The organism is Nocardiopsis sp. CC223A, assembly GCF_030766825.1.
Classification (GTDB): Bacteria; Actinomycetota; Actinomycetes; order Streptosporangiales; family Streptosporangiaceae; genus Nocardiopsis.
Window position 1 is genome coordinate 1 of the sequence record NZ_JASFDV010000024.1, and the last position, 57,671, is coordinate 57,671.

Sequence of the window (57,671 nt, forward strand, 5' to 3'; positions counted from 1 at the left end):
GCGGGTCGGCCTGCGCTTGGGCGCCCGCGCGGCCCGTGCCCTCTTCACCGCCCGGAACGGCCAGGTGATCCCGCGCAGCACCGGCTCCCAGAACAGGGTGAGGAGCGTCAGCAGCACCAGGCCCACGGCCCCGGCCACCAGGATCCGCGGGTCGATCGCGGGTTCCTCGTCCTCGTTGAGGTCCACCACCTCGCCCTGGACGGTGGCGGACGCCTCGTCCTCGGGCGGGGGCGTGTACGCGGGCGGCGGCGGGGGCGGCGAGGGCGGTTCCTGGCCCAGCGCCAGGGCGTTCTCCACCGCCACCACGCACAGCGGGTCCCTGCCCGTGTAGACGTTCTCGCCCCCGGAGTCGAACGGGACCACCAGCCGCCACCCCGGGAGCACCGCGCGGTCCTCGCCCAGCGCGTTGCCGTCGGCCTGGGTCCGTCCGGCGTTCAGGTCGTAGATCTCCGCGGCGCGCTCGGCGTCGTCCAGGATCAGACCCGCGATCGAGTCCAGCCCGGGGGAGCCCTCGGGCACCACGTAGTAGTACACCTCGGGGCAGATCGTGTAGGGGTCGGCGGTGTCCGCGGCCACCGGGCCCGCCGGGACCAGGGCGAACGCCGCGGCCAGCGCCGCCGTGATCGTCGCCGTGCGCGCCGACGGAAGACGTGTGGGGGTCACTCGCTCTACTCCTGTGGCTGTCCGTGCGGGGTCGTGTGAAAGGAGATGACGCGTGGGACGTCCAGGTTCGTCCGAACCGGTCACACCCTGGGAGCGTCTGTTCACTTGTGGACGTGGCAGTCTATGATGACGGATTCGCGGAGACCCTCGTGACCCCGGGCCCCGACACCCCCTCCCGACGTGCCCCGCACGCCCCCGTGACCTCCCCGGGAACCAGGAAAGCGAGTACAGCGGAACGTGGCCGAAAAGCACCGCGACTACCTCCCATGGGAGCTCTTCGACCGGGACAGGGACCCCATCCCGTGGGTCGTGTCCGACGTCCGCGAACTGGAGGGGTTCTACAAGCGTCTGGCCGAGTCGGCCCAGAACGCGGCCCGGGACCTGCGCCGGCTCGACGGGGGAGAGCTCGGTGAGGGCAAGACGGTCGACACCCTCAAGGAGTTCATCGAGGAGCTCCCCAAGTACCTCGACAAGGCCCACGACGCCTACGACGGCGGGTACCGCGCTCTCCACAAGTGGGGCGACGCGCTGGAGATCGCCCGGGAGCGCAGCGCGACGGTCGCTCGCATGGCGGAGACCGCCTACGCCGGCCTGGAGGACGAGGACGACTGGAAGGACGGGGACGATCCCCTCCGCGATGTGTACATCGCCCGCCTCGACAAGATCCTCACCGACATGGACGAGGTGGTCGACGCCGCCAAGCAGGAGCTGGAGGACGCCAAACAGGGCAGTCCGAAGAAACTGTGGGGCTGGCTCGACAAGATCGTGACGTGGGTGGAGGAGAACCCGCTCATCTACGCGGTGGTCATGGTCGCCGCCGGGCTCGTCGCGATCTTCGTCCCCTTCATCGGTGTGGCGCTGGTGCTCGCGGCGCTCGCGGTCAGCACCGCGAGCCTGCACCGCGAGGGCAAACTCGGCTTCAACCGGGAAACCTTCGTCACCCTGGGCATGGACGCGATCTCGCTGGTCCCGGGCGGCGCGCTGCTGCGCGGTGTGGGCAGCGTCGGCCGGGTCGCTGCCCGGGGCGCGAACCGGGTCGCGGGCCCGACGACGGCGCGCCTGCGCAGCGCCGCCACCGCGGTACGCAACGGCAGCGGGGTCACCCGTGTGAGCACTGCGATCACCCGCATCAAGGAGGGTCCCCGGGCCGGGGCGATCAGCTACGCGGTGGCCCGGGACACCGCGGTCGGTATGGGGTCCTCGATCGCCGTCCAGTTGGGCGCGGGCACCGCCGACTGGAAGGACATCAACCTCGGCCACGAGTTCCTCGGCGCGTTCGGCACCAACGCGGCGGGCTCCACCGCCGGTGTCCTGCGGGAGCGGGGGGACTTCGGCGGGCCGCTGTCGTTCCTCAACGCGCCCTCTGGCGGGAGCAACACCAGCAGCGATCCCGGCGGGGTCGACTACACCTACACGCAGACCGACTACGACCGCGGCGGCGCGGACCCCTCCGGGTCCGCGGACCCGGCGCCGGACGGCCCGGACCTGCCGACCGCCGGGTCGACCCGGCCGGGGGACGACTCGATCGACCTCGGCACTGTGGACCTGACCCCGAACGGCGGCGGGCACACGTCCCCGGACCCCCAGAGCGGCGGCGACCCGTCTTCCGCTCCGGCCCCCGCCCGCGCGGACGCACCGGAGCCCCGTGGCGGGGATGCTTCCACGGTGCCCGCCTCTCCTCGGGGCGAGGACCCGTCTTCCGCTCCGGCCCCCGCCCGCGCGGACGCGCCGGAGTCGCGCGGCGGGGACGCCTCCACGGTGCCCGCCTCTCCTCGGGGCGAGGACCCGTCGTTCGCCCCCGCACCCGCCCGGTCGGACGCGCCCCAACCCCGCGGCGATGACCCGTTCACGGTCCCCGCCGCCACCCGCGGCGGGGACGCGGACGGCGAGGGCGCGCCGTCCGTGCGCTCCGACACCCCCGCACCCCCGGGTGAGGACGTCTCCGCGACCCCCGCCACCATGCGCGACGACGGCCCCGAACCGACCACGGTTCCCGAACCCGTGCGCGGCGACTCCGACGGGACCCCTGCACCACAGCGCGACGACACCGATGGCTCCGGCGCCGCCGACAACGACCCGGCCACGCCCGGCGACGGCCGACCCGCGCCCTTCACCATGCGCGTCACCCCCGACAACGTCACCATCGGGGACACGGCCGTGCGCGTGGGCGACGGCGGATTCCGCGTCGAGGGCGCCGACGGCTCCTCCGTCTCCACGACGGACGGCCTCACCCTCACCGGCCCCGACGGCGCCCCCGGCCCCTCGCTGCGCGGCGACGACCTCACCGTTCCCACCGCCGACGGTGACGTCACCGTCTCCCGCGGCCCCGACGGCTCCACCATCCGCACCGAGGACGGCCTCTCCGTCCACCGCCCCGGCGACGGGGAACCCGTCCGGATCACCCAGGACCCCCGCGACCCCGTCGACATCGAGTTCGCCGGGCCGGGGCCGAGCATCTCCCGCCCGGCCGCCGACGGCACCGGCCCCGCGCCGCGCACCCGCGTCGACGACCCCGCCGGCGGTACCCGCACCGAGGCCGGGCCCGACGGCTACCGCGTCGAGGGCGAGGGTTCCACGCACACCTATGACCGGGGGAGCGATTCGGTGAGCGTCGACTCCGGCGGCGTCCGGATCGACGCGGAACCGGGATCGGTCCGGGTCACCGACCCGGACCGGGGCGTCGACGTCCAGCAGTGGGACAACGGCACCGCCGTCGGGCGCGGGGCCGGATCCGGCGCCATGGTCCGCCAGGACGGCTCCATCGACCTGCGGACCGGCAACGCCACCCTCTCCCCACGCGCCACCCAGGACGCGGGCGGCCACGTCCGGATCGACGGCGACGGCGGCATCGGGGGCAGCGACGCCTGGCCCGGCCAGGTCCGCACCGAGGACGGCACCGGCATGGCCATCATCCGGCGCGACGGTGAGGACCGGCTCCAGGTCTGGCATCCGGACGGGACCCGCCGCTCCTACGGCATGGACGGCGGCCCGATCCCCGCCGGGGCCCATCCACCGCTGCGGACCGACTCCCGTGGCGAGCCCTACGTCCTCAGCGGCGGCACCCGTATCTCGGTCACCCGCGGCTCGGACACCTCGCCCGCCCTGCGCATGGACACCCCCCAGGGGTGGACGGTGACCACCTCGCGCGACGGCGAGACCACCCTGGCGGCGCCTTCCGACGGCGGCGGCGACCGCTTCCAGGTCACCCGGAGGCCGGACGGCACCACCGAGGTGGGGACGGACACCCACCGGGTCCGCACCGACGCCGACGGGCTGACCGCCCGCGGCCCGGGCGGTGTGCGCGGCGGCAGCGACCGGGACGGCTCCCACGTCACCGACGGCACCACCCGCACCGACGTCCGGCGCGGCGAATCGTCCGGTCTGGGCCGGGCGGACACCGTCCGCGCCGACCGCCCGGGCCGCCCGCTCGTCTCGCAGGGCGACGCCCGGACCCGGGTGGAGACCGACGACGGCATCGGCGTCGACGTGCGCGGTGACCGGGTCGAGGTCCGGGTGCCCACCGACGGGGACCGCCGTACCGTCAGGAACGGCGACCGTGTCGTGGACACGGGTCCCGACGGCACCTCCGTGCGTCCGACCCAGGACGGCCCCCGCGCGGGCGGCCCCGACCGCTGGCACGCGACCATCGACGACCGTGGCGGCGTGAGCGGCGGCAGCGGCCGTGACCAGAACATCTCCGTCCGCCCCCGGGGCGAGGCCGGACGCCTCCCGCACCGCCCCTCCGACGAGGTCTCCTTCACCAGCGGCGACCTCCAGGGCACCCGGACACCCTCCGGGCGCACCGAGGTCCGCGACGGCGAGATCACGATCGCGGACGGCCGCGGCGGCGTCCGCGTCGACGGCGGCGAGGGGCGGCCCGAACTGCGGATCACCGAGGACCAGGTGCACGTCACCGAACCCGACGGGCACCGCGAGGTCATCGACGTCAACGACATCGGCCGTACCCGGACGGACCGGAACGTCCCCGTGGACCCGGCGCGCGGCCCCGTCCTGCCACCGACCAACACGGTGCGCCACAGGATGGAGGAGATGGCCTGGCAGGTCTCCAAGAACATCATCAACCTGACGTTCGGACTCGGTCTGGACGGCTTCCGTGAGGCGTTCGGCATCCTCGACGAGTACGTGGAGATCGAGAAGGGCTACTGGGTCCAGAACGCGATGCAGCTCGCCACGGCCGTCCCCAAGGGCGGCTATGAGGGCCGGGTCGCCGGCACCCCCGGCCTGCCCACGGACGGGCTCAGCGGGGAGATGGCCGGCGTCGTCCTGGAGATGAGCCACCAGGCCACGCGCAACAACCTCAAGGACGAGTACCTGGAGGAGCGCGAGCCGACCTACCTCCGGCTGGAGGAGATCGAGGACCAGCTGGGCGTTCTGGACGCCATGCTCGACGACAGGGCCGTCGAGGAGTACGAGGCGGAGAACGGCCCGCTCACCCCGGAGCAGCGCAGGACCCTGGACGAGCTCCACAAGGAGGCCCGGCTGGAGCAGGGGCGCCTGCGCCGGGAACAGGCCGAACTCCAGGAACGCGAGAACGGCTAGAACCCCGCCCCGCCACTGGGCAGCAGGAGAGGAGAACCCCATGGCCAAGGTCGTCAGGATCGACACCGACGCCCTCGAAGAGATGCAGCGTTCACTGCGCCGCATCCAGAACGCCTTCGTCGGCGACGACGAGGACTTCAAGAGCCCCGAGGACCGCGCGGAGGGAATCGGCCCCCGCCGGCTGTCCGACTCCGCCAAGGACTACGGCAAGGACTGCAAGAAGAACTACGAGCGCCAGGCCGAGGACCTCGGCGAGTTCCTCAACCTGCTCAACCCGGTGATCACCACCTTCTACGAGATGGACGAGGAGCTGGGCCAAGCCCTCAAGGGCGACGAGAAGCCGCCGCCCCCGCACCACCGCAACCAGCTCGCCTACTGACGGCGTCCGCACCGAGTACGACAGGAGCACCCGTGCCCTACCTCTTCGAAGAGGACGAGCCCGCGGTCATCCTCGGCTTCGACATCGCCGTCCCCGAGGGATGGACCGAGTACGACCTGAGCGGTGACTCCGTGGCCCGCATGCGCGAGCAGGCCGTCAAGACGTACGCCAACCGCCCCGAGGAGCTCAACGCCCTCAGCGACCTGCTGGCCGACATCGGCCGGGCCACCAGGGACGCCACCGCGGGCGGCCTGATGGCGGCGGCCGGCGCCTTCGAGGAGTACGACGACGGGTTCTTCATGGCCAATGTCTGCGTCTTCTCGTTCCCGGCGGGGCGGGGCGAGTACACCCTCGACCCGATCAAGATGATCGAGCACGTCTATCCCGACACGGCCACCGCCCGCGAGGGCACCTGGCTGAAGAAGACCACCGTGGAGATCCCCGGGTGCGGGTCGCAGGTGTGCGGGCGCATCTACGGCGTCACCGACTACGAGATGGACGACGCGCTGGTCCGCTCGCTGGTCATGCACACCTCCTACACCCTCCCCGGGCTGGACAAGCGGATCATGGTCAGCTGCTCCAGCCCCAACCTCCTCCAACTGGAGGAGGTCATGGACCTCTTCGACGCCATCAGCGGCACCGCCCGCTTCTGGTTCGAGGAAGAGGCCGGGACCGGGCGGACGGCTCCGGCCTGACCCGGGCCGGACCGCACGGACGACGAGACCACCACCCCACAACCCACCTCACGACCCAGGGAGACCCCATGCCCGTCTACAACGTCGACAGCGACAAGACCGAGGAGACCTCCGGCTCCCTCATCAAGGAGTTCGAGGCGTTCACCGAGCGCCTGGAGGCCATCAAGCAGAAGGTCGACGGCCTCATCTCCGACGGCTACAGCACCCCCGCCGCCGAGAAGCACTTCCGGCCGTTCTTCGAGGAGTTCAACACCGGCTTCGAGGGTGTGAACAAGGGACTGGAGGGCGTCGCCAAGTACATCAAGCAGGTCGGCACCACGTTCGGCGAGACCGACGAGAAGCTCGGCGAGGGCCTCAAGGGCTGAGCCCCCGCCCTTTTGGACCTCCGCTTCGGTTCGTGCCCGGCGCCCTTCGGGGGCGGGAACGGGTTCCGGGAAGGCACAGCGCCCCCTGCGGAACCCCGCCGACGCCCCGCCGGCCCCGGCGGCGCGGCAGAGTGTTCAAGAGCAGACTCCAGCCCGGCCTGTTCCGGGGCGGCCCCTCCCGGCCGCCCCGGCCCCCGTCACGTATCTCCCGAAGAAGCGGAAGCAGTCCCACCGTGCGCCTCCTCCTCACCGTGACCCCGGCCACCGGTCCCGCAGCGGACGGCTCCGGTCCCGTCGCGACGTCGCCCCTGCGCCTGGACGTCCTGGTCGACGCCGACCCCGGCTCGACCGTGCGCCAGCTGGCCGAGACCGTCGACCCGATGGTGCGCACCCTGCCCCGCACCCCCGGCCGGGACGTCCCCCTCTACCTGGGCGACCGGCCCGTCGACCCGGACCTGTCCCTGGCCGACGCCGGGCTGCTCGACGGCTCCGTCGTCGGCGTCGGCGGACCGGCCCCGGCCACCGCCGAGCCCCCCGGTACGGCGGAGGTCCGGGTCGTCTCCGGCCCCGACGCGGGCCGCATCGTCCGCCTCGACCCCGGCGACTACGTCATCGGCGACGACGAGGCCGCGGTGCTGCCGGTGAACGCCGACGGCCACTGGGCGCGGATCCGCGTCACCCCCGACGGCTCCGTCTCCTTCCTGGACGCCAGCGGCGGCGACGGCTGCGCCCTGGAGGGCGAGCCCGTCGCCGAGGGGGACCCCTGGCCCCAGGGCGAGCAGCTCACCCTGGGCGGCACCCTCTTCGAGGCCTGGCCCAACCACCGCCCCGACGCCGCCGTCGCCCCCGCCGAGGACGGCACCGGCCTGGACTACAACCGGCCGCCCCGCCTGCACCCGGCGCCCACCAAGACCTCCTTCAAGCTGCCCTCCCCGCCCGAGCCGCCGGACCGGCCGATCGTGCAGCTCATCATGATGATCCTGCTGCCCATCACCATGGCGGTCGGCAGCGCGCTCGTCATGGGCCGCCCCCAGTACCTGCTCATCGGCCTGCTCGCCCCCGTGTCGGTGCTGTTCACCCAGATCCTCCAGCGGCGCACCACCAAGGCCCGCTACGACAAGCAGCTCACCGAGTACGAGGAGAAGAAGGAGCGGATCACCAAGGACGCCCGTGACGCCCTCCTCGTCGAGCAGCGCCGCCTACGCGACACCTGCCCCGACCCGGCCGCCGTCCTCCTGCTCGCCACCGGCCCCCGCTCCCGGCTGTGGGAGCGCCGCCAGACCGACGAGGACTTCACCCTCCTGCGCGTGGGCACCGGCAGCCTCCCCTCCAAGGTGGTCCTCAGCGACCCCACCAAGGACGACCACCGCCGCGACATCACCTGGAACATGACCGACGTGCCCGTCGGCGTCTCCGTCAAGGACAACGGCGTGGTCGGCGTCGCCGGCCGGGGCGAGGGCGGCCGGGCCCTCGAACGCTGGCTCCTCGCCCAGCTCGCCGCCCTGCACAGCCCCGCCGAACTCCAGATCCACCTGCTGTCCATGGAGGGCGACCACGACCGCTGGAAGTGGACCCGCCACCTGCCCCACATGCGCGGCGAGCACCCGCACCTGTCGCTCAACCGGGTCGGCATCGACGCCACCACCTGCGCCCGCCGCATCTCCGAGCTGCTCATGCTGCTGGAGGCCCGCAAGCAGGCCAAACGCGACCTCGCCGACCAGCCCGCCGTCGTCATCGTGCTGGACGGCGCCCGCCGCATCCGCTCCCTGCCCGGTGTGGTCCAGCTGCTGCGCGAGGGCCCCGAGGTGGGCATCCACACCCTGTGCCTGGACGCCGAGGAGCGCCTGCTGCCCGAGGAGTGCCAGGCCGTCGTCACCATCACCCCGCACGGGATGCGGCTGCGCCGCACCTCCTTCGACAACGTCGAGGACGTCCGCCCCGACGTGCCCTCCGCCGCCTGGGCCGAGCGCCTGGGCCGCGCCCTGGCGCCCCTGCGCGACAGCAGTGTCGGCGAGGCCGGCGGCTCCCTGCCGCGCGCGGCCCGCCTCCTCGACGTCATCGGGCTCGAACCCCCCAGCGGGGAGGCCATCTCCGCCCACTGGGCGGGCGGCGGCCGCAGCACCGTCGCCACCCTCGGCGTCGGCCTGGACGGGGCGTTCTCGGTGGACATCCGCCGCGACGGCCCGCACGCCCTGATCGCGGGCACCACCGGCTCCGGCAAGTCCGAGCTGCTCCAGACGCTCGTGGCCTCGCTGGCCGCGGTCAACCGGCCCGAGTCGATGTCGTTCGTGCTCGTCGACTACAAGGGCGGCAGCGCGTTCAAGGACTGCGTGGACCTGCCGCACACCGTCGGCATGGTCACCGACCTGGACACCCACCTGGTCGGCCGCGCCCTGGTGTCCCTGGGCGCCGAGCTGCACCGCCGCGAGCACATCCTCGCCAAGGCCGGGGCCAAGGACATCGAGGACTACCTCGAACTCCTGGACCGCGACCCGCGCATGCCGCAGATGCCGCGCCTGATGCTGGTCATCGACGAGTTCGCGTCCATGGCCCGCGAGCTCCCCGACTTCGTCAAGGGCCTGGTGAACATCGCCCAGCGCGGCCGCTCCCTGGGCATCCACCTGGTGCTGGCCACCCAGCGCCCCGGCGGTGTGGTCACCAACGACATCCGCGCCAACACCAACCTGCGCATCGCCCTGCGGATGACCGACGAGAGCGAGAGCCGCGACGTCATCGACGCCCCCGACTCCGCGCACATCGGCATCGACACCCCCGGCCGCGCCCACGCCCGGCTCGGCCACGCCTCCCTGCTGCCGTTCCAGTCCGGCCGGGTCGGCGGGCGCCGCGTGGTGGCCTCCACCGACGCCGCCGCCCCCGAGGTCCACCCGGTCAAGTGGTCCGACCTGGCCCAGCCCGCCCCCGCCTCCCGGCGCGGCGGGCAGGAGCAGACCGGCGACGTCGAGGTCACCGACCTCACCGTGCTGGTCGCCGCCGTCAAGGAGGCCGCGCAGCGGGTGGGCGCGCAGCGCCAGCCCAGCCCCTGGCTGCCCGCCCTGCCGACCGGCCTCACCCTCAACGAGCTGCTCGGCGGCCGTCCCCCCGCCGCCGAACCCGGTGTGGTGCGGGCCGTCCCCGTCGGCCTGGTGGACGTGCCCGCCCGGCAGCGCCAGCACCCCTACACCTTCGACCCGGCCCGCGCCGGTCACCTGCACGTCATGGGCTCCGGGCGCAGCGGCCGCTCCCAGACGCTGCGCACCGTCGCCGCCTCCCTGGCCCTGGCCCACCACCCCGGCGACCTGCACATGTACGGGATCGACTGCGGCAACGGCGCCCTGCTGCCGCTGGAGCGGTTCCCGCACTGCGGGGCCGTCGCCCAGCGCGGCCAGGGGGAGCGGGTGGTGCGCCTGCTCGCCCGGCTGGAGGAGGAGCTGGACCGCCGCCAGAAGCTGCTGGCCGCCAACGGCTGCGCCGACCTGGAGGAGCTGCGCGCCCGGCCCGGAGCGCCGGCCGCCGAGCGCCCCGCCCACCTGGTGCTGTTCATCGACCGCATCGACGTGTTCGAGCAGACCTTCGGCGAGTACAACTACGGCGCCCTGGTGGAGGGCGTGACCACCCTCATGCGCGACGGCGCCGGGGTCGGGATCCACGTGGTCGCCGCCGGCGACCGGATCCTCACCCGCACCAAGTACTCCTCCACCACCGAGGAGCTGCTGGTCCTGCGCTGCAACGACCCCGCCGACTACAGCACCGCCGGGCTCAACGCCCGCTCCCTGCCCGAGGAGGTCCCCGACGGCCGGGCCTTCCGCGCCGGGGACGCCCTGGAGGTGCAGATCGCCCTGCTCAACCGCAACCCGCAGGGCGGGGCGCAGGCCGAGGAGCTGGGCCGGATCGCCGACTTCGTGCGGCGGCGCACCGAGCAGGCCCCCGCCGCCGGGCCGCTCCCGTTCCGCGTGGACGTGCTGCCCGACACGCTCACCTACGACGACACGGCCCGCTACCGGCGCACCGCCGGAAAGCCGCTGGAGGTACTGGTGGGGGTGGGCGGCAACGAGCTGTCGGCGATCACCGCCGACCTGGCGAGCGTGCCCACCTTCCTCATCGCCGGGCCGCCGCGCTCGGGCCGCTCCAGCATGCTGGCCGTGATGGCGCGCTCCCTGCTGGCGGCCGGGACCGAACTGCTGCTGGTCACCCCGCGCGGCTCCCGGCTCACCGAACTGCGCGGCCACCCCGGGGTGCAGGCGGTCATCGACTCCGCCGAGCCGCGGCTGTCGCAGCTGCACGAGGCGCTCGGGAAGTTCGAGGGCGAGACCGCGGCGATCATGGTCGACGACGCCGAACTGCTCCTCCAGAGCGACCTCGGCAAGGAGTTCACCCGCATCGCCCGCGGCATGGTCGGCCCCGGCTGGGGCATCGTCGCCGCGGGCACCAACGACGCCCTCCAGGGCGGGTTCAACGGGTGGCACGTCCACCTCAAGCGCAACCGGATCGGCGCGCTGCTGTCCCCCCAGGCCCAGTCCGACGCCGAGGTGCTCGGGCTGCGGCTGCCCAAGGGGGTGGCCGGGCCGCGCATCGTTCCCGGCATCGCCCACCTCCACCTGGGCGACGGCCGGGTACGGCAGGTGCGCGTGCCGCTGCCGTGACCGGGAGCGGCCGCCCCGCCCCCGGCGGTCGGTGCGGGCGGCCGGTGCCCGTTAGGATCCGAACATCCCCATTCGCGCACTCCCTCCTCCCCTGCCCCGCCGGAGGGCCGCCCTCCCCAGAGACGAGACCTGTGAGTCGACGGCCGTGAGCACCCAACCCAACGCAGTCACCCTGCCCGCAACCGCGACCGACCTGACCTCCACCGACCCCGCCCGGATCGGCCCCTACCGGCCGCTCAAACGGCTGGGCGCCGGGGGCATGGGGGTCGTGTACGCGGCCCACGACACCTCCGGCGAGCTGGTCGCGGTCAAGCTCATCCACCCCGAGTACTCCGCCGACGCCGAGTTCCGCGCCCGGTTCGCCCGCGAGGTCGAACTGCTGCGCCGGGTCGGCGGTGCCTGCGCCGTGCCGCTGCTGGCCGCCGACACCGAGGCCGAGCGCCCCTGGCTGGTCACCCCCTTGGTGCGGGGCATGACCCTCAGCGCCTACATGCGCAAGCACGGCCCCCTGCCGGAACGGCTGCTCATGGGCCTGGCCGCCGGTGTGGCCGAGGCCCTGGTGCAGATCCACGCCGTGGGCATCGCCCACCGCGACCTCAAGCCCGCCAACATCGTGCTGTCCCCCGAGGGACCGCGCGTGCTGGACTTCGGGGTGGCCCGCGCCGTCGACCAGACGGCGCTCACCCGCACCGGGTCCGTGATGGGCTCGCCGGGGTGGATCAGCCCCGACCACTACCGGGGCAAGCCCGCCAGCACCGCCGACGACGTCTTCGCCTGGGGTGCGCTGGTCGCCTACGCGGCCACCGGGCGGCCGCCGTTCGGCACCGGCGACCCGGCGGCCGTGGCGCACCGGGTCATCAGCGGCGAGCCCGACATGGACGGGTTCACCGGCCCCCTGGCGGACCTGGTCCGCCGCGCCCTGGCCAAGGAGGGCGAGCAGCGGCCCGACGCCATGCAGCTGGTGGACGGCGTCATCGCCGTCAACGCGCCCGGCCGCGCCTACGCCCCGATGCAGTCGCCCGAGATGGCGGGCGGCGCGATGGCGGCCGTGGTGGACGAGAGCTGGCGGGACGTGCAGGCCGCCCCGGAGCGCACCTTCGAGGTCGCCCCGCCCAAGGGGGAGGGACGCGCCAAGCGCGTGCTCGCCCTGGTCGGCGCCGGTGCGGGCGCGCTGGTGCTGCTCGCGGGGATCGCCTTCGGCGGTGTGGCGGTCGCGCGCAACTGGGACGCCCTGCCGGTCGCCGCCTGGTTCTCCGCCGACGAGGACGGCGGCGACACCCCGGCCGAGGGCGAGCCGGGCGCGGGCGACGAACGCCGCCCGGGCCCGGTCGGCGAGGAGCCGCAGGAGAGCGGGTCCCCCTCCGCGGAGCCCTCCGACGACCCGTCCGAGGAGGACGGCGAGGAGGACGACGCCGAGGAGGCCGGAGAGGGCGACGGCGGCACCTCCACCACGGCCTCCGGCCTGGTCGGCGCGGGCGTGAGCGCCTCGGGGGCGCGGCCCTCCGGCGACCACGTCATCGCGTTCAAGCCCGACGGCGGCGCGGGCGTGTACGCCCGGCTCGACGGCGCCACCGTGGTGTGCGCCTGGAGCTTCTGCCAGAGCCAGGGCGGCGCCGTCGGCAACGGCAGCGCGGGTTCGGTGCCCTCCAGCCCCTCCGCGCTCACCGGTTACGCCGACCAGGGCAGCCGCACCGTGCAGGCCGAGGTCACCTACACGACGGCGGCCGACGGCACCGTCACCATCACCCGCCTGGTCGAGCACCACCGCACCAGCGGCACCGGGACCCCGCCGTGGTGACCCGGACGAGCGAGCGAGGAACGATGAAGAAGATCACCGGCCGTGTCGCGGCCGTGCTGGGGCTGGCCCTGGTCGTCACGATCGCGAACCCCGCCCCGGTCGGCGCGGTCGCCTACGGCGGCCAGTGCGGCGGCGGGTACGGCAAGGTCAACGAGGCGGCGATCCCGGGCGGGACGGTGTTCCTGACCTACAACGACTCCACCGGCAAGAACTGCGTGGTGGTGGTCCGCTCCGACCCGGGGGCGCGCATCTCCATGGACGCGGCCCTCAAGCAGAGCAGCGGCACCTCCTGGCAGACCGACCCGGGCGACTGGACCGAGTACGCGGGCCCGGTGTACCTGTCCGCGGCCGGGCAGTGCGTGGACTGGGGCGGCCGGATCGGCGACGACTGGGTCGTCCGCAACGGCACCAATTGCAGCTGACCGCCGGGGCGGGGCAGGCTCCGGCCCTCCCCGCCCCGACGGTTCACCGGGGTTCCGGCTCCGCCATCTCCGGCCGCGCGGGCTCGGCCCGAGGGCCCTCCCTCCCGCGCCGCCTCTTCAGTTCGTTGACCGCCGCCACCACCAGCCACAGCGCGGTGAGCGGGATGACGAACCACAGCAGCGCGGCGCTGAAGGGCTCCAGGGCGGCGTGCTCCGTGGCCGCCAGTACCAGGTACGCGATGTAGGCGACGTAGAAGCCGACGAGCAGCGCTCCCTCCCAGCGGGACACGTCCGACCCGGTCAGGGCGATCGGCAGCAGTACCAGGGCCACCGCCACCATGATCGGCAGGTCGAACCGCAGGGCCGACGCCGCGACGTCGATCCCTCCGGGGGCCACCATGGCGGTCAGGCCGAGCACCGCGCCGAGGTTGAACACGTTGCTGCCCACGATGTTGCCCACCGCCATGTCGCGCTCGCCCCGCACCACGGCGACGACACAGGTCACCAGCTCGGGCAGCGACGTGCCGACCGCCACCACGGTCAGCCCGATGAGCAGGTCGCTCACGCCCAGCGACGCCGCGATCGCGCTCGCCCCGTACACCAGCAGCCGGGCCCCCGCCACCAGCAGGGCCGTGCCCACGACCACCAGCACCAGGTCCCGCACGACCGACCTCGCACGCGACACGGGTGCGGGCGCGTCGCCGTCGGCGGCCTCCCGTTCCGGCTCCGGACCGCCGGCCGCGCGCCTGCGGGAGGCGATCACCGTGACGGCCACGTAGACCACCAGGGCCGCGAACAGCAGGCCGCCGTCGACCAGGCTCAGGTTGCCGTCCAGCGCCATCAGCAGCGCCACCACCGACAGCACCACCATCACGGGGATGTCGGCGCGCACGACCTGGGAGTTCACCAGCAGGGGCACGAACAGCGCCGACGCGCCCAGCACGAGCAGGATGTTGGCGATGTTGCTGCCCACCACGTTGCCCACGGCCAGCCCGGCGTGGCCGGAGAGGGCGGCGTCGGTGCTGACCGCCAGCTCCGGTGCCGACGTCGTGAACGACACCACGGTCAGGCCCACGACCAGCGAGGACATTCCCAGTGTCCGGGCCAGGGAACCGGCGCCGCGGACGAGGGACTCCCCTCCCGCGACCAAGAGTACGAACCCCGCCAGCAGGGCGAGAATCACCAGCACGTTCACGTGAGCCTTCCGATCGCTCCACCAGGTCGAACACGGCATACCCGCCACCGCCGGGGTTCTCCCCGCGGGCCACCCGGTTTCCGGCCGGGGCGCCACAAGTCTTCCGGATCGCCGCCCGCGCCGGGCACGGGGGGCGGGTCGGACACCCCGCACGATTTTCCATACGGGTCGACCCGTATGGTAAACATGGGACATGACGACCGAGACGACTCCGCGCGGGCGCCCGCGGGACGAGCGTTCGCACGCGGCGATCCTCGCCGCCACCGCCGAGCTGGTGGCCGAGACCGGCTACGCCGCCACATCCCTCGCGGCCGTGGCGGCCCGGGCCCGGGTGGGCAAGGACACCATCTACCGCCGCTGGTCCGGCAAGGCCGAGCTGGTCTACGAGGCGGTGTTCACCACCACCGACACCGCCCCGGTGCCCGACACCGGCACCCTCGAAGGGGACCTGGACGTCCTCGTCCGGCAGCTGATCGACGAGTTCAGCGCACCCGCCGCCGCGGCGGCGCTCCCCGGCCTGTTGGCGGACTTCGCCGCCTCGCCCACGCTGCGCGCCACCATCCGCACCGCTTTCCTCGCCCCCGCCGAACAGCGCCTGGCCGATGTCTTCGACCGGGCCCGGGAGCGCGGTGAGACCGGTGGGGGCGTCGAGAGCGGCCTGGTGCTCGACACCCTCGTGGCCATCATCCTGTTCCGGCTGGGCATCCTCGGCGAGCCCGCCGGTCCCGAACTGTCCCGGAACATCGCCGGGATCATCGCGAAGGGGATCGAGGTCCGGTGAACGTATGGTTCCTGGTCGCGGGCGCCCTGGCGACCGTGACGGCCCTGATCCATGTCGTCGCCGGGGGACGCGACGTGGTCCGTCCGCTGCTGGACGGCGACCTGGCGGCCGAGCCGCAGCGCACCCTGTACGCGGTGTGGCACTTCGCCACGGCGGACCTCCTGCTCAGCGGCGCCGCACTGATCGCCCTCGCGGTCCGTCCCGAGCCGAACACGCCGCTCGCCCTCTTCATCGCCGCGCACTTCCTCGCGTATGCGGCGGTGTTCCTGGTCGTCACACTCCGCGCGGGCTGGTCACGCCCCCTGCTGCGGCTGCCCCAGTGGATACTGCTGCTTCCGGTCGCGGCCCTGACCGGAGCCGGGGTGCTGTAGCGGCACCGGCGCACACGGCCACCGCGCCGAGTGCCCTCGCCCGGACCGGGTGCCGCGGATCCTCGGTTTCCCCGACCGAATAAAAGGTCAAGGGCCTGTCCTTGAACAGATGGCGTTTCGATGAAAGGAGAACCCGGTGGCCGGTGGTACCGCCACCGGGGTGAGCCGGTCGCCCCGGCCGCCGTCCGGGGTTTGGCGGCGTCCTCCCCGGGCACGGGGAACGCCATGCCCTCCGAGCCCCCCGCACGAGAGTTCCGCCTGCACGACCGGCTGCTCGCGGTCGCACCCGTGTCGGCGGCGGCCGCCGCGGCCGCCGCCGCGGCGGTGTGGGTGAACACCCCCGACCCGGCCGGGTACCCGGACTACTCGGGCCGGGCGGAGGCGGAGGTGGTGCGGGTGCGGACGGAGGCCGGGGCCGGACAGCCGGGGATGGGCGGGCCGAAGACCACCGTCGAGGTCATCTACACGGTCGACGGCCGGGAGCACACCTCCACGGTGGCGGGCGTGCTCCAGCCGGAGCCCGACGCGGGGGACCGGGTCACGGTCGCCTACGATCCCGCCGAGCCGGACCGGGTCACGGTCGCCTACGATCCCGCCGAGCCGGACCGGGCCGCCTCCCCGGATCTGGCCGCGGACCCGGCGGGCAGGCGAATGCGGGCGGTTTTCACCGCCTACTTCGGGTTCATGGTGTTCGCGGGGCTGGCCTTCCTCGGCCGCTTCGCCTGGCGGAACCCGGACCTGTGGAGTCCGGCCCCGCAGGAGGGGCCGCGCGCCCCGGGCCGTTGAGCGCGGGCGCCCTCCGCGCTCACGGCCCCGCCGCCCCCGGACCCCCGGCGGCGGCCATCCTCCGGGCCACCACCCCCAGGATCTGGTGCTCTGGGCAGGGGCCGTGCTCCCGCGAGTCGAGGCTCAGCACGTTGTCGCCCAGCAGGGCCACGTGCCCCGCCGGGCAGGCCCCCCGGAGGCCGACCTCCACCGGGTAGCGGTCGCCCGCCGTCGCGACGACCCGCTTGATGTACCACCCCCGGCCGGCGACCCGGCCGTCCAGCGGCGGCGACCCGCGCCACCCGGTCTCCCGGTCGGGTTCGCCCACGACCACCACGTCGCCCGCGGACACCCCCGACCGGCCGCGGCGCACCAGCACCCGGTCACCGGGCCGGTAGGTCGGTGCCATGCTCCGGCCCTGCACGGTCACCACCACGTACCGGCGGCGCAGCCACAGCACCGCGGCGGCGGCCCCGGAGGCGAGCAGCACCGCTCCCGCGACCGCGATCACACCATCACCTCGCCCGTGCCGGTGTACCCCTCCGCCTGGAGGGTGAACAGCCGGGCGTACTCGCCGTTCCGGCGCATCAGCTCGTCGTGGCCGCCCTGCTCGGCGATCACCCCCTCCTGGAGGACCACGATCCGGTCCGCGCCGCGCACGGCGCCCAGTCGGTGGGAGATCATCACCGTCGCCGCCCCCTCCCGCAGGGTCCGCAGCCGGTCCTGTACCTCGCGTTCGGCCTCCGGGTCCAGCCCCGAGGTCGGCTCGTCCACGATGAGCAGGTCCCGGCCGCGGCGCATCAGCGCGCGGGCGATGGCGAGCTTCTGCCACTGCCCGCCGGACAGGGTCGTGCCCGCGGCGGCGTCCTCGTCCCCTTCCTCCTGGAAGTCCTCCTCCGACTGGTAGAAGATCCGGGAGAGCATCGTGTCGTAGCCGTGCGGCAGTTCCTCGACGAACCCGGCCGCCCCGGCCTCCCGCGCCGCGTCCCGGATCCGCCCGGTGTCCCCGAGGTCCTCCAGGGAGCCGATCGCGATGTTCTCCCGCACCGGCAGGTCATAGGACATGAAGTCCTGGAAGACCGCGCCCATGCGCTCCCGCAGCTCCGCGACGTCCATCTCCCGGATGTCCGCGCCGTCCCACAGCACCCGCCCCCGGGTGGGGTCGTACATGCGGCACAGCAGCTTGACCAGGGTGCTCTTGCCTGCGCCGTTGAGCCCCACCAGGGCCAGCGAACCCGCGGCGGGAACGGTCAGCGAGACCCCCCTGAGCACCCACGGGCCGTCGTCGGTGTAGCGGAACCACACGTCCTCCAGGCGGATGCCCTCGCGCAGCGGTGCGACGGGGCGCGGGTCGCGCGGCACGGGCAGGTCCGAGGGGGTGGCGACCACGTCGTCGTAGTGCCCCATCAGCAGCAGGGCCTGGTAGGCGCCGGTCAGGCTGAGCACGACCTCGGCCAGCGCGCCCTGGACCCCGCCGACCGCGGCGATGAACGCCGCCACGTCGCCGATGGTGAACCCGCCGCGCAGCGCCTCCGCCACCATCCACACCGACCCGCCCGCGGAGACCAGCGCGCCCAGCAGCGCCAGGGGGCCATGGGTCAGCATGACCTTGCGGTCCAGACGCTCTTCGGCGGCGTTGACCTGCACCGATTCGCCGCGCATCCGGTTCAGCAGAAACCCGCCAGAACCGAACAGGCGGGTCTCCTTGATGGCCGCCGGGTTCAGCATCAGGTTCTGGTAGAACATCTGCCGCCGCATGCGCGGGCTCGTCCGCCACAGCATCCCGGCCCGCTCCCGGTTGAGCACCAGCTGCACGAACAGCATCGGCAGGGCGGCGGCGACGGTGACCGCGGTGATCAGGGGACTGATGGTCAACAGGACCCCGAGCAGGCCCGTGATCGTCAGCGCCCCGCGCACGGAGGCGAACACCGATCCGAGGACCTCCTCCGGTGCGGTGGTCGCCGAGGTCTGGGCCACCCGCAGCCGGTCGAGGAAGGCGGGCTCCTCGAACCGGCGCAGCCCCGAGATCCGGTCGACCGCGCCGTACAGGCGCTGCTGCACCAGGAGGGAGACGCCGCGCTTGATCCGTGAACCCAGGTAGGCGGACACGTGGCTCGACAGCGACGCGACCAGTGTGAACACGCCGAGGAACACCACGAGCAGCAGGGGCGCCTCCACCAGCGGGCCGGGCACCCCCGGGGCGGCGCCGCCCTCCGCGAGGACGTCCAGCAGCCATTTGGTGACGAGGGCGACCCCGGCCGGGAGCAGGCCGTCCACCACGGTGAGGGCGGAGTACAGGGCCAGTGACCAGGGCGCGGCGCGCCACGCGACCCCGAGCGACCGCAGGGCCCGTGCGATCGCGGTGCGCGGGCCCATCCGGTCCCGGCGGGGAGGGGTCCCCGCGGTCACGCGCCCGCCAGGGCGGCCGCGACGTCCCCGACCTCCACACCGGAGCGGATCACCGTGCCGTCGGCGTCGGCGAGGATGACGGCGGGGACGCCGCCCGGGGAGAAGGCCCGCCCGAGCTCGTCGCCGAGGCTCTGCATGACGACGGTGGTGCGGCCCTCCAGGACGGAGGTGTAGGCGTCCGCGTCGGCCCCGGGGGCCTCGTGCCCGACGAAGGCGATCACCTGCTCGGGGGCCAGCCCGGCGCGCTCGGCGAAGTCCACCAGGGGCCGGAGCTGCTGCTTGCAGATGCCGCAGTCGGTGTCGAAGAAGGCGTACACGGCCTTGTCACCGATGCGGTCCCTGGAGGAGACCTCGGCCCCGGTCGTGGAGGTGGCGGTGAACTCCGGGATCACCGTGCCCGCGGGGATCTGCTCCAGGTCCGGGGAAACGGGCAGGGCGCCCCCGCGACCCGGGCCGGGCTCCTCCGCCCGGCGCAGCCGGCGCACCAGCGCCAGGGTCAGCACCAGGTTGAACAGGGACAGCGCGGTCAGTACCGCGACCGCCGCGGCAAGGATCGCCATGACGTCCTCCAGGGTTCATGTACGGGGCAGCCGGACCGGCCCGGGCCGGAAAAGGTCGACGAGGTCGTCGAAGTAGAACGTGACCGCGGTCAACGCGGCGGCGGCCCCCGCGGCCACGGCCGCCGCGTTCGGGGAGGGGAGCACGGGACCGGCCACGACGGCGCAGCCCAGCCCGGTGGCGGCCAGGGCGGACAGGACGAGGTTGCGCCAGACGTGCGGCCACCCCAGCACGGACCGGCCCGTGCCGAAGCAGGAGCACGCCACGGCGTTCTCGGCGCGCGCCGAGTACAGGGCCAGCAGGGTGAAGGCGGCGAACAGGACGGCGGCGGCGAGGAGGGCGGGGATCCGCACCCAGGCCCCGGCCAGGAGGGCGGCGCCGAGGAGCAGCTCGACCGCGATGTGCGCACGGGACGCGGCCGCGGCGGGGAACCGCCGCACGGGCAGGCGGTCGGCCAGGTCCGTCCAGGACCGGAGGTTGGCCTCACCGCGGACCTTGGACAGCCCGGAGGTGATGAACACCCCGGCGACGGCGGTCTGTAGGAAGAACGTGGCGATGACGGACAAGGGGCTGCGACCTCCCGGTTCGCGAGCAGCGGGGGTGGGGCCGGTGCCGCCCCGCACCTGCGCGGGACGGCGGGGCGGGGTCAGCAGCCGCAGTGGCGGTTCGTCCAGGGGTAGTAGTAGACGCTGCCCTCACTGGGGTACCGGCAGACCTTGCGGCGCTGGGTTCCACCGCCACTACAGAAACGCGAGCAGCGGTACTGGAAGGAGCAGATGGGTTCCTCGGCCCTGGCCGTCGCTGTGGGAATGAAGAGTCCCAGGACCCGGTCGCCGAGACCGAGGAGAGGGGTGATGCTCAACGCGGTGACTCCTTGTCGCGCCCCGTGACGGGGCGGTTGCGGGACGGGAGCAGTGACCCCGAACGGATGCGGGGTCTTCCGGGGCAAGGGGTCGGCGGCCGCCGCCGAAGGGGGAAGGGGCTCGGGACGGCTGAGGACGCCCCCCGACTGTGGCGCGCGGACCGTGTGCATTCCTTGAACATTCCTTGAACCCCCGGACCGGGGTGGAGGAGGTCGTCCGGGGCCGTGGCCGCCGCACCGATCGGGCGGTTCGCCCGCACGCCCTGTAGCGAGAGGGCGTGCGGGGCGGCCCCTTTCACCACCGCGTGCCCGCCCGAGAGCGGACCGGAACGGCGCTGCGTCAGCGGGAGACGGCCCGGTGCCGCTCCAGGGCCCGGCGGGCGAACTCGGGGATGCGCAGGGAGCCGAGTGCCGCCGGCGGGAACCAGGCGAGTTCCCGCCCCTCGGTGAGGGTCAGGCTCGCGGCGTCCCCGTCCAGACCGCGGCGAAGGCGGTGACAAGCTGCCCCGAGCCCAGCGAGTCCGGGACCTCGCACAGTTCGGTCAGCCCGGGGAGGGTGAGGCCGACCTCCTCCATGAGCTCGCGGACGATCGCCTCGGCGGGCGCCTCACCCGGCTCGCAGCCCCCGCCGAGCAGGGACCAGTGGCCGGGCCAGAAGATCCCGGGGATGTCGTCGCGCAGGTGCATCAGGTACTCGCCGCGGCCGTTGGTGATGACGGCGACGGCCCCGCGTGGTCGGGGGTCGGTCATCCCCCCAACGTAGGGCCCCTGCCGTGGACCCACCAGGGGAACACTCCACAGAGCCGGGCTCCCCGCGGGTCGCGGGGAGCCCGTGTGCGTCACCGTGCGAGGGTGAAGGCGGCCCAGGTGTGGGTGCCGAGGTCACCGAGGGGGTGGACGGGCGAGTATCCCCAGGCTGTGGACAACTCTTCGACCATGAGGAGGCCGCGTTGTCCCTCGGCGGTGTCCCATTCGGTGGAGGTGCGTGCCTTCGGGATGGCCGGGACGTCCCCGGACAGCCCGTCGTCGGTGAACCCCAGGGTCAGTGAGCGGTCGCCGACCAGCCACAGGGTCCGGATCACTGCGCCGTCGCTCTGCCCGGAGCCCGTGTACTTGACGCAATTGGCGAAAAGCTCGCTGCCGCACAGGATGATCGTGTCGGTGAGGTCGTCGTCGAACCCGGCGAGGTCGGAGCGCAGGTCCCGGCGCACGGTGGACAGGCGGGACAGGTCGCCGGGGTAGAGGCGGTGGGTCCACAGCCGGGTCGGGGTCATGCGCCCACCCCCGCCGTCTGCTTCTGCTGCTGTTCCTGCCAGCGGCGGACGGCGTCGGCCAGGTCGTCGAACGTCACGGGCGGCGGGGTGGGGGCGAGCAGGTCGCCCTCCCCGAGGCGGGGCGACGGGATGCGGGGGCCGGTCCACTGCTGAAGGCGTGCGGTGGCGACGGCCTGGACGCGGGCCTGTTCGTGGGCGGTGTAGTAGGGCCTGACCAGGGCGATGTCGTCGGCGGGGAAGGTCTCGCGCGGCTCGACCAGACGCGGGGTGGCCGGGGGGAGTTCCCTGGTGGCGGGTGCGGGGTTCGCGGCGTAGCGACGGACCCGGTTGGCGCGGCGGCGCCGGTGGTGACGACCGCGCGGGGAGGTGAACAGCGCTCGCAACAGGGCGAAAGCAGCCCCGAGGAGCGTGGCACTAAAGTGGTGCACGCTGGCATTCCTTGGTTAAGAGGGTGGATGCTGGCCACGACCCCGGGCGCTTGTAGGCGTCGCGGGGTCACGAGTTTTTTCGGTTGTGGGGCCAGGATAGGGCAATCCGAGGACTGCGCGCACATTTTTCGGACGGATCACCGAAGAAGTTGCGCCTCTATGCGTTTCCCCTGTTCGAGTCGCTGCTCAAGCTCTCCTATGGGGTTTTCTGGAGAAAAGAAATATAGGTCCTATTTGCTGGTTTTGGTGTACTAGGGGAGTCCGATCCCGGCGGCACGGAACCTCCGGGCAGCCCGTGCAGTCTCACTGGTATGCACTCCACCACCCCCGCTTCCCCCAAGCCCATGGGCTGCGTCGGCCGGGTCTTCGTCTGGACGATGATCCCCCTGATCTTCCTGTTCACCGCCGTGATCGGCCTGTTCATGGTCGCCGACGGCTTCGCCGCCCGCGACACGCTGGCCACCGGGCCGGTGGGCACGTTCACTCCGGTGGAGAAAACGTGCGGCAGCAGGGGCGGCTGCGCTCTGGAGGGAACGTTCACCAGCGATGACGGTGCGGTCACCCGCGCGGACGTGGACCTGAGGGACGCGATCGACGTCGGTGCGGGCGATGCGCTTCCGGGGCCTATCGACGGTGTGCGCCTGGACACCGACGCCCGCAGGCCGACCGCTTACACCGCCGACTACTCGTGGGCGGGGGCCATGGTGAAGGGGGCCGGGTTCGCCGTCATGGGAGTGGTGCTCTCGACCGGCCTGGCGGTTGGAACGGTCCGCTACCAGGCCAGGGCTCGGGCCGCGATCGTCCGGGGACAGCGCCCCGGCCCGCCCGGTCCGTACGGCCCGCAGCGGTGAAGCAGACCGGTTTGTTGACCGAACATGGCGAAGGCCCCGGGCCGTACTTCTTCGGACCGGGACCTTGCGCTGGTTCGGCTACTTCTCGGCCGCCAGGACCGCGACCCACTCGGAGGGGCCGAAGGAGAGGTGCCCGGCCTCGCGGTTCTTGGTGTCGCGCGCCTCTGCCGCCTCTGCGTTCCACCTGCACTCGACACAGTTTCCACTGTTCGGGCTGTACGAACTCTTAGACCAAGAATCGTTCACCGTAGACCTTCCAAGACTTCTCGTGACTCCCTGGCCGGGAGCGCGGCTGCGAGCGCGGAGGATACCGCTCCCAGCAGTGCAGGCTGATCCGCCCGTTCCGCCAACACGGTACCGCCGCTCCAGTCTCCGGCGACCGCTACTTCACCGCTGGCGAAGCGATAGACCGTGGTGGCGCTACCGGGCGCGAGGAGTATGGAACCGCGAGGAACCAGATGCACGGTGACCCGCCCGGTATCGACCCATTCGAGCAGAGTGCTCACCTGCTCGGCTCGGATGTCCTGGGACAAGGCGTCGAGTACGAAAAGTGGGAACACGGCCGTCACCTTGAGCTTTGGTAGCTGGTGGAGCCGCTGACAGCGAAGCGCGGTCAGTTTCGCTATTTCCTCTTCCGTCATCCACGGGCGCGCGGTGCGGAACAGTAGGGAAGCCAGTGAAGGGCACTGAAGATAGCCCGCGACCATGCCCGGGGTGGCGACTTCTGCGGCGCGTGCCTCAGGCTCAATACGGGAGAGCGAACGTGCCCACAGGGGGATGCTGAAGCCGTCCTTCGCCTCCTGGTGCCTGGCCAGCAGGGTGCCATCGCATCCCAGGATGCGGTCCAGGGTCTCGGCGTTCTCTCGCTTGGGCAGCGAGCCCGAGTTTTCCCACCTATTCAGGGATGAAAGCGACAAATTTGCTGATCTCGCTAGCTGAGTCTGCGTCAATCCCGCCGCTTCCCGCGCGGCGGTCAAAGCCTCTGCGAATATGCCGGGGGTCATGCAAGAAAGATACCGGCAGGGCTCTCGGGAGCACCTGGGATTCTCGGAATTTCCTGTGAAAATAGGCTGGGATGGCCAACGCTGGATGCATGAGCGGAACCCACAGGACCGTCACCGGGCACCTGGACACGGACACCGAAACGGCTGTACTCGCACTGCACTCGGCCCTGCGCCGCCGGGGGGTGGCGGCCGCGGACGGCGACCTCCCCGGCTCGGTGCGCGCGGAGCACGCCGGGCGGCGGATCACCATCCGTCTGGTGGACCGGCAGTGGTGGCGGCCGATGCCCGGTCGGCCCGACGTCACCGTCCCCCTCGCCCGCCAGGGGGCCGAGGATCTGCTCGCCCGGCAGCTCGTCTGTGAACTCCTGGGGCGGTTGTGACCGGCGACGCTCCCCTCACCTGGGCCGAGTTCATCCGCCTCACCCGGCCCCGCACACCACAGGTCCCCCGGCCCCGCCCGGCGGAACCGCCCCCGCTGCCCCGCCGCACCCGCACCCGCACATCTGAACACCCCGGAAAGGACACCGCCATGCCCGCCCACACCGACACCCGCCCCGCCCGGTGCGGCCGGCCCGCCACCCGCCTCCAGCGGGAACGGGCCGACAAGCTCTTCGACCTGGTGTCCTCGCTCCTGCGCGAGGCGGCCGACCCCGACGCGGATACCGCCGCGCTGCTCCGCGCGGCGGACCGGGCCTTCGAGGCCCTGCATCGCCACCTCACCCGCGGCGGCGTCCTCCCCCAGCCCTGGCGCGACGCTCGCCACTGACCCCAGGTTGCGCCCCGCCGGAACCTTCGGGCCGTTCGTCCACCACCGGCGGTACCCGGCCCGCGGCACGAGGTCGGGGCCGTGGTCCGCCTCGGGGGCGATATCGATCACGACCGTGTCGGTCGTCCCGGGTAAGCCCCTTTGGGGTGACGTATTCGTCGACGACCGGGCCGAGGCCGTCCGAGCCCGTGTCCAGGCCCTCGTCGAACCAGAACGGTTCAGCCACGGTCCGCTCGGTGCGGTCGGCCCGGATCCGTGCAGCGTCGCAGAGCGGGGCGACCTTGCTGCCCTTGCCTCCTACACCGCGCAGACCGGGGTGAACGGTGTCAGATCGGTGGCCCCGTGCGGATCAGCCGTTGTTCGGCTTGCAGCTCTCGGAGAATGAAGAGCATCCCACCGTCGATCATGCACACCTGGTACCGGCTGACGACGGCCTCCGAGGAGTCGATCCACTCCGGTCCGCTGTCCTGGGAAACCATGTCTTCTTCGCCCCTCGCATAGGGCGAGGTCTGGACTACTCCCTCGGAGAGCGTCTCGGAGGTCGCGTTCAGATGCCGCCGCCAGCCCGCCACAGCAAGACCGACGAAAACACCGACAGGGTGCTGAACAGCAGGGTGAACGGGACGGCGATCACCAAGGCGAGAATCCGGGGTGCGAGGCCGCGGCAGGCCAGGAGTACCAGGGCTGCGGCGCACACGTCGAGAACGTAGATGCGCGGGTCGGTGTGCTCTGTCGCGTGGGTGCCGACGCTGTACCAGAGGTGTACGGGGGCGATCAGTAGGCCGATGGTCAGGGCGGCCGCCGTCGCGCGCCGGAGCGGTTTCCCGTCCCGCAGGCGATGGCCCATGAAGCCGAGCAGAGCCCCGAAGGCCAGGGCGATGAGTACCCAGGCCCGGTACTCCAGGTCGTTCTGGGCGTACTCGACGAACCGAACCCCGATGAAGTGGCCGAGCGTCCCGCCCAGCAGGGCGGCCATCCCCGCCAGAGAAGCGGATCCCGATCGGGGCGCGGCCCACCCCGCCAGCACCGCTGGCACGACGAACAGCCCGTACGAGGCCGCCGGGTATTCATCGGGCTTGAAGACGCACAGTGCCGAGAGCGCCCCGCACATCGCGCCCAGCACCGCTGCCGCGAGCGGCAGCGTCCACGGGTGCTGGTCCCAGAACATACGCAGAGCAGAGGGAAACGGCTGAGGTGATTCGTCCAGTCCGAGCATCCGCTCCACTTTTTCGATCCTGGCGGGTCGTCTCTCCTCCCCTGTCGTCAAGGCGTACCACCGGTCAACACGTCGCCCAAGTAATCCATGGTCTCTTCGTCTGCGAAATAGCCACTGTGTCCGGTATCCCGCTCGGGCTCCAATCTATTTCCAAGCTCTTGATTCGGGCTTTCGGGGAAGGATGAGGGGCGACCAAGGATGGTAAGGCACTTGGGAGAGGCAAGGGAGCACTGGGTTGGGGTTCGGCTCCGCTGTGTGTCCACACCTCATGCGGATCTGCTATGCGAACAGGAAGTTCTTCTTAACGCGAATCGATAACAAAATTATTCATGATTTTTGGTGCCTTCGGCCTGCCTCTTTTCCGGCCGGCGAGCGGCACAGGATCCTCCTGTCTGCCGAAGGCCTCTCGATGGTGACCGTAAGTGGTCAAGAAGCGCCGCGCCTCAACATTGATTCGTCGGCGGGTTGTGGCCAACTGGTGGATGCCGCTCCCTGCCTGGCATGTCCCTGGATGGCGAAAGGCAGACCACCACCTGGCAACTGTGGCAAGCGCCGGGTACCAGCGGCTCGGAGGGACCCGAACTCCGCCAGGGGCCGCGGGCCGCCCTCCTTCTCGCAGCCGGGACCTGTTCTAGGGTGTGGACCATGGCGAGATACCCGATCACCAGACTTGAAGCCGACGGCTTCGGGCCGCTCGACGAAGTCGACATCCGGCTCAGCCCGACGCTGAACATCGTCACCGGGGAGAACGCCACGGGGAAGTCCCAACTGCTCAAACTCCTGTACGCGGGCACCCGCTCCCTGGCCGGCAGGTCGACGCTCACCAAGAGCGCGCTCTCCTCCGACATCGCAGAGGCCCTCATCGGGATCTTCCGGCCCGACCAGCTCGGACGCCTCGCCCGCCGGGTCCAAGGGCGGGGCCGTGCCCGCGTCGAGCTGAAGTACGGGGGGATCGGCGAGCCTCTGGCCTTCGACTTCGCTTCCAACGCGCGGAGCGACGTGCGGGTCGCCTCGGTACCCAGGACTTCGCTCGGCGACACGCCGGTCTTCCTCCCGTCACGGGAACTCCTCTCCTTGTACCCGGGCCTGGTCTCCCTGTTCGAGACACGGGAGGTCGAGTTCGACGAGACCTGGCGCGACACCGCATTGCTGTTGGGCCGCTCCGCCCTGCGCGGCCCTCGGGGAAAGGCCGCGACCGAACTGCTGGCACCCCTACTGGGAGAGATCGAAGGGACCGTTCTGGAGGAGAACGGGCGCTTCTACGTCCGGTTGCCCGGCGGTACGGCCGGGGCGGGCAAGGGGGTGGGCAAGATCGAGGCGCACCTGGTGTCCGAGGGGTTCCGGAAGCTGGCCATGATCATCCGACTCGTCTCCAACGGGGTACTGCTGGAAGGCGGCTACCTGTTCTGGGATGAGCCGGAGGCGAACCTCAACCCCAAGACACAACGGGCGGTGGCCCGGACCATCCTGGCCCTGGCCCGCAGCGGCACCCAGGTGTTCGTCGCCACTCACAGTGTGTTCCTGTTGCGGGAACTCGAACTGCTCCTCGACCAGGAACCGCCGGAGAACCCGATCGAGCCCTGCTACATCGGTCTCTACCGGGAGGCGCCGACGGAAGAGGGCGCCCTCGCACAGGCCGTCCGCGCCGAAACCGCGACGGACCCGGCGGACCTGAGCGCGATCGCCGCTCTGGAAGCCGAGTCGTCCCAGAGCCTGCGATATCTGGGAGTCTGACCGCATGCCGGTGGAAACCGAGGTCGACGGGTCGTTCTTCATCTTTCCCGACGGCTGGCACGTGGAGAAGCTGGACGAGTGGCCTGAACAGAAACAGGTGACCCAGACCCCTTTCCACTCCAAGGGCTGCGACCTCGTGGCGATGAAGGACGGGATCCTGTGGCTCGTCGAAGTGAAGGACTACACGTATCCGAACGCCCGGGTTCCGGACGACCTCGCGGAGAAGGTCGGCCTCAAGTTCTTCCACTCACTGGCCGTCCTGCACGTGGTGGCGCGCTGGGGGCAGGACGGCCGCCGGGAATTCAGTGCGTCTGCTCTGGCCTGCCGGGAGGCACATGTCTGCTTGGCGGTGGAACTGCCCGACGGAGGGCGCAGGCTGATCGGGGTGCAGACCCCGCTCGCCAACCTGAGGGCCGAACTCCGGCGGGTCACCAGGAAGTTGAACGTGCACCGTCCCGTCGTCAGCAACTCCCACAGGATGAACGGCGTGCCGTGGGAGATCCGGCGGAATCCCGAAACCCGCGGAGCCCACAGCGACCGCTGAGACGGCGGCCTGCAAGACACCCGTGCCGTTGAAGTCTTGCTCGACCACTTCAACCCTGGCGCGACGCCCGCCACTGCCCCTGACCGGAGTGCCCGACCCCTGCTGGAGGGCATCGCGCTGCCCCCGGCCCCAGGGGGTGTTCACCCGCCCTCGACGCCCGGCCCCAGCCGGAAGGCGAACCGGAGCCTGCACCCCAGGGGGTTGTTCACCCGACCGGAATGCTCAGCCCGAGCCGTGTCAGGCCAGTGGGGTGCCCGGCCATAGGGGGTCTTCGCGACAGAGGTGAAGGTTTCCAAAAGCCCGGCCGCTTGGAAACGGACGGGGCGCTACGCGTGGGCCCGGCCCCGGCCGCAGTCGGCGCCCGGCAGATCGGTGGAGGGCATCGTTGGGCGCACGTCCCGGGTGGTGGGGGTGTGATCGCCGGAGCCGGGTGCACGTGGAGCGTGCACACCCGCACCGCCCGGAAAGGGAGGCAATGGTCCGCCTGCAAACAGGAGGATGCTCCACGCTCGTTTGAAAGCCCGACCACAGGTGGGGTGACCTTGGCGGCGCCCGCCCTCCGCCACCCCAGGGGGGTGAAGGGAAGCAAGAACCGCTCGCCTCCGCCGCAGGGGGTGGACCGGAGCGCTCCCACGACCCCCGACCCCAGAAGGGGCGGACCCGGGCGTGCTCGCGACCCCCGCCACAGAAGGGGGCGGGGGGAAGACAAGAAGAACCGTCGGCCTCCACCACCCCGCAGGGATGCGACCCGCACCCGGCTCCCGGACCCTGGCCACCCGCGGGCGTCCGGAACAAAGGGGGATCACGGCCTTCGCCACCGGCACCTCAGTGAGCGGGACCGCTCTGGTTCACCCTTGTGGAGCCCGGTCGCGAGCACGCCCGGGTCCACACCCTGAAGCGGAGGTCGCGGTCCACCTTCCGGTCCGGGGCCGGGGGCGCGGGAACACTCCGGTTCACCCCCCGTGTGGCGGGGGTCTCAGTCCTTCCTTCCCTTCACCCCCCTTCGGTGACGGAGGGCGGACACCGCCAAGGTCACCCCACCTGTGGTCGGGCTTTCAAACGAGCGTGGAGCGCTCCTCTGTTTGCAGGCGGACCATTGCCTCCCTTTCCGGGCGGTGCGGGTGTGCACGCTCCGCGTGCACCCGGCTCCGGCAATCACACCCCCACCACCCCGGGCGTGCGCCCAACGATGCTCTCCACAAGCTGCCGGGCGCCGACTGCGGCCGGGGCCGGGCCCACCCGGAGCGCCCCGTCCGTTTCCAAGCGGCTGAGCTTTTGGAAACCTTCACCTCTGTCGCGAAGACCCCCTGTGGCCGGGGTTTCTGGTCGGGTGGGCAACCCCCTGGGGTCGGGTGGGGAGGATCACCGCGGCCTTCACCCCCTGGGGCTGGGCGGGGAGGGTGATTGCGGCCTTCACCCCCTGTGGCGGGGGCGGCGCGATGGCCTCCGGCAGGGGCCGGGGTTTCTGGTCGGGTGGGCACCCCCCTGGGGGCGGGTGGGGAGGGTCACCGCGGCCTTCACCCCCTGTTCCGGGGCGGGGAGGGTGATTGCGGCCTTCACCCCCTGTGGCGGGGGCGGCGCGATGGCCTCCGGCAGGGGCCGGGGTTTCTGGTCGGGTGGGCAACCCCCTGGGGTCGGGTGGGGAGGATCACCGCGGCCTTCACCCCCTGGGGCTGGGCGGGCAGGTCACTGCGGCCTTCACCCCCTGCGGCGGGGACCGCGCGATGCCCTCCGGCAGGGGCCGGGGTTCCCGGGCGGGTGGGCACCCCCTATCGACTTCGAGGTCACCTCGGCCGCCCTCCCCTGACCGCCCGCGGCCTCCGTGAGCCCCGCAGCCGCGAGGTCAGTCCCAGCCGTGGACGGAGAACCGTTCGCCCGCGCGGATGCGGGCGATGACGTCCGCGGCGAAGGGGATGGTGTTCTCCGGGAGGTCGTCCGGGTCCTCCCAGGTCAGGCGGGCGCACAGGTGCGGCTCGCGGTTGACCGGGGTGCCCTCCCACGTCGGCGCCGTGAAGAAGAACCCGATGCGGGTCACCCCGTGGGCGTTGCGGTGGTGGGTCACGTGCGCGCAGTGCAGGGTGCCGGGGTCGACGGTCACGCCGACCTCCTCGTAGAGCTCCCGGGCCGCCCCCTGGGGGATGGACTCGCCCGGTTCCAGTCCGCCGCCCGGGATGGCGTACCGGCCGTCCTGGAACCCGGTGTTCCGCCGCTCGCCCAGCAGCACCCGCCCGTCCTCCCGGAAGAGCACCACGCACAGGTCGATGACGGGCCCGCTCACGGCGTCCCCGCCTCCTCCCGGCCGCGGACCCGAAGCACCCACCAGTACAGGCTCCAGGCGGCCACCCCCGCCCCCGCGCCCGGCACGGCGCCCAGCAGGACGACCCGCACGGAGTCGTAGACACCGTTGAGGGCGTCGCCCGCCGCCAGCCTGCCCACCACCGCGCCCACCAGCGCGCAGGCCGCGATCGCCGCGAGCGGGGCCCGGCGCGGACGCAGGGGCCCCTCGACGCGGCGGGCCGCCCACCATGAGACCGCCGCCAGCCCCAGCGCCGAGCTGGCGTACATCAGCACGTTGTAGAGCTTGTGCGGCTCCACCACGGGCATCTGGAGCACCGGCAGGAGCTGCACCCCCGCCCCGAGAGGGTGTGTGAAAGCGTCCCACACCATGTGGGTGAGCGCCCCCACCGCGATCGCCGCCGCGCCCCACGCCGCGCCCCGTGCGCTCGGCGCGGGCGGCGGCGCCACCTCGTGTGTCACCAGGGCGGCCAGGGGCGCGCGCAGGGCGTACGTCCAGCAGGCCCACACCACCGCGCCCAGCAGCACCACCACGGGGAGCCCCAGGGGGAAGTGGGTCGTGGAGGCGTCCACGGGCAGCGGCAGGTAGTACGGGAGGTCGGGTGCCATCGAGCCGATGACCAGCGCCGCCACGGGCAGCCGGGTGCGGGCGAACGGCAGCACGGCCGCGGCGTGGGCCGGGGTGAAGGGCACCGTCAGCCCCGCGTCTCGATGCGCTGGGAGAACGTGACCGACCCGCCGTGGATCATGTACACGTCGTACGGGCTGACGGTGTCCTCCGCCGAGTCCACCCACGCCACCCCGCCGTCCTGCGCGTAGCAGGTGAAGTCGGCCGGTTCCTCGGCCCCCGGCACCAGCACCGCCACGTCGCCGGTGTCGCAGAACACCGCCTCCGCCTCGGTGTGGTACCGCAGCCAGTCCTCCAGGAAGGCTTTGTTCACCGGCAGTTCGGGCTGCTCGACCGTGAACTCGACACCGCCCGGCGTCTCCTCGGAGGTCACCGGGAATTCGAGGTCGGTCCCGCGGTAGGTCAGCGTGCAGGACGCCGACAGGTCGTCCGGGCACTCGGCCACGGCGTCCGGGTCGACCTCGCCTGCGGCCGCCGACACGTCCGACAGCAGATGCCACTCTGCACGCTCGCCCATCGGCGCCGACTCGTCCGGCTCCTCCGGCAGCCCGGACAGGTCCGCCTCCGGCAGGTCGGTCGGGACCTCGCCCTCGATGAGCAGTGCGGCCAGGTCCTCCTGGGATGCCTCGCTCAGGTCTTCGGGGGCGCCGCCGGAACAGGCGGTCAGCGCCAGCGCTAGGGCGGCCGTCACGGGCAGAAGGGTCTTCCGAGGGGTCAGGGGCATCGTCGAACTTTCCTTTGTCGTCGGTCCGGAGGCAGGGGCAAGGGATGGGCGCCGTTCCGGCGGTGGGATGCCTCTGACACCGCGTCGGTTCTCGGTCACCGTGCGAAATCCCCGCAAGCGCCCGCGCTCGCCCGTGCCCCCGCACCGGGTTCCGGTCATGAACAGCCCGGCCAACGGTCACGTGTACGTCCGAACGTGCCCTGCCCCACACCCCGGCGCCCCGTCACCGAATCCGGTTCTCTACCATCCGAGGTATGGACGTCCAAGAGAGCGGCGCCGCCGGATCCGGCGCCCCCGACCTCGCCGAGGGTTTCCCGGTCGCCACCTTTGACCGATGGCGGGAGCTGGTCGCCGGAGTACTGCGCAAGAGCGGTGTGCCCGAGGAACGCCTCGCCGACCGCCCCGAGGCGGTGCTGGCCACCCGCACCTACGACGGCTTCGACATCGCGCCCCTGGCCACCGCCGAGCCGCCCGCCGCCGACCCCGGCCACCCCGGGCTGGCCCCCTTCACCCGCGGCTACCGGCCGGTGGTCACCGGCGGCTGGGACATCCGCGCCCGCTACCTGGAGTCCGACCCCGAGGTGCTGCGCCGCCGCGCCCACACCGACCTGATGAACGGCGTCTCCTCCCTGTGGATCGCGGTCGGCGACGGCCACCTGCCCGCGGACCGCCTGGGCGCGGCCCTGACGGACGTCTACCTCGACCTCGCCCCCGTGGTCCTGGAACCCGGCGCCGACTACCGGGAGGCCGCCGACGCCCTGCTGCGCGTCCACGCCGACGCCGAGGTCCCGGACGCCCGGATCATCTCCCACCTGGGCATCGACCCGCTCACCGCGGCCGCCCGCGCCGGGGCCCGCCCCGATGTCATGGACGCCGCCCGGTTCGCGGCGGACCGCGCCCGGGGCCGCCCGGGACTGGGCCTGATGACCGCCGACGCCACCCTGGTGCACAACGCGGGCGGCTCCGACGGCCAGGGGCTGGGCTGGGCCGTCGCCTCCGGGACCGCGCTGCTGCGCGCCCTGGTGGCCGCCGGGATGGACATCGCCGACGCCGCCGGGCGCATCGAGTTCCGGCTGTCGGTGAGCGCCGACCAGTTCGCGGGCATCGCGGCCCTGCGCGCCGTCCGCACCATGTGGAACCGGGTGCTGGAGGTCAGCGGGGTCCCCGCCGACCGGCGCACCATGCGCGTCCACGCGGTCACCTCCGAGGCGATGCTGACCCGCCGCGACCCGCACGTGAACATGCTGCGCACCACCGTGGCCTGCTTCGCCGCCGGGGTGGGCGGGGCCGATGCCGTCACCGTCCTGCCCTACGACGCCGCGGTCGGCCTGTCCGACGACTTCGCCCGCCGGGTCGCCCGCAACACGCAGGCCCTGCTCATCGAGGAGTCGAACCTGGCCCGGGTGGCCGACCCGGCCGGGGGCTCCTTCCACGTGGAGGCGCTCACCCGGGACCTCCACCTCGCCGGGTGGGCGTTCCTCCAGGAGGTCGAGGCCTGCGGCGGCGCCGCCGAGGTCATCGAGGACGGCTGGCTGCGCGAACGCGTCGACGGTGTGTGGGAGCGCCGCCGCGCCGACCTGGCGCACCGCCGCGCCCCGCTGACCGGGGTGAGCGAGTTCCCGAACCTCGCCGAGGAGCCGCTGGAGCGCGAGCCCCTCCCCGAACGCGACTCCTGGTTCCCGCTGCGCCGCTACGCGGGCGACTTCGAGGAGCTGCGCGACCGCGCGGACGCCGCCCCCGACCGCCCCACCGCGTTCCTGGCCACCCTGGGCCCGGTCGCGGCGCACACCGGCCGGGCCACCTTCGCCGCCAACCTGCTGGCCGCGGGCGGGATCGCCGCCCACCTGCCCGGCCCCCTGGAGTCCGCCGCCGACGCCGCGCGCGCCTTCACGGACTCCGGCCTGCGGGTGGCCGTGCTGTGCTCCTCCGACAAGCTCTACGACGAGCACGCCGCGTCCGCCGTCGAGGCACTGAGGGACGCGGGCGCCGAACGCGTCCTGCTGGCGGGCGCCCCGCGCGAACTCGACGCGGACGCCTTCCTGTACCAGGGGTGCGACGCCGTCGCCCTCCTCACCGAACTGGCCGACCTGCTGGTCCCGAAGGGGGAGGAAGCATGATCCCCGACCTGTCCACCGTGGCGCCCGGCGAGCCGGAGCCCTCCGGCGGCGACGCCCGTTGGGCCGCCGCCGTCGAGGCCGCCACCGGCAAGGCCCCCGACGCCCTGGAGTGGGAGACCCCCGAGGGCATCGCCGTCAAGCCGCTCTACACCCCGGCGGACCGCGCGGGCCTGGACTTCGTCGACGGACTCCCCGGCATCCCCCCGTACCTGCGCGGCCCCTACCCGACCATGTACGTCAACCAGCCGTGGACCATCCGCCAGTACGCGGGCTTCTCCACGGCGGAGGAGTCCAACGCCTTCTACCGCCGCAACCTGGCGGCCGGGCAGAAGGGCCTGTCGGTCGCCTTCGACCTGGCCACCCACCGCGGCTACGACTCCGACCACCCGCGCGTCGCGGGCGACGTCGGCATGGCGGGTGTGGCCATCGACTCCATCTACGACATGCGCCAGCTGTTCGACGGCATCCCGCTGGACCGGATGAGCGTGTCCATGACCATGAACGGCGCGGTCCTGCCGGTCCTGGCGCTGTACATCGTCGCCGCCGAGGAGCAGGGCGTCGCGCCGGAGAAGCTGTCCGGGACCATCCAGAACGACATCCTCAAGGAGTTCATGGTCCGGAACACCTACATCTACCCGCCGCAGCCGTCGATGCGGATCATCTCCGACATCTTCGCGTACACCTCGCAGCGGATGCCGCGGTTCAACTCCATCTCCATCTCCGGCTACCACATGCAGGAGGCGGGGGCCACCGCCGACCTCGAACTGGCGTACACGCTGGCCGACGGCGTGGAGTACATCAGGGCGGGTCAGCGCTCCGGGCTGGACGTGGACGTGTTCGCGCCGCGGCTGTCGTTCTTCTGGGCGATCGGCATGAACTTCTTCATGGAGGTCGCCAAGCTGCGCGCCGCCCGCCTGCTGTGGGCGCGGCTGGTCAGGGACCTGGGCGCGGTGAAGGACAAGTCGCTGAGCCTGCGCACCCACTCCCAGACCTCGGGCTGGTCGCTGACCGCCCAGGACGTGTTCAACAACGTGGCCCGCACCTGTGTGGAGGCGATGGCCGCCACCCAGGGCCACACCCAGTCGCTGCACACCAACGCCCTGGACGAGGCGCTGGCGCTGCCCACCGACTTCTCCGCGCGCATCGCCCGCAACACCCAGCTCCTCCTCCAGCAGGAGTCCGGCACCACCCGGTCGGTCGACCCGTGGGGCGGCAGCTACTACGTGGAACGCCTCACCCGGGAGCTGGCCGCCAGGGCCTGGGACCACATCGTGGAGGTCGAGAAGGCGGGCGGGATGGCCGCGGCCATCGACGCGGGGCTGCCCAAGATGCGCATCGAGGAGGCGGCCGCCCGCACCCAGGCGCGCATCGACTCCGGGCGCCAGCCCGTCATCGGCGTCAACAAGTACCGGCCCGACAGCGAGCAGGCCATCGACGTCCTCAAGGTCGAGAACTCCAAGGTGCGCGCCAGCCAGCTCGACAAGCTGCGCCGCCTGCGCGCCGAACGCGACGAGGACGCGGTGCGCGCCGCCCTGGACGCCCTCACCGCGGCGGCCGGGCGCGAGTCCAGGGCCGACGCCGGCCTCACCGACAACCTGCTGGCGGCGGCCGTGGACGCGGCCCGCGCCAAGGCCACGGTCGGCGAGATCTCCGACGCCATGGAGAAGGTGTTCGGCCGCCACTCCGGGCAGATCCGTACCATCCAGGGTGTGTACCGGAACGAGGCGGCGGGCAGCGCCGACGCGGCGGGGCTGATGGAGCGGGTGACCCGCCGGGTCGAGGGGTTCGCCGAGGACGAGGGGCGCCGGCCGCGCATCCTGGTGGCGAAGATGGGCCAGGACGGCCACGACCGCGGCCAGAAGGTCATCGCGACGGCGTTCGCGGACCTGGGCTTCGACGTCGACGTGGGCCCGCTGTTCCAGACCCCGGAGGAGGTCGCCGTCCAGGCGGTCGAGGCCGACGTGCACGTGGTGGGGGTGTCGTCGCTGGCGGCGGGGCACCTCACCCTGGTGCCCGCGTTGCGCGAGGAGCTGGCGAAGCTGGGCCGGGAGGACATCATGATCGTGGTCGGCGGAGTCGTCCCGCCGCAGGACTTCGACGCCCTGCGCGAGGCCGGCGCCGCGGCGATCTTCCCGCCGGGTACGGTCATCGCCGAGGCCGCCATCGACCTGCTCGACCAGTTGGAGGCCCGGCTGGAGCAGGCGTGAGCGGCGTTCCCGGGGCCGACGCGGCCCGCCCGGGCCGACGCGGCCCGCCGGGGTCGCGGGCGGAGTCCGGGGTACGACGGTCGGACCGGGACACGGACGGGGCGGGGAACCGGTGAGAGACGAGGAGGCGGGCGTGCAGCGGACGCGACGGCGCAGGCCGGTGGACGTGGCCGCGCTGGCCGAAGGGGTGCTGGCCGGGCACAGGCCCACCCTGGCACGGGCGATCACCCTGGTGGAGTCGCGCCGCCCCGACCACGCCCGGGACGCGCAGGACCTGCTGGTACGCCTGCTCCCGCACACCGGCGGCGCCCACCGGGTGGGCATCACCGGGGTGCCGGGGGTGGGCAAGTCCACGTTCATCGACGCGCTGGGCACCCGCCTGACGGGGGAGGGGCACCGGGTCGCGGTGCTGGCCGTGGACCCCTCCTCCACCCGCTCGGGCGGCAGCATCCTGGGCGACAAGACCCGGATGGCGCGCCTGGCGGTGGACCCGAACGCGTTCATCCGCCCCTCGCCGACCGCGGGGACCCTGGGCGGGGTGGCGCGGGCGACCCGGGAGACCATGCTGCTCATGGAGGCGGCCGGGTTCGACGTGGTGCTGGTGGAGACCGTGGGGGTGGGCCAGTCCGAGGTGGCGGTGGCCGCGATGGTCGACTGCTTCCTGTTCCTCACCCTGGCCCGCACGGGCGACCAGCTCCAGGGCATCAAGAAGGGCGTGCTGGAGCTGGTGGACGTGGTCGCGGTCAACAAGGCCGACGGCCCGCACGCCGGGGACGCCCGCAAGGCGGCCCGGGAGCTGTCGCGGGCGCTGCACCTGCTCCAACCGGTCCATCCGGGGTGGCGGCCGCCGGTGCTCACGTGCAGTGGGCTCACCGGTGAGGGCCTGGGCCAGGTGTGGGACACGGTCCGCGAGCACCGCAAGGTGCTGGAGGACGACGGGGCGCTGGCCGAACGCCGCAGCGGGCAGCGGGTCAGCTGGATGTGGGACCAGGTCCGCGACCGGCTGATGGACGCGTTCCTGCGGCATCCGGGGGTGGCCGCGCGCATCCCGGAGCTGGAGCGGGAGGTGCGGTCGGGGGAGACCACGGCCACACTCGCGGCCGACGGACTCCTCTCGGCGTTCACCGAGGGTGACGCCGGGCGGGGGGAGGCGCCGCCTGCGGACCCGGCGGCGGGGAGCGGCGGGGGGACCGCGGAGGCGGACTCCCGGGCTGTTCAGGACAACGGGTCTCATATCGTGAAATGACCCAGAGTCAACGGGCGATTCCGGGCAGGCTGCGGCGGGTTCGTGCTCCCGAGGCGAAAATTTCTTCCGAGATGCCATTCCCGAACGCCCGCTCGGCTTATACCGTGTGTGTCCAACGACTTACCGGACACGCGGACGCGCAAGCGCTTCCCTCCCCGGTCGGCCGGTCCCGTGGGAGTGGGGGCGGATCCGATGGGCGCGGGCCGCGCGCCTGCGTATGGTTAAGCGAAGGGACCCCTCGCCTTCTCAACGTGGGGTCGGGAGGAGTGAACGTGCACAGGCTCGGACTGAGCACAAGGGTGGAAAGCCGCAGCGTCATCGTCGCGATCGAGGGCGAGCTCGACATCGCGACCACCAACGACCTCCAGGAACACGTCCGGTCCGCGATCGACGACCACGGCCCGTGGCTGATCCTGGACATGTCGGGGCTCGACTTCATGGATTCGAGCGGCCTCAACGTCATCATCAACGCCTACCGCACCGTCCGTGAGCGGGACGGGGCGCTGGCGCTGGCGGCCCTCAACGAACGCGTCACCAAGGTCGTCCGCCTGGTCGGCCTGCACCGTCAGGTCCCCGTCCACCAGACGGTGGCGACCGCCGTCGCCGCCATGGAGGCGCTGGAGAAGCGCCAGGCCGGCTGACCCCGACCCGACAGCCGCACACCGACACACCCGCACGGCCGGACGCCCCACGACGTCCGGCCGAGGCGCGTGCCCGCGCGCCCGGACCGGCACCGGGCGGGCTCCGCCGCGCCCGGCGCCGCCGTGATCCCCCCGGCGGCGGTTGGCCGCCGCCCCCGCGGGCACAAGGACCGGCAGGACACGCCACCGCGGGAGAAGGAGGCGGCGGAATGCTCGTTCTGCCCCTGGAACGGATCGGCGCCGGTGACGGCGACCTGGCGGGCGGCAAGGCCGTGGGGCTGGCCGGGGCGATCGCCGCCGGTGAACGGGTCCCCCCGGGGTTCTGCGTCACCACCGACGCCCACCGCGACGGCACCGTCCCCGCCGCCGAGGTCGCCGCCGCCTACGACGCCCTGGGCGGGGGGCCGGTGGCGGTGCGCTCCAGCGCCACCGCCGAGGACCTGCCCGACGCCTCCTTCGCCGGGCAGCAGGACACCTACCTCGACGTCGAGGGCATCGACGACCTGGTCACGGCGATCCGTCGCTGCTGGGACTCCCTGTGGACGGACCGGGCGGTCGCCTACCGCCGCGACCGGGACATCGACGACGCGTCCGTCCGCATGGCGGTCGTCGTCCAGCGCATGGTCCGCCCCCGGGCCGCCGGGGTGCTGTTCACCGCGAACCCGGTCACCGGCACCCGCGGCGAGACCGTGGTCGACGCCGTGCCCGGCCTCGGCACCGGGGTCGTGGACGGCAGCGCCGACCCCGACCACTACACGGTCCGACCCGACGGCGGCCTCACCGCACCGGCCGACGGCTGCCTGTCGGTGTCCGAGGTGGAGGACCTGCACGCGCTGGGACTGCGCCTCCAGGAGCACTTCGGGGCACCGCAGGACGTGGAGTGGGCGATCGACGCCGACGGTGTCCTGTGGACCCTCCAGTCCAGGGCGGTCACCACGCTGTTCCCCCGGCCGCCGGAGCACCCGGACGGCCCGCGCGTGTACTTCGAGGCCGGCCACATGCAGGGCCTGCTGCGCCCCTGCACGCCGATGGGCATGTCCGCGCTCAAGGTCGCCACCGCCGACTGGTTCCGGAGCGTGGGGGCGCGGATCGACCCGTACGCGCGGACCGGCCTCATCACCGACATCGGCGGGCGCTTCTACCTCGACCTGACCCCGTTCGTGCGCAACCGGTGGATCCGCGGCGCCCTGCCGCAGAGCATGGAGCTGTACGGGCCCCGCGCCAGGGAGGCGATGCGGTCGGTGCTGGCCGACCCCCGGTTCGCCCCGCGCCGGGGGAGACCGGTCCGGGTGCGCGCAGCGGCCCGCGCCGCCGCGGCGGCGCTGCCCCTCGCCCGGGAGTTCGTCACCGGCACCGTGGCGGCCCTGCGGGACCCCGTGGCGGCCCGGGAGCGGGTACTGCGCGCGGGGGAGGAGGCCCGTCTGGCCGTGGCCCGCGGCCCCGGGGCCGACGCCGCCGTCCGGGAACGCCTGGCGTACGCCGAGCACGTCCAGGCCCACGCGCTGACGGAGGCCATGACCCCGATGCTCGGCCCGCTGTACGTCGGCGTCCTCGCCGGGCGGCTCCCGGAGTACCTGCTGCGCGGCATCGCGACCCCGGCGGAGGTGGCCACGGTCCTCAGGGGCATGCCGGGCAACGTCACCACCACCATGGACCTGGAGCTGTGGCGCGTCTCCGAGGCCGCCGCGGAGCACCGGGACGTCTTCGCCGACACCCCGCCGGACCGGCTGTCGGAGCTGTACCTGTCCGGGGGGCTGCCCGACATCGGCCTGGGCCCCTTCCTGGAGCGCTACGGCCACCGCGCGGCGGCCGAGATCGACCTCGGGGTCCCCCGCTGGTCCGAGGACCCGGCCCCGCTGTTCGCCGCGATCGCCGGGTACCTGCGGGTGACCGACCGCGACCAGGCCCCGGACCGCAGGTTCGGGCGCGCGGCCGCGGAGGCCGAGCGGATGCGGGACGAACTCGTCGCGCGGACGCGCGTGCGCCACCCGGTGCGCGCCCGGGTCGCCGACTTCCTCTTCGACCGGTCCCGGACGCTCGGCGGTGTGCGGGAGTACCCCAAGTTCGTGTGGCTGTACGCCATCGAGGCCGGGCGCCGGGAGCTGCTCGCCGTGGGGGCGGAGCTCGTCGGACAGGGGCTCCTGGAGCACCCGGACGACATCATGTTCGCGGACTTCCGGGAGGCGTGGGAGATGCTGGAGGGGGAGGACCTGCGCGGCACGATCGCCGGGCGCCGCGAGTTCCACCGCCGCGAGCAGCGGCGCCGCCGGGTCCCGCCGGTCCTGCTGTCGGACGGCACCGACGTGGAGGCGACGCTGCCGCCCGCCGCGGCGGCGGACGGGCCGGGTGTCCTGACGGGGGTGGCGGCCTCGCCGGGCGAGGCCACCGGCCGCGCCCGGGTGGTCCACGACCCGGCGGAGGCGTCGATCGAACCCGGGGACATCCTCGTCGCCCGGACCACCGACCCCGGGTGGACGCCGCTGTTCATGACGGCGGGCGGTGTGGTGGTGGAGACCGGGTCGACCATCGCACACGGGCCGACGGTCGCCCGGGAGTACGGCATCCCCTGCGTGATCTGCGTCCCCGGGGTGACGGAGAAGGTGGCCGACGGCGCGCTGATCACCATCGACGGCTCCACGGGGGTGATCCGCCCGGCCGGCGACCCGGAGGCGGGCGAACCCTGACCCCGCGGGCGCCGGGGACCGGCGCTGGTGCGGGCGCCGGGCGGACGGGACCGAACGCCGCCGTGCGACGGACCGACGAACGCGCCGGGGTCCGACACGCCTGCGGCGCGGCCGGTGACCGGCCGCGCCGCACGGTGCGCTCATCGGGGAGGGGGGACGGGGAGGGGGGACTCAGTCGCCGCCTCCGCCACCCCCGCCGTCGCCGCCTCCACCACCGGAGTCGCCGCCTCCCCAGCCGCCGCCGGAGGAGTCGCCCCCGCTGAACAGGCCGCCCCAGAACCCGCCTCCCGAGGAACCGGAAGAGCTGTAGGAACCGGAGGGGCCGTGGGAGGGCGCGGCACCGGGGTCGCCGGGCTGGCCGTGCGCGGGCGGGCCCTCCGGCGCGGGCCGGTTCCCGGGGTCGTCGCGGTGCCCGTGTCCGCCCCCGTGGTGGGCCGGGGCGACCGGGTCGGCGCCCCAGTGGGCGTATCCGCCGTCGCCGCCGTACCCGCCGCGCGCGGGGACCGGGTGGGCCGCGGTCCGGGCGCGCCACAGGGCCAGGACCAGGAAGAGCAGGGCACCGGTCGTCAGCAGGCCGATCAGCACCCCCTGGACCAGGCCCAGCACGGGCAGGACCGCCATCGGGTCGGGGACACCGCCCGGGAGCACCACCCACAGCACCTGGAAGACGGCGCCGAACAGACCGGCGCACAGGAACAGCACGGCCGACGTGCGGACCAGGCCGGGCGCGGCCGCGCGCCGGGCCCGGACCAGCGCGACGACCGCGATCACGGCCGGCGGGACCAGGGCGATGAGGACGTTGAACAGGATGCCGGCCAACAGGCCGGGGTCACTCGCGGTCACGGGGGGTCTCCTAACGGCCGGGGTACGGGCGGGTGCCGGGCGGCGGGTACGCGCCGGGGAGTACGGGCGCCCTGGTGGCGGCGAGGACGAGGGCGAGCACGCCCCCGGCGAACACCAGGGCGGCCGTGCCGGACAGGATCCCCGACAACATCTGGAACCTGGCCATCGGCAGTGCGAACGAATTCATGAGGTCCGGCGCGTTGAACAGCAGGAGCTGGCCCGCGGCCTGGAGCAGTCCGCCCGCCAGGACCAGCACGCCGCCGGTCACCGCGGCCCCCCGGCTCCCCCGCGGCAGGCGCGGGACCGCCGCCATCGCGGCGATGCCCAGGGTGATCTCGGCGACGATGAACAGCAGCGCCGGCAGGAACGACAGCAGGGGTGTCAGGTCGGGTGTCACACTCATCGGGGTCCTCCCGTGGACGGGGCGGGATGCGGGGTCCACCGGCCCGGCGCGGCCGGGGGAACGGCCGCGAGGACGGGGCGGTGTTCCCCGTGACCTGGTAGACGTCGGATCCACCGCTCCGGTTGCGCACGGCGGGGTATCCACTCTGGCGCCCGGAACGGGCATTGCGCCAGGGTGGAGTCGTGCGTAACATCTCATCGAATCGCTTCGACAACGGACGGGACGGCACCGTGCGGATCTCCGATGTGGCCCGGCACGCCGGTGTGTCGCCCAGCACGGTCTCCTATGTCCTCAGCGGGAAACGCTCGATCTCCGAGACCACCCGCCGCCGGGTGCTCGACAGCATCGACGCCCTGGGCTACCGCCCGCACGCGGGCGCCCGGTCCCTGGCCAGCCGCCGCAGCAACGTGCTGGCGCTGGTCGTCCCGCTGCGCGAGGACGTGCACGTCCCCGTGGCGATGCGGTTCGCGGTCTCGGTGGTCACCGCCGCCCGCGCCCACGACCACGACGTCCTCCTGCTCACCCAGGGGGAGGGCCCGGCGGGCCTGCACCGGGTGGCGGGCAGTGCCATGGTGGACGGGATCGTCGTCATGGACGTGGAGACCGACGACGCCCGCGTCCCCGTGCTGCGCTCCCTGGACCTGCCCTCGGTCCTCATCGGTGTCCCGGCCGACACCGAGGGTCTGACCTGCGTCGACCTGGACTTCGCGGCGGCGGGAGCCGCCTGTGTGCACCACCTGGCCGACCTGGGGCACCGGGACATCGCCTTCGTCGGCCAGCCCGCGTCGGTGTACGAGCGCCGCACCGGGTTCGCCGAGCGCACCCTGACCGGGTTCGAGGCAGCCGCCCTCGAATGCGGCGTGCGGGCCACCTCCCACCCCTGCGACCCGGCGGGTGCCCGGGACCTGGCGTCCGCGCTGGTCCGGGACCGGCCCGGGCTCAGCGGCCTCATCGTCCACAACGAGGCCTCGCTCGCCCCCCTGCTGGACGCCTTCGCCGACCACGGCCGGGTGCCACCGGAGATCTCCGTGGTCGCCCTGGGGTCGCTGCCGCAGGGGGCGCCGGACCTGACCCGGGTGGAGCTGCCGGCGGAGGAACTGGGCGCCCGTGCGGTGTCCCTGCTCATGGACCGGATCGACGACCCCGGACGGACCGAGGTCACCCTGCTGGAACCGCGGATCGTCCCGGGCCGGAGCACGGCCCCGCCGACGGGCTGACCCCGCCGGGGCGGACCTGCGGGCGTCCCGCCGCATGTGTCGTCGAAGCGCTTCGATGATCTCGTGCGTACACGAACACCGATCGTGACCGCGCCGACCGCGCGGTCCCACCCCCCGACCGGAAGGACGAGACATGTTCAACGAGATCGAGGACGGCGTCGAATGGCGGGGCGGCCACCAGGTCGTCCGGGTCCGGGCCTGGGGAGCCGACGGCCTGCGCGTCCAGGCCGGGCTGTCCGTCCTGCGCGAGGACCTGCCCGGGGCACTGGACGCTCCCCCCGCCACCGTCGGCGCCGTGCCCGGGGCGACCCTGGACGGCGACCGGGCGCTGCTGGTCAACGGCGCGATCGCCGCCGAGATCGACGCCTCCGGCATGCTCCGCTTCCTGCGCGCCGAGGACGGTGTGCCCGGGGAGGAACTGCTCGCCGAGGAGCGCACCCACTTCTGGTGGCCGGGCCCGCGCGTCTACGCCTCCACCGGCAACGGCTACTACCGGATCGAGCAGCGGTTCCGCGCCTACGACGGCGAGCGCCTGTACGGGCTGGGCCAGCACACCCACGGCCTGTTCGACCACAAGGGCGCGGTGGTGGACCTGGTGCAGCGCAACGCGGAGGTCACCGTCCCCTTCGTCGTCTCCTCCCGCGGCTACGGGCTGCTGTGGAACAGCCCGGCGGTGGGCCGGGTGGAGTTCGCCGCCAACGGCACCCGGTGGACGGCCGACAGCGCCCGCCAGATCGACTACTGGATCACGGCCGGGCCCGAGCCGGCGGCGGTCCTGGAACGCTACGCCGACGCCACCGGGCACACCCCGATGCTGCCGGAGTTCGCCTCCGGGTTCTGGCAGTGCAAGCTGCGCTACCGCACCCAGGAGGAACTGCTGGAGGTCGCCCGGGGGTACCGCGACCGGGGGCTGCCGCTGTCGGTCATCGTCGCGGACTTCTTCCACTGGACCCACCTGGGCGACTGGCGGTTCGACCCGGCCGAGTGGCCCGACCCCCGGGCGATGGTCGAGGAGCTGCGGGGGATGGGGGTGGAGCTGATGGTGTCGGTGTGGCCGTCGGTGAGCCCGCTCAGCGAGAACTACCGGCCGATGTTGGAGGCCGGGCACCTGGTGGCCACCGAACAGGGGCCGCCGGTGCACGCCGACTGGGCCGACAAGGGTGTGGACGCCCACGTGCAGGTGTCGTTCTACGACCCGACCAAGCCGGAGGCCCGCGCCTACCTGTGGGAGCGGGTCCGCGAGAACTACCACTCCCTCGGCATCCGGGTGTGGTGGCTGGACGCCTGCGAGCCCGAGCTCAGGCCCGGCCACCCCGGCAACCTGCGCTACCACGCCGGGCCGGGCGCCGAGGTCGGCAACCTCTACCCGCGCGAGCACGCCCGCGCCTTCCACGAGGGGATGCTCGCGGCGGGCGAGGAGGAGGTGATCACCCTGTGCCGCTCGGCCTGGGCGGGCTCCCAGCGGTACGGGGCGGCCCTGTGGTCGGGGGACATCGCCCCCACCTTCGCGTCCCTGCGGGCCCAGGTCCGTGCCGGGCTGAACGTGGCGATGTCGGGGATCCCCTGGTGGACCACGGACGTCGGCGGGTTCCACGGCGGCGACCACGACGACCCGGAGTACCGGGAACTGCTGGTGCGGTGGTTCCAGTACGGGGTGTTCTGCCCGCTGCTGCGGCTGCACGGGTACCGCGAACCCTTCTCGCACGCCCTGTACCCGGAGATGACGGGCGGCCCCAACGAGGTGTGGTCCTACGGGGAGGAGGTGTACGGGCGGCTGCGGGAACTGCTGTTGCTGCGCGAACGGCTGCGCCCCTACGTCATGGAGCAGATGCGCGTCGCCCACGAGCGGGGGCTGCCGCCGATGCGTCCGCTGTTCGTCGACCACCCCGGCGACCCGCGCGCCTGGGAGGAGGGCGACGCCTTCCTGTTCGGCCCGGACCTGCTGGTCGCCCCGGTCACCGAGTACGGGGCCCGCTCACGGCGGGTGTACCTGCCGCAGGGCGCGGACTGGACGGACCCGTGGACGGGGCAGGCGCACCCGGGCGGCGCGGAGATCGTCCTGGACGCCCCGCTGGACCGGGCTCCGGTGCTGGTCAGGAAGGGGGCCGAGGTACCGGTCGCCGAGTGACCGGCGCCACAGGAATTTCCCGCGGGGGTCTCCCGTTGCACCCCGTGTGGGACGGTGCGGTAGCAAGTGTCCCCCGGGCTCAACCGAAGCCTTCACGGAATACCGCGCCCTCGGGCGGCCTCGGAGCCGTGTTGTGCACCCCGCCGTGAGGCGACCGCCGCACCGCCCCGCACAGACGGGGGACGGCCCCGCCGGACATGTCCGGCGGGGCCGTCGTCGTTCCCCGACCCCGGTGGGCCCGGGAAACGAGTGGGCACACCCTGCGGCGGCGCCGACCCCGGGGCCGGCGGCACACGCGGGAACGGCCCGTGTTCATGTGCCCGCGTGCGCACGCCCGTGGCCGGCGCCCGCCCTGCCGCGGCCCGCCCGTCGCCCCCGCGCGGGGCCGGGGCTCAGGACCCGGCGCCCGGGCCTGGGCGCACGCCCAGCAGGTGTTCCAGGGCGAGCTGGTCCAGCCGCTCGAAGTGGTAGCCGCGCCCGCCGGCCGCGTCCGCGTCGAACTCCTCGGCCAGCAGTTCCGCCAGGCTCTCGCCCTCGCCCAGCGTGGACACCGCCAGCTCCGGCACCCGCGACGCCGCCAGGGCCTCCCGGACCTCCGGGTCGGCGCGGAACGCGGCGGCCTTCTCCCTGAGGATCAGGTAGTTGCGCATGCACGCCTCGGCGGACACCCACACACCGCTCATGTCCTCGGTGCGCGGCGGCTTGAAGTCGAAGTGCCGCGGCCCGGCGTACCCGGCGCCCTCCAACAGGTCGACCAGGAAGAACGCCTCCTTGACGTCGCCCGCGCCGAACCGCAGGTCCTGGTCGTACTTGACCCCGCGCTGGCCGTTGAGGTCGATGTGGAACAGCTTGCCCGCCCACAGGGCCTGGGCGACCCCGTGCGCGAAGTTCAGCCCGGCCATCTGCTCGTGCCCGACCTCCGGGTTGACCCCCACCATCTCGGGGTGCTCCAGCGAGTTGATGAACGCCAGCGCGTGGCCCACGGTGGGCAGCAGCACGTCGCCGCGCGGCTCGTTGGGCTTGGGCTCGATGGCGAACCGCAGGTCGTAGCCCTGTTCGCGCACGTACCCGCAGAGGATGTCGAACGCCTCGCGCAGCCGGTCCAGCGCGGCGGCGTCGTCCTTGCCCGCCTCGGTCTCGGCGCCGTCCTGGCCGCCCCAGCACACGTAGGTGGTGGCGCCGAAGGACACCGCCAGGTCGATGTTGCGGACGACCTTGCGGATGGCGTGGCGGCGCACGTCGCGGCTGTTGGAGGTGAACCCGCCGTCGCGGAACACCGGGTGGGTGAACAGGTTGGTGGTGACCATGGGCACGGCCAGGCCGGTCTCGTCCAGGGCGCCCCGGAACCGCTTGAGGATCGCCTCGCGCTCGGCGGTGCCGCTGCCGGGCGGGACCAGGTCGTCGTCGTGGAACGTGATGCCGTAGGCGCCCAGCTCCGCGAGCCGGTGCACGGCGTCGACGGGGTCGAGCTCGGGCCGCACGGCGTCGCCGAAGGTGTTGACGCCGCGCCACCCCACGGTCCACAGCCCGAAGGTGAACCTGTCCTCGGGCGTCGGTCGGTACGCGGTCATGGGAAGCCTCCTGGGGTCGGGGACCTCAGTTTGTCTAGATCCACAACTAATTGTCAACGGGGTGCCCGCGCAGCACCGCCACACCCCCTCCGGGCAGGTGCATTCCGTCGGCGGACGCCTTGGACACCAGGTCCACCGCGCCCGCGCCCAGCCCCAGCCGGGCCGGGTCGATCCGCACCGACCGGTGCCCGTGGTTGGTGAGGAACACCCACGCGCCCTCCGGCCCCACCCGGCGCACCACGTCCAGGCCCTCCTCGGGGAAGGAGCCCCGGCCGACGGCCTCGGTGATCACCCGGCCCAGCCCCCGGTCGTTGAGGTGCGCGGACACGTACCAGGCCTCACCGGCCCCGTACCGGCGCCGCGTCACCGCGGGCAGCCCGTCCAGCACCCCGCCCGCGTAGGGCGCGACCGTCTCGGCCCCCTCCAGGTGCACGTGCTCGCTCCACAGGGTGACCTCCTCGCGGACCATCCCCACGTCCGCCCCGGCCTTCTCGCCCGCGGCCATCGGGTGGAACTCCTCCACCCGCACGCCCAGCAGGTCGCGCAGCATGCCGGGGTGGCCGCCGGTGCGCACCGTCCCGGTGGGGTCGGCGACGCCGCTCAGGTACGTGACCACCAGCGTTCCGCCGTACTCGGTGTAGCGGGCCAGCCGCTCGGCGGCCTGCTCGGACAGCAGGTACAGGGACGGCACCACCAGCAGCGGCACCCGGGGCAGGTCCCGGTCCGGTCGCACGAAGTCCACCGTGCGCCCCGACCGCCACAGCACCCGGTGCACCTGGCGCACCGCCTCCAGGTAGTCGACGCGGTCCGACGGCAGGGTGGCGGCCCCCATCGCCCACCAGCTCTCCGGGTCCCAGGCGACGGCCGCGTCGGCGACCACGTCCGCCCCGGCCGTCTCGGCGATGCGGCCCAGCACGTCGCCGAGCTCGCACACCTCCCGGAAGATCCGCGAGTCCGGCCCGGCGTGCGGCACCATGCCCGAGTGCCACTGCTCGGCGCCGCCCCGGGAGGCCCGCCACTGGAAGAACATCGCCCCCCGCGACCCCCGGGCGACGTGCGCCAGGCTGTGCCGGGCGATCTCCCCGGGCGCCTTGGGGCGGATGAGCCCCTTCTCGTAGACCATCCCGGCCGCCTGCTCCATCAGCAGCCACGGGCGGCCGCCCCCGGGGACCCGGTCCGCCCAGGAGCGGGCCAGGTCCCCGGCGAACGCCGTCTGCTCGTCCCCGCTCTCCCCGGCCCGGTCCGGGTAGTCGTCCACCGACACCAGGTCCACGTGCTCGGCCCACCGCCACGGGTCCACCGGCACCCAGTCGCCGAACGCCAGGTTGGTGGTGACCGGCACGTCCGGGGAGGCGGCCCGCAGCACGTCGCGCTGGTCCAGGAAGTGGTCGAGCATCTCGTCGGACAGGAACCGCCGGAAGTCCAGCACGTGCGCCGGGTTGGCCAGGTACTGCGTGGACCTGGGCGGCAGCACCTCGTCCCAGGAGCCGTACCGCTGGCTCCAGAACTCGGTGGTCCACGCCCGGTTCAGCGCGTCCAGGGTGTCGTGGCGGCGGCGCAGCCAGTCCCGGAACGCGCGGGCGCCGTGCTCGGAGTAGGTCCACGTCCCGTACTCGTTGTGCACGTGCCACATGGCCAGCGCCGGGTGGTGGGCGTAGCGCTCGGCCAGCGCCCGCACGACCCGCACCGACGCCCGCCGGTAGTCGGGCGAGCACACGTCATAGGTGTCGCGGCTGCCGTGGGTGAGCCGGACCCCGTCGGCGTTCACGGGCAGGGCGTCGGGGTGGGCCAGCGAGAACCACGGCGGCGGCGACGCGGTGGGGGTGGCCAGCGCGACCTGGACGCCCGCCCCGTGCAGCCGGTCCAGCACCCGGTCCAGCCACGCGAAGTCGTACTCGCCCTCGCGCGGCTCCAGCCGCGACCAGGAGAACACCCCGACGGTGACCAGGTTGACGCCCGCCCGTCGCATCAGGTCGACGTCCTCGACGGCCGTCTCCTCCGGCCACTGCTCGGGGTTGTAGTCTCCGCCGAACCACAGTTTCCGGAGGGGCGGGCCGTGCGGCGGGGTCTGGGCGGCCATGTGGGGGACTCCTTAGGTTGGGCGGACGAACGAAGTATGGCGAGAACCCCCCGCCCTTGGCACCCCCACCTCCCGGGAGCGACATGTCCCACGCCCCTACGTCCCCCCGCCGCGGCGTCCGAACACGCCACCCCGCCTCCTCCTGGGAGGACGCCCTGGTCACCGGAGGCGGTCGGGTCGGCGCGCTGGTCCACTCCACCGCCGGTCTCATCCGCCTCACCCTGGGCCACGAACGCCTCTTCCTGCCTGCCGCCGACGCCCTGCCCGCCCCGGAGACCGCGCGCATCCTGCCGGAACTGCGCGCCCTGCTCCTGGCGGGCCGCTCCCGTGCGGCCGCCGAACGGATCGCCGGGTTCGCCGCCGCCGAGGACCCCGGGTACGCCGGGACCCGGTGGATCGACCCGCTGGTCCCCGCGGCGGTGCTCTCGTTCGCCCCCCGCGCCCCGGTCCCGGGCGACCCGTTGCGGGAGTGCGACTTCGGCACCGGCGTGGTCACCGAGACCCTGCCGGACGGGACCCGGCACCGCGCGGTGGCCTCCCGGGCGGACGCGGTGGTCGCGGTGGAGCTGATCCGGGCCGCGGGGCTGGACGGAACGCTGTGCCTGGCCCCGCCGCAGGGGCCGCCGCCGGTGCGGACCGCCGCGGACGCCGCCACCGCCGCGGACCGGCTGCGGTTGCGCGTCCGCTTCCCGGACCGCCCGGACGGCGCCCCGGCCGCCGCGCCCGCCGGGTACACGGTCGAGTGCGCGCTCACCGCGACCGGCGGCACGGTCCGGCCGACCGCGTCCGGCCTGGAACTGCGCGGGGTGGAACGCCTGGAGGCCGTCGTCCGGATCACCGTCGACCCGCCCGCCGGCCCGGCCGCGCCGGTCGGACCCGCTCCGGCCGGGCACGCCGGGTTCGACCGGGTCCTGGCCCGGCACGCACCGCTGCACGGCCACCTCATGGACCGGTTCCGCATCGGCCTGGACGGCCCGCCCGCCGAGGGGACCACTCCGGCGCACCTGGCCCGGCTGGTGGACGCCGGGCGGTACACGATCGTGTCGAGCAGCGGCGACCTGCCGCCCACCCTCCAGGGGGTGTGGAGCGGCACCTACGACCCGCCCTGGCGGTCCGGCTACACCTTCGACGGCAACCTGTTCTCCGCGGTGGCCGCCCTGCACGCCACCGGGACCCCCGAGCTGATGACCCCCGTGTTCGACCTGCTGGAGGGCATGCTCGGCGACCTGCGCGAGAACGCCCGCCGCCTGTACGGCTGCCGGGGGATCCTGCTGCCCGCGCACGCCTCCACCTCCGGCCGCCACCACCACTTCGGCCCGGTGTGGTCCCTGACCTGCTGGACCGCCGGGGCCGCCTGGGCGGCCCGGCTGTACTGGGACCACTACTCCCACACCCGGGACCGGGACTTCCTGCGCGACCGGGCGCTGCCGTTCCTGACCGAGGCGGCCCTGTTCCACGAGGACTTCCTCACCGCCGACGGGTTCGTCCCGTCGTACTCGCCGGAGAACACCCCCGCCGACGCGGACGGCCAGGCCTGCGTCAACGCCACCATGGACACGGCCGCCGTCCGCGACCTGTGCCGCAACCTCATCCGTACGCACCGGGTCCTGGGCCTGCCCGGCGGGCGGCGGTGGGCCGCCCTGGCCGCCCGCCTGCCCGCGTACCGGGTCGCACCCGGCGGGGAACTCGCCGAGTGGACGGGCCCGGCCGGGCCGCTGGAACAGGCCGAGGAGCACGCCCACCGGCACGCCTCGCACCTGTACCCGCTCTGGTACGAGCCGGACCCGGCCCTGGCCGGGCCCCGCCTGCGCGCGGCCGCCGCGGCCGCGGTGCGCGCCCGCCTGGACTGGTGGCGGGGCGAGGAGTCCGACGAGATGGCGTTCGGGCTGGTCCAGCTCGGCCTGGCGGCGGCCCGGCTGGGGATGGCGCCGCAGGCGCACGCGGCCCTGGGGATGCTGGCCGCCCGCTACTGGCGGCCCACCCTGACCCCGACCCACAACCGGGGGGAGCTGTTCAACGTGGACATCGGCGGCGGGCTCCCCGCCGTCGCCGCCGCGATGCTGCTCGGCTCCACCGAGGGCCGGGCCGACCTGCTGCCCGCACTGCCGGGGACGTGGACCGCGGGCCGGGCGGCGGGGCTGCGCGGCCGGGGCGGGCTCATCGTCGACGTCCTGGAGTGGGAGCGGGGGGCGGCGCACGCCCGGCTGCGGTCGGTGGAGCCCCGGAGCTTCGCGATCGCGTTCCCGGACGGAACCCGGAGCCGGGTGGACTGCGATCCCCGGCAGGCTATTTCGCTGCGATTTCAGACTTTCCTCCATGACCGCAGTCGAAGCGCTTCGAAAAGTTCCCCGAGCCCCTCTTGCCGGGCCCCCGAAGGGTATTCACACTGATCGGGAATTGGCGTCCTCCCGGGGCCCGGAATCCCCGGTAGGGCGTGACCCCCCGATTTCAGGAGCCCCGCATGCCCTCCCGACCCCCCGGACCCCGGCACCGGAGACCCCCCGTCCTCCTGGCCGCGCTGGCCCTGGCCGCACCGCTCGCCGCGGTCGGCGCCGCCGTGCCCGCACCGGCCCTCGCACAGGCCGACTACACCTGGGACAACGTGCAGATCGCCGGGGGCGGATTCGTCCCCGGCATCGTGTTCAACGAGTCCGAACCCGGCCTGGCCTACGCCCGCACCGACATCGGCGGCGCCTACCGCCTGGACCCCGCCACCGAGCGGTGGGTCCCCCTGCTCGACTGGGTCGACTGGGACCGGTGGGGGTGGACCGGCGTCGTCTCCCTCGCCACCGACCCCGTCGACCCGGACCGCGTCTACGCCGCCGTCGGCACCTACACCAACGACTGGGACCCGAACAACGGCGCGATCCTGCGCTCCGACGACCGGGGCGAGACCTGGGACGCGGCCGGGCTGCCCTTCAAGCTCGGCGGCAACATGCCCGGCCGCGGCCTGGGCGAGCGCCTGGCCGTGGACCCCAACGACAACTCGGTCGTGTACTTCGGCGCCCGGGGCGGCCACGGCCTGTGGCGCAGCACCGACCACGGCGCGACCTGGTCCGAGGTCACCGCGTTCCCCAACCCCGGCGACTACGTGCAGGACCCCGACGACCCCAACGGGCTGCTGGACGACGTCATCGGCGTCACCTGGGTGGCCTTCGACCCCGACACCGGCTCCCCGGGCTCGCCCACCCGGGAGGTCTACGCGGGCGTCGCCGACCTCGACGACCCCCTCTACCGCAGCACCGACGGCGGGGACACCTGGGAGCCCGTCCCCGGGGCGCCCACCGGGTTCCTGCCCGCGCACGGCGTCCTGGACCACGAGAACGACCGGCTGTACCTGGCCACCACCGACACCCCCGGGCCCTACGACGGCGGCGCCGGCCAGGTGTGGCGGCTCGACACCGGCACCGGCGAGTGGACGGACATCAGCCCGGTGCCCCTCGAAAGCGAGGACTCCTCCTTCGGGTACGGCGGGCTGACCGTCGACCGGCAGGACCCGGACACCCTCATGGTCGCCACCCAGATCTCCTGGTGGCCCGACATCCAGATGTTCCGCAGCACCGACGCCGGGGAGACCTGGACGCAGGCCTGGGACTGGGGCGCCTACCCCGAGCGCACCACCCGCTACGAGATGGACATCTCCGGTGCTCCCTGGCTGGACTGGGGCGGGGCGGGGGAGCCGCCCGAGAACCAGCCCAAGCTGGGCTGGATGACCCAGGCGATGGCCATCGACCCGTTCGACTCGGACCGGTTCCTGTACGGGACCGGCGCCACCGTGTACGGCTCCGACGAGCTGACGAACTGGGACTCCGACACGGCCTTCACCATCGAGGTGAAGGCGCACGGCATCGAGGAGACCGCGGTCAACGACCTCATCAGCCCGCCGGGGGACGGGGCGCCGCTGCACTCGGCCCTGCTCGACCTGGGCGGGTTCACCCACGACGACCTCGGCACCGTGCCGGACCTGATGTTCCAGCAGCCCGCGTGGGACCACGGGTCGTCGCTCGACTTCGCCGGACTCGCCCCCGGGACGATCGTCCGGACCGGCGGCGGCGACGGGGGCGGCTCCATCGGGATCTCCACCACCGGCGGCGACTCCTGGTGGGCCGGGCAGGCGCCGGGCGGGGTCACCGGCGGCGGCACCGTCGCGGTCAACGCCGACGGCTCCCGGATCGTCTGGAGCCCCGAGGGGACCGGCGTCCACGTGTCCACCACCCCGGGGTCGTCCTGGAGCCCGTCCTCCGGCGTCCCGGCGGGCGCCCGGGTGGAGGCGGACCGGGTCGACCCGGACGTGTTCTACGCGGTCTCCGACGGCACGTTCTACACGAGCACCGACGGCGGGGCCGCGTTCGAGGCCCGGTTCGACGGGCTGCCCGCCGAGGGGAACATCCGCTTCGGCGCGGTGCCGGGGCACACCGGCGACGTGTGGGTGGCCGGGGGCACCGGCGACCACTACGGGATGTGGCGCACCACCGACGCCGGGCGGACGTTCACGCCCATCGATGCCATCGATGAGGGCGACGCGGTGGGCTTCGGCGCGCCCGCCCCCGGCGCCGACTACCCGGCGGTGTACACCAGCTCCAGGATCGACGGGGTGCGCGGGATCTTCCGGTCCGACGACGCCGGGCTGACCTGGGTGCGCATCAACGACGACCGCCACCAGTGGGCCTGGACCGGCGCGGCGGTCACCGGCGACCCCGACGTGTACGGGCGCGTCTACATCGGCACCAACGGCCGCGGGATCGTCTACGGCGACCCCGCCGACGGCGGCCCGGACCCGCAGCCGACGGAGGAGCCGAGCGAGGAGCCGAGCGAGGAGCCGAGCGAGGACCCGACCGAGGAGCCCACGGAGGAGCCGAGCGAGCCCGGCACCGCGGACTGCACGTGGGACTACACGGTGGACGGCACCTGGCCGGGCGGCTTCCAGGCCCGGGTCACCGTCACCAACACGGGCGCGGAGGAGGTGGACGGCTGGGACCTGGCCTGGGACTTCACCGCGGGCGAGGAGATCACCAGCCTGTGGAACGCCGCCCACCGCCAGGACGGCGCGTCCGTGGTGGTCTCCGACTCCGGCTGGAACGCCCGGATCCCGGCCGGGGAGTCCGTGACGGTCGGGTTCAACGGGTTCGCCGACGGCGCACCCGGCACCCCGCTCGGTCTTTCCCTGAACGGGGAGGACTGCTCCTGACCTGGTGTGGGGGCGCACCGCGCCCCCACGCCCGGACCGGGCCCGGCCGACCGGTGGGGGACGGCCGGGCCCGGGCATTCCCCGGGGACCGGGGACGCGCGAACGGTCCGCCTCCTCCGGGGAGGCGGACCGTCGGCCCGCCGGGGCACCGCGGGCGGGGACCCGTGCGTCAGCCCTTGACGGCGCCGATGATGACGCCCTTCGTGAAGTGCTTCTGCACCAGCGGGTAGACCACGGTGACCGGCACCAGCGCCACCACCACGATCGCCATCTGCACCGCCAGGTTGGGCGCCGAGGCGGTGCCCTGCACCGCGTCGCCGATCAGCGAGCTGGAGTTCAGCTGCTGGCCCTGCTGCACGTACTGGCGCAGGATCAGCTGCAACGGCCACTTGGCGTTGTCGTTGATGTACAGGATCGCGTTGAAGAAGGCGTTCCAGTAGCCCACGGCGTAGAACAGCCCCACCACCGCCGTGACCCCCTTGGACATCGGCAGCACCAGGCGGGTGAGGATTGTCCACTCCCCGGCCCCGTCCATCCGGGCGCTGTCGGCGATCTCCCCGGGCAGGTTCATGAAGAACGCCCGCATCACCACCAGGTTGAACGCGTTCACCGCCGTCGGCAGGATCAGCGAGGCATAGGAGTCGATCATCCCCAGGTCGCTGACCAGCAGGTACAGCGGGATCATCCCGGGTGCGAACAGGAACGTCAGCAGTACGGCGAACAGCAGCGGCCGGTGCAGCAGGGACCCCGGCCGGGACAGCCCGTAGGCGGCCAGGACCGTCGCGGCCAGGCTCACCAGGGTGCCCACCGCGGTCACCCCCAGGCTCACCAGCACCGCCCGGGTGACCACGCCCCCCGAGAACAGGTCGGCGTACGCCTGGAACGAGATCCCGCCGGGGACCACCACCAGGCCGCCCGCGGCGGTGACCGCCGATGCGGGCGACAGGCTGGTGAGGACCACGACGTAGATCGGCAGCAGGATGACGACCGCGACGGCCACCAGGACGGTGTTCTTCGCGGCGCGGGCGGGCAGGGACGGCCGTTCCGCCCAGACCGGGCGGCTCTCGAACAGTGTGCTCATGCGCGCTTGTACACCCCGTGTTCGCCCATCAGGTGGGCCATCTTGTTGGCGACCAGGATCAGCACGAGTCCGACGACGCCCTTGACCAGCCCCGCCGCGGCACCCGCGCTGAAGTTCCCGGTGACGAGCGTCTGGTGGTAGACGAACGTGTCCATGACCTCCGACACCCCCGCCCCGAAGGCGTCCCGTTGCAGGTAGAACTGCTCGAAGCCGACGTTGAGGATGTCGCCCAGCTTGAGGATGAGCAGCAGCACGATGACCGGCCGCAGCCCGGGCAGCGTGATGTGCCACATCCGCCGCCACCGGTCCGCCCCGTCCACGGCCGCCGACTCGTAGAGGTTCTGGTCGATGGCGGCCAGCGCGGCGAGGAAGATGATCGTGCCCCACCCGGCGTCCTTCCAGACCATCTGGGAGGTCACGACCAGCAGGAACGCGTCGGGGTTCGCCATCATCTCCAGCGGTGCGTACCCGGCGCCCCGCAGGGCCTGCGAGATGAGCCCGGCCCCGCCCAGGATCTGCTGGAACAGGGTCACCACCAGCACCCACGAGAAGAAGTGCGGCATGTACACGATGCTCTGGAGCACCAGCCGCAGCCGCCGGGTCAGCACGCTGTCCAGCAGGATGGCGAGCGCGATCGGCACCGGGAAGAAGAACACCAGCTGGACGGCGGCGATGACCAGCGTGTTGCCCACCGCGTTCCAGAACCGGGGGTCGGTGAACAGCCGCTCGAACTGGTAGAAGCCCACCCACGGGCTGCCCAGGACCCCGTCCCACGGGTTGTACTGCTGGAACGCGATGACGTTCCCGAACGTGGGGACGTAGTGGAACACCGCGAGCAGGCCGATCGCGGGCAGTGTCATCAGCAGCAGGGGACGGTCGCGCCGCCACCGGGCCCGCAGGGACGGCCCCCGCCCCGGGCGGCCCGCCGCCCGCCGCCGGGCGGGCCGCGCGGGGCCCCGGTCCGGGGCGGGGGCGACCGCGGTGGACCGCTCAGTCACGGCCGTGCTCCTGTAGGACGCCGAAGTAGAACTCCCGCCCCTCGTCGCCGCCGTCGCGCCGCCAGTCCGCGACGGCCCGGTCGAGCGAGCTCAGGTCCTCCCGGCCGCGGATGATGTCCTGGACCCGGTCGGTGAGCGGGGTCTCGGCCCCGGCGAACCGCTCGGGCCGCTGGATGCGGATCCCCGCGAACGGGTCCTCCTCCGAGTACTGCGCCGCGTGGTTGTACCAGTCGGTCTTCCACCGGACGAAGTCCGGGTACTGGCTCTCCGTGATGGCCGGGGGCCGGCCGCTGATGAAGTAGTAGCCGTCGTTGACCTCGCCCGCGCCCAGGTCGGTGAGCCGGGGGGCGCCGTCGTCGTTCAGCTCGTGGTGGGTCCCCTCGGCGCCGTAACGGTAGTCCATGTACTCACGGGTGCCGAACGGGGCCGCGCAGAAGTTCATGACGCCCAGCAGCTCCTCGATCTGCTCCGGTTCCATGCCCTTGCGGACGAACACCGACTGCGCGGAGGGGTCGGACCGGTGCATGACGGGGTCGGCGCCGTTCGCGCCGAAGACCGGCATGAGGTCCAGCCGGAAGTCCGGGTCGTCGCCGAGCATCTGCCCGTACGCCTCGTGCCAGGCGCCGATGCCGTCCTGGTTGAACACGATCCGGCCGGAGTTGAGCAGCTCCTTGGAGTTGTCGCCCAGGGCGACGATGTCGGGGTGGACCAGCCCGGCGTCGAAGACCCTGCGCATGAACTCGACGCCGGCCCGCCACTCGTCGGTCTCGAACATGTGGGTCAGCTCGCCGTTCGCGTAGCGCCACTGCTTGGGCGCCCCGAAGACCTGCCGCATGCTGAGGGTGAAGTCGCCGAACGCCCACCGGTCGTTGTCGGGGTCGTTGATCTCCTCGCCGATGGCGAACAGGTCGTCCGGGCCGGTCGGCGCCTCCAGTCCCAGTTCCTCCAGCAGGTCGCGCCGGTACAGCACCCAGTTGCCGAACGGCTCGGCGGGCCAGGGCACGCCCTGGAGGCGCCCGTTGAAGACGTTCCAGCGCCAGGCGTCGCCGTCCAGGTTGGCCAGCAGCGGATAGGCGGCCGCGGCGTCGCCCGCCAGGTACGGGGTCAGGTCCTCGAACAGCTCGCCGACGGCCCGGTTGAACTGGGGCATCAGGTTGATGACCCAGTCCGGGAACATGGTGAGGTCGGCGACGTCGCGCCCGGCGACCACGGCGTTCATCTTGTCGATGACGGTGTTGCCGTCCTGGAAGTTGAACTCGATGGTGGTGCCCAGGAGCCCGTTGACGTGGTCGAAGAAGGAGTTGTTCCCCAGGCCGGGCGGCAGGGGTCCCCACAGCGGG

At 73.2% G+C, this 57,671-nt stretch carries 47 protein-coding genes and 1 pseudogene (1 of these 48 running past the window's edge); 24 read left to right on the forward strand and 24 right to left on the reverse strand.

Features of this window, described 5'->3' with window-relative positions:
- Nucleotides 1-663 (reverse strand): annotated as a pseudogene (locus tag QJS33_RS12180) (hypothetical protein); the annotation flags it as partial.
- 237 nt (nt 664-900) lie between these two features.
- Here QJS33_RS12180 and QJS33_RS12185 point away from each other — a divergent pair.
- The 7 genes from QJS33_RS12185 (at nt 901) to QJS33_RS12215 (ending at nt 13,522) form a co-directional block, all read left to right on the forward strand.
- Complete coding sequence (locus QJS33_RS12185) at nt 901-5,223, forward strand: hypothetical protein (protein ID WP_306368045.1); 4,323 nt, start codon at nt 901-903, stop codon at nt 5,221-5,223.
- A gap of 40 nt (nt 5,224-5,263) precedes the next feature.
- Nucleotides 5,264-5,602 carry a hypothetical protein gene (locus QJS33_RS12190; protein ID WP_306368046.1) on the forward strand — a complete coding sequence of 113 codons (339 nt, stop codon included), beginning with the start codon at nt 5,264-5,266 and terminating at the stop codon, nt 5,600-5,602.
- Nucleotides 5,603-5,634: 32 nt separating this feature from the next.
- On the forward strand, nt 5,635-6,297 hold the full coding sequence (locus tag QJS33_RS12195) for a hypothetical protein (RefSeq protein ID WP_306368047.1): 663 nt from the start codon (nt 5,635-5,637) through the stop codon (nt 6,295-6,297).
- A 68-nt stretch (nt 6,298-6,365) separates the two neighbouring features.
- Nucleotides 6,366-6,662, forward strand: coding sequence for a WXG100 family type VII secretion target (locus QJS33_RS12200; protein WP_306368048.1), 297 nt, complete (start codon nt 6,366-6,368; stop codon nt 6,660-6,662).
- Between the two features lie 233 nt (nt 6,663-6,895).
- The gene (locus tag QJS33_RS12205; protein WP_306368049.1) at nt 6,896-11,302 is read left to right on the forward strand and encodes an FtsK/SpoIIIE domain-containing protein; all 4,407 of its coding nucleotides are present in this window, start codon (nt 6,896-6,898) and stop codon (nt 11,300-11,302) included.
- 145 nt (nt 11,303-11,447) lie between these two features.
- On the forward strand, nt 11,448-13,100 hold the full coding sequence (locus QJS33_RS12210; protein ID WP_306368050.1) for a serine/threonine-protein kinase: 1,653 nt from the start codon (nt 11,448-11,450) through the stop codon (nt 13,098-13,100).
- 23 nt (nt 13,101-13,123) lie between these two features.
- On the forward strand, nt 13,124-13,522 hold the full coding sequence (locus QJS33_RS12215; RefSeq protein ID WP_306368051.1) for a spore-associated protein A: 399 nt from the start codon (nt 13,124-13,126) through the stop codon (nt 13,520-13,522).
- A 43-nt stretch (nt 13,523-13,565) separates the two neighbouring features.
- On the opposite strand, the gene QJS33_RS12220 is transcribed toward QJS33_RS12215, so the two are convergent.
- Complete coding sequence (locus QJS33_RS12220) at nt 13,566-14,717, reverse strand: calcium/sodium antiporter (RefSeq protein ID WP_306368052.1); 1,152 nt, start codon at nt 14,715-14,717, stop codon at nt 13,566-13,568.
- Between the two features lie 193 nt (nt 14,718-14,910).
- Here QJS33_RS12220 and QJS33_RS12225 point away from each other — a divergent pair, with 193 nt between their 5' ends.
- From QJS33_RS12225 to QJS33_RS12235, 3 genes are all read left to right on the forward strand, one after another.
- Nucleotides 14,911-15,498: a TetR-like C-terminal domain-containing protein gene (locus QJS33_RS12225; protein ID WP_306368053.1), complete on the forward strand. Its 588-nt coding sequence runs from the start codon at nt 14,911-14,913 to the stop codon at nt 15,496-15,498.
- Nucleotides 15,495-15,869, forward strand: a complete 375-nt coding sequence (locus QJS33_RS12230; protein ID WP_306368054.1) for a hypothetical protein — start codon at nt 15,495-15,497, stop codon at nt 15,867-15,869. Before QJS33_RS12225 ends, QJS33_RS12230 begins: the two co-directional genes overlap by 4 nt.
- A 225-nt stretch (nt 15,870-16,094) precedes the next feature.
- Nucleotides 16,095-16,655: a DUF3592 domain-containing protein gene (locus tag QJS33_RS12235; RefSeq protein ID WP_306368055.1), complete on the forward strand. Its 561-nt coding sequence runs from the start codon at nt 16,095-16,097 to the stop codon at nt 16,653-16,655.
- A 19-nt stretch (nt 16,656-16,674) separates the two neighbouring features.
- Here QJS33_RS12235 and QJS33_RS12240 read toward each other — a convergent pair whose 3' ends face one another.
- The 8 genes from QJS33_RS12240 to QJS33_RS12275 form a co-directional block, all read right to left on the reverse strand.
- Entirely contained in the window at nt 16,675-17,145 is a 471-nt protein-coding gene (locus tag QJS33_RS12240; RefSeq protein WP_306368056.1) for a S24/S26 family peptidase, read from the reverse strand.
- Nucleotides 17,142-19,010 (reverse strand): ABC transporter ATP-binding protein, encoded by a 1,869-nt coding sequence (locus tag QJS33_RS12245; protein WP_306368057.1) that lies wholly within the window; start codon nt 19,008-19,010, stop codon nt 17,142-17,144. Before QJS33_RS12245 ends, QJS33_RS12240 begins: the two co-directional genes overlap by 4 nt.
- A gap of 29 nt (nt 19,011-19,039) precedes the next feature.
- A complete protein-coding gene (locus QJS33_RS12250; RefSeq protein ID WP_306368058.1) occupies nt 19,040-19,603 on the reverse strand; it encodes a peroxiredoxin in 564 nt (187 codons plus the stop codon).
- A gap of 15 nt (nt 19,604-19,618) precedes the next feature.
- Complete coding sequence (locus QJS33_RS12255; protein WP_306368059.1) at nt 19,619-20,167, reverse strand: MauE/DoxX family redox-associated membrane protein; 549 nt, start codon at nt 20,165-20,167, stop codon at nt 19,619-19,621.
- 80 nt (nt 20,168-20,247) lie between these two features.
- Complete coding sequence (locus QJS33_RS12260; RefSeq protein WP_306368060.1) at nt 20,248-20,463, reverse strand: hypothetical protein; 216 nt, start codon at nt 20,461-20,463, stop codon at nt 20,248-20,250.
- A gap of 453 nt (nt 20,464-20,916) precedes the next feature.
- Entirely contained in the window at nt 20,917-21,213 is a 297-nt protein-coding gene (locus QJS33_RS12265; protein WP_306368061.1) for an NUDIX domain-containing protein, read from the reverse strand.
- 89 nt (nt 21,214-21,302) lie between these two features.
- Nucleotides 21,303-21,737 (reverse strand): ATP-binding protein, encoded by a 435-nt coding sequence (locus QJS33_RS12270; protein WP_306368062.1) that lies wholly within the window; start codon nt 21,735-21,737, stop codon nt 21,303-21,305.
- Complete coding sequence (locus QJS33_RS12275; RefSeq protein ID WP_306368063.1) at nt 21,734-22,165, reverse strand: hypothetical protein; 432 nt, start codon at nt 22,163-22,165, stop codon at nt 21,734-21,736. The genes QJS33_RS12270 and QJS33_RS12275 overlap by 4 nt, the downstream gene beginning before the upstream one ends.
- Nucleotides 22,166-22,476: 311 nt before the next feature.
- On the opposite strand from QJS33_RS12275, the gene QJS33_RS12280 reads away from it, so the two are divergent.
- Nucleotides 22,477-23,016, forward strand: coding sequence for a hypothetical protein (locus QJS33_RS12280; RefSeq protein ID WP_306368064.1), 540 nt, complete (start codon nt 22,477-22,479; stop codon nt 23,014-23,016).
- Nucleotides 23,017-23,094: 78 nt separating this feature from the next.
- Here the strand turns inward: QJS33_RS12280 and QJS33_RS12285 are convergent, their stop codons facing one another.
- On the reverse strand, nt 23,095-23,262 hold the full coding sequence (locus QJS33_RS12285) for a DUF397 domain-containing protein (protein ID WP_306368065.1): 168 nt from the start codon (nt 23,260-23,262) through the stop codon (nt 23,095-23,097).
- Nucleotides 23,259-24,020 (reverse strand): Scr1 family TA system antitoxin-like transcriptional regulator, encoded by a 762-nt coding sequence (locus QJS33_RS12290; protein ID WP_306368066.1) that lies wholly within the window; start codon nt 24,018-24,020, stop codon nt 23,259-23,261. The genes QJS33_RS12285 and QJS33_RS12290 overlap by 4 nt, the downstream gene beginning before the upstream one ends.
- A gap of 89 nt (nt 24,021-24,109) precedes the next feature.
- Here QJS33_RS12290 and QJS33_RS12295 point away from each other — a divergent pair, with 89 nt between their 5' ends.
- Complete coding sequence (locus QJS33_RS12295; protein WP_306368067.1) at nt 24,110-24,400, forward strand: hypothetical protein; 291 nt, start codon at nt 24,110-24,112, stop codon at nt 24,398-24,400.
- A gap of 149 nt (nt 24,401-24,549) precedes the next feature.
- Nucleotides 24,550-24,786, forward strand: a complete 237-nt coding sequence (locus tag QJS33_RS12300) for a hypothetical protein (RefSeq protein WP_306368068.1) — start codon at nt 24,550-24,552, stop codon at nt 24,784-24,786.
- 326 nt (nt 24,787-25,112) lie between these two features.
- Here the strand turns inward: QJS33_RS12300 and QJS33_RS12305 are convergent, their stop codons facing one another.
- On the reverse strand, nt 25,113-25,265 hold the full coding sequence (locus QJS33_RS12305; protein ID WP_306368069.1) for a hypothetical protein: 153 nt from the start codon (nt 25,263-25,265) through the stop codon (nt 25,113-25,115).
- A gap of 68 nt (nt 25,266-25,333) precedes the next feature.
- Nucleotides 25,334-25,954, reverse strand: a complete 621-nt coding sequence (locus QJS33_RS12310; RefSeq protein WP_306368070.1) for a DUF6518 family protein — start codon at nt 25,952-25,954, stop codon at nt 25,334-25,336.
- Between the two features lie 693 nt (nt 25,955-26,647).
- On the opposite strand from QJS33_RS12310, the gene QJS33_RS12315 reads away from it, so the two are divergent.
- Together QJS33_RS12315 and QJS33_RS12320 are read left to right on the forward strand one after the other, a co-directional pair.
- On the forward strand, nt 26,648-27,736 hold the full coding sequence (locus QJS33_RS12315) for an ATP/GTP-binding protein (RefSeq protein WP_306368071.1): 1,089 nt from the start codon (nt 26,648-26,650) through the stop codon (nt 27,734-27,736).
- A gap of 4 nt (nt 27,737-27,740) precedes the next feature.
- On the forward strand, nt 27,741-28,280 hold the full coding sequence (locus tag QJS33_RS12320) for a hypothetical protein (protein WP_306368072.1): 540 nt from the start codon (nt 27,741-27,743) through the stop codon (nt 28,278-28,280).
- A gap of 1,843 nt (nt 28,281-30,123) precedes the next feature.
- Here the strand turns inward: QJS33_RS12320 and QJS33_RS12325 are convergent.
- The 3 genes from QJS33_RS12325 to QJS33_RS12335 are packed head-to-tail and all read right to left on the reverse strand — an operon-like array spanning nt 30,124 to nt 31,894.
- On the reverse strand, nt 30,124-30,558 hold the full coding sequence (locus QJS33_RS12325; RefSeq protein ID WP_306368073.1) for an NUDIX domain-containing protein: 435 nt from the start codon (nt 30,556-30,558) through the stop codon (nt 30,124-30,126).
- Entirely contained in the window at nt 30,555-31,268 is a 714-nt protein-coding gene (locus tag QJS33_RS12330; protein ID WP_306368074.1) for a DUF4184 family protein, read from the reverse strand. Before QJS33_RS12330 ends, QJS33_RS12325 begins: the two co-directional genes overlap by 4 nt.
- Before the next feature lie 2 nt (nt 31,269-31,270).
- Complete coding sequence (locus QJS33_RS12335; RefSeq protein WP_306368075.1) at nt 31,271-31,894, reverse strand: hypothetical protein; 624 nt, start codon at nt 31,892-31,894, stop codon at nt 31,271-31,273.
- 287 nt (nt 31,895-32,181) lie between these two features.
- Here QJS33_RS12335 and QJS33_RS12340 point away from each other — a divergent pair, with 287 nt between their 5' ends.
- The 5 genes from QJS33_RS12340 (at nt 32,182) to QJS33_RS12360 (ending at nt 40,822) form a co-directional block, all read left to right on the forward strand.
- A complete protein-coding gene (locus tag QJS33_RS12340) occupies nt 32,182-34,044 on the forward strand; it encodes a methylmalonyl-CoA mutase family protein (protein ID WP_306368076.1) in 1,863 nt (620 codons plus the stop codon).
- Nucleotides 34,041-36,251 (forward strand): methylmalonyl-CoA mutase, encoded by a 2,211-nt coding sequence (scpA, locus tag QJS33_RS12345; protein WP_306368077.1) that lies wholly within the window; start codon nt 34,041-34,043, stop codon nt 36,249-36,251. Before QJS33_RS12340 ends, scpA begins: the two co-directional genes overlap by 4 nt.
- Nucleotides 36,252-36,384: 133 nt before the next feature.
- Nucleotides 36,385-37,497: a methylmalonyl Co-A mutase-associated GTPase MeaB gene (gene meaB, locus QJS33_RS12350; RefSeq protein WP_306368078.1), complete on the forward strand. Its 1,113-nt coding sequence runs from the start codon at nt 36,385-36,387 to the stop codon at nt 37,495-37,497.
- A gap of 272 nt (nt 37,498-37,769) precedes the next feature.
- Nucleotides 37,770-38,138, forward strand: a complete 369-nt coding sequence (locus QJS33_RS12355; protein ID WP_306368079.1) for an STAS domain-containing protein — start codon at nt 37,770-37,772, stop codon at nt 38,136-38,138.
- 209 nt (nt 38,139-38,347) lie between these two features.
- Nucleotides 38,348-40,822, forward strand: coding sequence for a PEP/pyruvate-binding domain-containing protein (locus QJS33_RS12360; RefSeq protein ID WP_306368080.1), 2,475 nt, complete (start codon nt 38,348-38,350; stop codon nt 40,820-40,822).
- Nucleotides 40,823-40,993: 171 nt separating this feature from the next.
- Here QJS33_RS12360 and QJS33_RS12365 read toward each other — a convergent pair whose 3' ends face one another.
- Nucleotides 40,994-41,665 carry a hypothetical protein gene (locus QJS33_RS12365; protein ID WP_306368081.1) on the reverse strand — a complete coding sequence of 224 codons (672 nt, stop codon included), beginning with the start codon at nt 41,663-41,665 and terminating at the stop codon, nt 40,994-40,996.
- A gap of 10 nt (nt 41,666-41,675) precedes the next feature.
- Nucleotides 41,676-42,068, reverse strand: coding sequence for a hypothetical protein (locus QJS33_RS12370; protein WP_306368082.1), 393 nt, complete (start codon nt 42,066-42,068; stop codon nt 41,676-41,678).
- Between the two features lie 230 nt (nt 42,069-42,298).
- Between QJS33_RS12370 and QJS33_RS12375 the strand changes: the two genes are divergently transcribed.
- Entirely contained in the window at nt 42,299-43,285 is a 987-nt protein-coding gene (locus QJS33_RS12375; RefSeq protein WP_306368111.1) for a LacI family DNA-binding transcriptional regulator, read from the forward strand.
- A gap of 133 nt (nt 43,286-43,418) precedes the next feature.
- Nucleotides 43,419-45,413, forward strand: coding sequence for a TIM-barrel domain-containing protein (locus QJS33_RS12380; protein WP_306368083.1), 1,995 nt, complete (start codon nt 43,419-43,421; stop codon nt 45,411-45,413).
- Between the two features lie 392 nt (nt 45,414-45,805).
- On the opposite strand, the gene xylA is transcribed toward QJS33_RS12380, so the two are convergent.
- Both xylA and QJS33_RS12390 read right to left on the reverse strand, forming a co-directional pair.
- Nucleotides 45,806-46,984: a xylose isomerase gene (gene xylA, locus QJS33_RS12385; protein ID WP_306368084.1), complete on the reverse strand. Its 1,179-nt coding sequence runs from the start codon at nt 46,982-46,984 to the stop codon at nt 45,806-45,808.
- A gap of 46 nt (nt 46,985-47,030) precedes the next feature.
- Nucleotides 47,031-49,064 (reverse strand): beta-galactosidase, encoded by a 2,034-nt coding sequence (locus tag QJS33_RS12390; RefSeq protein WP_306368085.1) that lies wholly within the window; start codon nt 49,062-49,064, stop codon nt 47,031-47,033.
- A gap of 83 nt (nt 49,065-49,147) precedes the next feature.
- Between QJS33_RS12390 and QJS33_RS12395 the strand changes: the two genes are divergently transcribed.
- Nucleotides 49,148-51,454 (forward strand): glycoside hydrolase N-terminal domain-containing protein, encoded by a 2,307-nt coding sequence (locus QJS33_RS12395; RefSeq protein ID WP_306368086.1) that lies wholly within the window; start codon nt 49,148-49,150, stop codon nt 51,452-51,454.
- Between the two features lie 71 nt (nt 51,455-51,525).
- On the forward strand, nt 51,526-54,252 hold the full coding sequence (locus QJS33_RS12400; protein WP_306368087.1) for a cellulose binding domain-containing protein: 2,727 nt from the start codon (nt 51,526-51,528) through the stop codon (nt 54,250-54,252).
- Nucleotides 54,253-54,421: 169 nt separating this feature from the next.
- Here the strand turns inward: QJS33_RS12400 and QJS33_RS12405 are convergent, their stop codons facing one another.
- The 3 genes in view from QJS33_RS12405 to QJS33_RS12415 are tightly spaced (each overlapping or abutting the next) and all read right to left on the reverse strand, a layout consistent with a single transcriptional unit that may run on beyond the window.
- On the reverse strand, nt 54,422-55,333 hold the full coding sequence (locus QJS33_RS12405) for a carbohydrate ABC transporter permease (RefSeq protein ID WP_306368088.1): 912 nt from the start codon (nt 55,331-55,333) through the stop codon (nt 54,422-54,424).
- Nucleotides 55,330-56,331: a sugar ABC transporter permease gene (locus QJS33_RS12410; RefSeq protein WP_306368089.1), complete on the reverse strand. Its 1,002-nt coding sequence runs from the start codon at nt 56,329-56,331 to the stop codon at nt 55,330-55,332. The genes QJS33_RS12405 and QJS33_RS12410 overlap by 4 nt, the downstream gene beginning before the upstream one ends.
- On the reverse strand, nt 56,324-57,671 hold the 3' portion of the coding sequence (locus QJS33_RS12415; protein ID WP_306368090.1) for an extracellular solute-binding protein. 308 nt of this gene lie beyond the right edge of the window; 1,348 of the gene's 1,656 nt are visible here — the last part of the coding sequence; the start codon falls outside the window, past its right edge; it ends in the stop codon at nt 56,324-56,326. Before QJS33_RS12415 ends, QJS33_RS12410 begins: the two co-directional genes overlap by 8 nt.

Coding starts and splice junctions, on each gene's coding strand:
- QJS33_RS12245 (WP_306368057.1), bottom strand. CDS start 19,010: ATGGGCCCGCGCACCGCGATCGCACGGGCCCTGCGGTCGCTCGGGGTC.
- QJS33_RS12250 (WP_306368058.1), bottom strand. CDS start 19,603: ATGGCGATCCTTGCCGCGGCGGTCGCGGTACTGACCGCGCTGTCCCTG.
- QJS33_RS12310 (WP_306368070.1), bottom strand. CDS start 25,954: ATGTTCTGGGACCAGCACCCGTGGACGCTGCCGCTCGCGGCAGCGGTG.
- QJS33_RS12235 (WP_306368055.1), top strand. CDS start 16,095: ATGCCCTCCGAGCCCCCCGCACGAGAGTTCCGCCTGCACGACCGGCTG.
- scpA (WP_306368077.1), top strand. CDS start 34,041: ATGATCCCCGACCTGTCCACCGTGGCGCCCGGCGAGCCGGAGCCCTCC.
- QJS33_RS12270 (WP_306368062.1), bottom strand. CDS start 21,737: ATGACCCCGACCCGGCTGTGGACCCACCGCCTCTACCCCGGCGACCTG.
- QJS33_RS12370 (WP_306368082.1), bottom strand. CDS start 42,068: ATGAGTGTGACACCCGACCTGACACCCCTGCTGTCGTTCCTGCCGGCG.
- QJS33_RS12190 (WP_306368046.1), top strand. CDS start 5,264: ATGGCCAAGGTCGTCAGGATCGACACCGACGCCCTCGAAGAGATGCAG.
- QJS33_RS12400 (WP_306368087.1), top strand. CDS start 51,526: ATGCCCTCCCGACCCCCCGGACCCCGGCACCGGAGACCCCCCGTCCTC.
- QJS33_RS12295 (WP_306368067.1), top strand. CDS start 24,110: ATGAGCGGAACCCACAGGACCGTCACCGGGCACCTGGACACGGACACC.
- QJS33_RS12340 (WP_306368076.1), top strand. CDS start 32,182: ATGGACGTCCAAGAGAGCGGCGCCGCCGGATCCGGCGCCCCCGACCTC.
- QJS33_RS12280 (WP_306368064.1), top strand. CDS start 22,477: ATGCACTCCACCACCCCCGCTTCCCCCAAGCCCATGGGCTGCGTCGGC.
- QJS33_RS12265 (WP_306368061.1), bottom strand. CDS start 21,213: ATGACCGACCCCCGACCACGCGGGGCCGTCGCCGTCATCACCAACGGC.
- QJS33_RS12300 (WP_306368068.1), top strand. CDS start 24,550: ATGCCCGCCCACACCGACACCCGCCCCGCCCGGTGCGGCCGGCCCGCC.
- QJS33_RS12395 (WP_306368086.1), top strand. CDS start 49,148: ATGTCCCACGCCCCTACGTCCCCCCGCCGCGGCGTCCGAACACGCCAC.
- QJS33_RS12290 (WP_306368066.1), bottom strand. CDS start 24,020: ATGACCCCCGGCATATTCGCAGAGGCTTTGACCGCCGCGCGGGAAGCG.
- QJS33_RS12320 (WP_306368072.1), top strand. CDS start 27,741: ATGCCGGTGGAAACCGAGGTCGACGGGTCGTTCTTCATCTTTCCCGAC.
- QJS33_RS12200 (WP_306368048.1), top strand. CDS start 6,366: ATGCCCGTCTACAACGTCGACAGCGACAAGACCGAGGAGACCTCCGGC.
- QJS33_RS12215 (WP_306368051.1), top strand. CDS start 13,124: ATGAAGAAGATCACCGGCCGTGTCGCGGCCGTGCTGGGGCTGGCCCTG.
- QJS33_RS12390 (WP_306368085.1), bottom strand. CDS start 49,064: ATGGCCGCCCAGACCCCGCCGCACGGCCCGCCCCTCCGGAAACTGTGG.
- QJS33_RS12380 (WP_306368083.1), top strand. CDS start 43,419: ATGTTCAACGAGATCGAGGACGGCGTCGAATGGCGGGGCGGCCACCAG.
- QJS33_RS12225 (WP_306368053.1), top strand. CDS start 14,911: ATGACGACCGAGACGACTCCGCGCGGGCGCCCGCGGGACGAGCGTTCG.
- QJS33_RS12360 (WP_306368080.1), top strand. CDS start 38,348: ATGCTCGTTCTGCCCCTGGAACGGATCGGCGCCGGTGACGGCGACCTG.
- QJS33_RS12305 (WP_306368069.1), bottom strand. CDS start 25,265: ATGGTTTCCCAGGACAGCGGACCGGAGTGGATCGACTCCTCGGAGGCC.
- QJS33_RS12405 (WP_306368088.1), bottom strand. CDS start 55,333: ATGAGCACACTGTTCGAGAGCCGCCCGGTCTGGGCGGAACGGCCGTCC.
- QJS33_RS12315 (WP_306368071.1), top strand. CDS start 26,648: ATGGCGAGATACCCGATCACCAGACTTGAAGCCGACGGCTTCGGGCCG.
- xylA (WP_306368084.1), bottom strand. CDS start 46,984: ATGACCGCGTACCGACCGACGCCCGAGGACAGGTTCACCTTCGGGCTG.